This is a genomic window from Actinosynnema sp. NPDC002837 (genome assembly GCF_040295345.1).
Taxonomy (GTDB): domain Bacteria; phylum Actinomycetota; class Actinomycetes; order Mycobacteriales; family Pseudonocardiaceae; genus Actinosynnema.
On sequence record NZ_JBEOVG010000003.1, the window covers coordinates 115344 to 171012 of the forward strand.

The 55669-nt window shown below is 71.4% G+C and carries 54 protein-coding genes (2 of these 54 only partly in view); 31 read left to right on the forward strand and 23 right to left on the reverse strand.

Features of this window, described 5'->3' with window-relative positions; genetic code table 11:
- Both ABTZ99_RS03245 and ABTZ99_RS03250 read left to right on the forward strand, forming a co-directional pair.
- A protein-coding gene (locus ABTZ99_RS03245; RefSeq protein ID WP_498771548.1) for a phosphoenolpyruvate carboxykinase (GTP) crosses the window boundary here: on the forward strand, positions 1 to 1043 show its 3' portion. It extends 769 nt beyond the left edge of the window; the window shows 1043 of its 1812 coding nt (coding positions 770–1812); the start codon falls outside the window, past its left edge; it ends in the stop codon at positions 1041 to 1043.
- A gap of 113 nt (positions 1044 to 1156) precedes the next feature.
- Complete coding sequence (locus tag ABTZ99_RS03250; RefSeq protein WP_499607770.1) at positions 1157 to 1621, forward strand: hypothetical protein; 465 nt, start codon at positions 1157 to 1159, stop codon at positions 1619 to 1621.
- Between the two features lie 80 nt (positions 1622 to 1701).
- Here the strand turns inward: ABTZ99_RS03250 and ABTZ99_RS03255 are convergent, their stop codons facing one another.
- Together ABTZ99_RS03255 and ABTZ99_RS03260 are read right to left on the reverse strand one after the other, a co-directional pair.
- Positions 1702 to 2532 (reverse strand): septum formation family protein, encoded by an 831-nt coding sequence (locus ABTZ99_RS03255; RefSeq protein WP_499607773.1) that lies wholly within the window; start codon positions 2530 to 2532, stop codon positions 1702 to 1704.
- Positions 2533 to 2537: 5 nt separating this feature from the next.
- Positions 2538 to 3776, reverse strand: a complete 1239-nt coding sequence (locus ABTZ99_RS03260) for a PA0049 family protein (RefSeq protein ID WP_499607776.1) — start codon at positions 3774 to 3776, stop codon at positions 2538 to 2540.
- Between the two features lie 202 nt (positions 3777 to 3978).
- Between ABTZ99_RS03260 and ABTZ99_RS03265 the strand changes: the two genes are divergently transcribed.
- From ABTZ99_RS03265 to ABTZ99_RS03280, 4 genes are read left to right on the forward strand one after another with little or no spacing between them, the layout of a single operon-like run.
- Positions 3979 to 4659 (forward strand): YbaB/EbfC family nucleoid-associated protein, encoded by a 681-nt coding sequence (locus ABTZ99_RS03265; protein ID WP_499607779.1) that lies wholly within the window; start codon positions 3979 to 3981, stop codon positions 4657 to 4659.
- 7 nt (positions 4660 to 4666) lie between these two features.
- Positions 4667 to 4987 (forward strand): ESX-1 secretion-associated protein, encoded by a 321-nt coding sequence (locus ABTZ99_RS03270; RefSeq protein WP_498771559.1) that lies wholly within the window; start codon positions 4667 to 4669, stop codon positions 4985 to 4987.
- A gap of 17 nt (positions 4988 to 5004) precedes the next feature.
- Positions 5005 to 6126 carry a hypothetical protein gene (locus ABTZ99_RS03275; RefSeq protein ID WP_498771561.1) on the forward strand — a complete coding sequence of 374 codons (1122 nt, stop codon included), beginning with the start codon at positions 5005 to 5007 and terminating at the stop codon, positions 6124 to 6126.
- 2 nt (positions 6127 to 6128) lie between these two features.
- On the forward strand, positions 6129 to 6929 hold the full coding sequence (locus ABTZ99_RS03280) for a hypothetical protein (RefSeq protein ID WP_498771563.1): 801 nt from the start codon (positions 6129 to 6131) through the stop codon (positions 6927 to 6929).
- A gap of 3 nt (positions 6930 to 6932) precedes the next feature.
- On the opposite strand, the gene ABTZ99_RS03285 is transcribed toward ABTZ99_RS03280, so the two are convergent.
- Entirely contained in the window at positions 6933 to 7706 is a 774-nt protein-coding gene (locus tag ABTZ99_RS03285; RefSeq protein ID WP_499607782.1) for a LamB/YcsF family protein, read from the reverse strand.
- A gap of 91 nt (positions 7707 to 7797) precedes the next feature.
- On the opposite strand from ABTZ99_RS03285, the gene ABTZ99_RS03290 reads away from it, so the two are divergent.
- The 3 genes from ABTZ99_RS03290 (at position 7798) to mctP (ending at position 10517) form a co-directional block, all read left to right on the forward strand.
- On the forward strand, positions 7798 to 8499 hold the full coding sequence (locus ABTZ99_RS03290; RefSeq protein WP_499607785.1) for a GntR family transcriptional regulator: 702 nt from the start codon (positions 7798 to 7800) through the stop codon (positions 8497 to 8499).
- A 117-nt stretch (positions 8500 to 8616) separates the two neighbouring features.
- Positions 8617 to 8883: a DUF3311 domain-containing protein gene (locus ABTZ99_RS03295; RefSeq protein ID WP_498771569.1), complete on the forward strand. Its 267-nt coding sequence runs from the start codon at positions 8617 to 8619 to the stop codon at positions 8881 to 8883.
- Positions 8883 to 10517: a monocarboxylate uptake permease MctP gene (mctP, locus tag ABTZ99_RS03300; protein WP_498771571.1), complete on the forward strand. Its 1635-nt coding sequence runs from the start codon at positions 8883 to 8885 to the stop codon at positions 10515 to 10517. The genes ABTZ99_RS03295 and mctP overlap by 1 nt, the downstream gene beginning before the upstream one ends.
- A gap of 37 nt (positions 10518 to 10554) precedes the next feature.
- Here the strand turns inward: mctP and ABTZ99_RS03305 are convergent, their stop codons facing one another.
- From ABTZ99_RS03305 to ABTZ99_RS03330, 6 genes are all read right to left on the reverse strand, one after another.
- Positions 10555 to 11457, reverse strand: a complete 903-nt coding sequence (locus tag ABTZ99_RS03305; protein ID WP_499607788.1) for an ROK family protein — start codon at positions 11455 to 11457, stop codon at positions 10555 to 10557.
- 58 nt (positions 11458 to 11515) lie between these two features.
- Positions 11516 to 13696 (reverse strand): hypothetical protein, encoded by a 2181-nt coding sequence (locus tag ABTZ99_RS03310; RefSeq protein ID WP_499607791.1) that lies wholly within the window; start codon positions 13694 to 13696, stop codon positions 11516 to 11518.
- A gap of 58 nt (positions 13697 to 13754) precedes the next feature.
- Positions 13755 to 14519 (reverse strand): amino acid ABC transporter ATP-binding protein, encoded by a 765-nt coding sequence (locus ABTZ99_RS03315; protein WP_498771577.1) that lies wholly within the window; start codon positions 14517 to 14519, stop codon positions 13755 to 13757.
- Complete coding sequence (locus ABTZ99_RS03320; protein WP_498771579.1) at positions 14516 to 15340, reverse strand: amino acid ABC transporter permease; 825 nt, start codon at positions 15338 to 15340, stop codon at positions 14516 to 14518. The genes ABTZ99_RS03315 and ABTZ99_RS03320 overlap by 4 nt, the downstream gene beginning before the upstream one ends.
- Positions 15341 to 15414: 74 nt before the next feature.
- On the reverse strand, positions 15415 to 16233 hold the full coding sequence (locus ABTZ99_RS03325) for a transporter substrate-binding domain-containing protein (protein ID WP_498771581.1): 819 nt from the start codon (positions 16231 to 16233) through the stop codon (positions 15415 to 15417).
- 156 nt (positions 16234 to 16389) lie between these two features.
- Complete coding sequence (locus ABTZ99_RS03330; RefSeq protein ID WP_498771583.1) at positions 16390 to 19077, reverse strand: MGH1-like glycoside hydrolase domain-containing protein; 2688 nt, start codon at positions 19075 to 19077, stop codon at positions 16390 to 16392.
- A 106-nt stretch (positions 19078 to 19183) separates the two neighbouring features.
- Here ABTZ99_RS03330 and ABTZ99_RS03335 point away from each other — a divergent pair, with 106 nt between their 5' ends.
- Complete coding sequence (locus ABTZ99_RS03335) at positions 19184 to 21235, forward strand: hypothetical protein (RefSeq protein ID WP_499607794.1); 2052 nt, start codon at positions 19184 to 19186, stop codon at positions 21233 to 21235.
- A gap of 73 nt (positions 21236 to 21308) precedes the next feature.
- On the opposite strand, the gene ABTZ99_RS03340 is transcribed toward ABTZ99_RS03335, so the two are convergent.
- A complete protein-coding gene (locus tag ABTZ99_RS03340) occupies positions 21309 to 22721 on the reverse strand; it encodes a M20/M25/M40 family metallo-hydrolase (RefSeq protein ID WP_498771588.1) in 1413 nt (470 codons plus the stop codon).
- Positions 22722 to 23184: 463 nt separating this feature from the next.
- Between ABTZ99_RS03340 and pdhA the strand changes: the two genes are divergently transcribed.
- The 3 genes from pdhA to ABTZ99_RS03355 are packed head-to-tail and all read left to right on the forward strand — an operon-like array spanning position 23185 to position 26802.
- Positions 23185 to 24378: a pyruvate dehydrogenase (acetyl-transferring) E1 component subunit alpha gene (gene pdhA, locus ABTZ99_RS03345; RefSeq protein WP_498771590.1), complete on the forward strand. Its 1194-nt coding sequence runs from the start codon at positions 23185 to 23187 to the stop codon at positions 24376 to 24378.
- Entirely contained in the window at positions 24378 to 25406 is a 1029-nt protein-coding gene (locus ABTZ99_RS03350) for an alpha-ketoacid dehydrogenase subunit beta (RefSeq protein ID WP_498771592.1), read from the forward strand. Before pdhA ends, ABTZ99_RS03350 begins: the two co-directional genes overlap by 1 nt.
- Positions 25407 to 25416: 10 nt before the next feature.
- Positions 25417 to 26802, forward strand: coding sequence for a dihydrolipoamide acetyltransferase family protein (locus tag ABTZ99_RS03355; protein WP_499607799.1), 1386 nt, complete (start codon positions 25417 to 25419; stop codon positions 26800 to 26802).
- A 9-nt stretch (positions 26803 to 26811) separates the two neighbouring features.
- On the opposite strand, the gene ABTZ99_RS03360 is transcribed toward ABTZ99_RS03355, so the two are convergent.
- A complete protein-coding gene (locus tag ABTZ99_RS03360; RefSeq protein ID WP_499607802.1) occupies positions 26812 to 28167 on the reverse strand; it encodes a pentapeptide repeat-containing protein in 1356 nt (451 codons plus the stop codon).
- 73 nt (positions 28168 to 28240) lie between these two features.
- Between ABTZ99_RS03360 and ABTZ99_RS03365 the strand changes: the two genes are divergently transcribed.
- Together ABTZ99_RS03365 and ABTZ99_RS03370 are read left to right on the forward strand one after the other, a co-directional pair.
- Positions 28241 to 29146: a helix-turn-helix domain-containing protein gene (locus ABTZ99_RS03365; RefSeq protein ID WP_498771598.1), complete on the forward strand. Its 906-nt coding sequence runs from the start codon at positions 28241 to 28243 to the stop codon at positions 29144 to 29146.
- Between the two features lie 179 nt (positions 29147 to 29325).
- A complete protein-coding gene (locus ABTZ99_RS03370; protein ID WP_499607805.1) occupies positions 29326 to 30153 on the forward strand; it encodes a DUF3885 domain-containing protein in 828 nt (275 codons plus the stop codon).
- Here the strand turns inward: ABTZ99_RS03370 and ABTZ99_RS03375 are convergent.
- The 3 genes from ABTZ99_RS03375 to ABTZ99_RS03385 all read right to left on the reverse strand — a co-directional run bounded on the left by ABTZ99_RS03375 (position 30051) and on the right by ABTZ99_RS03385 (position 32393).
- Positions 30051 to 30374, reverse strand: a complete 324-nt coding sequence (locus tag ABTZ99_RS03375) for a CPCC family cysteine-rich protein (protein WP_499607808.1) — start codon at positions 30372 to 30374, stop codon at positions 30051 to 30053. The genes ABTZ99_RS03370 and ABTZ99_RS03375 overlap by 103 nt on opposite strands.
- 152 nt (positions 30375 to 30526) lie before the next feature.
- Complete coding sequence (locus ABTZ99_RS03380) at positions 30527 to 31741, reverse strand: acyl-CoA dehydrogenase family protein (protein ID WP_499607811.1); 1215 nt, start codon at positions 31739 to 31741, stop codon at positions 30527 to 30529.
- 7 nt (positions 31742 to 31748) lie between these two features.
- Positions 31749 to 32393 (reverse strand): SCP2 sterol-binding domain-containing protein, encoded by a 645-nt coding sequence (locus ABTZ99_RS03385; RefSeq protein ID WP_499607813.1) that lies wholly within the window; start codon positions 32391 to 32393, stop codon positions 31749 to 31751.
- 101 nt (positions 32394 to 32494) lie between these two features.
- Here ABTZ99_RS03385 and ABTZ99_RS03390 point away from each other — a divergent pair, with 101 nt between their 5' ends.
- Complete coding sequence (locus ABTZ99_RS03390; RefSeq protein WP_498771621.1) at positions 32495 to 33184, forward strand: TetR/AcrR family transcriptional regulator; 690 nt, start codon at positions 32495 to 32497, stop codon at positions 33182 to 33184.
- On the opposite strand, the gene ABTZ99_RS03395 is transcribed toward ABTZ99_RS03390, so the two are convergent.
- Positions 33181 to 34107: an alpha/beta hydrolase gene (locus ABTZ99_RS03395; protein WP_498771623.1), complete on the reverse strand. Its 927-nt coding sequence runs from the start codon at positions 34105 to 34107 to the stop codon at positions 33181 to 33183. The genes ABTZ99_RS03390 and ABTZ99_RS03395 overlap by 4 nt on opposite strands.
- A 126-nt stretch (positions 34108 to 34233) precedes the next feature.
- On the opposite strand from ABTZ99_RS03395, the gene ABTZ99_RS03400 reads away from it, so the two are divergent.
- Positions 34234 to 34665, forward strand: a complete 432-nt coding sequence (locus tag ABTZ99_RS03400) for a MarR family winged helix-turn-helix transcriptional regulator (protein WP_499607818.1) — start codon at positions 34234 to 34236, stop codon at positions 34663 to 34665.
- Here ABTZ99_RS03400 and ABTZ99_RS03405 read toward each other — a convergent pair.
- Together ABTZ99_RS03405 and ABTZ99_RS03410 are read right to left on the reverse strand one after the other, a co-directional pair.
- Complete coding sequence (locus ABTZ99_RS03405) at positions 34655 to 35455, reverse strand: MaoC/PaaZ C-terminal domain-containing protein (RefSeq protein WP_498771627.1); 801 nt, start codon at positions 35453 to 35455, stop codon at positions 34655 to 34657. The genes ABTZ99_RS03400 and ABTZ99_RS03405 overlap by 11 nt on opposite strands.
- Entirely contained in the window at positions 35455 to 36768 is a 1314-nt protein-coding gene (locus ABTZ99_RS03410; protein ID WP_499607821.1) for a 3-oxoacyl-ACP reductase, read from the reverse strand. Before ABTZ99_RS03410 ends, ABTZ99_RS03405 begins: the two co-directional genes overlap by 1 nt.
- Before the next feature lie 93 nt (positions 36769 to 36861).
- Here ABTZ99_RS03410 and ABTZ99_RS03415 point away from each other — a divergent pair, with 93 nt between their 5' ends.
- Entirely contained in the window at positions 36862 to 38130 is a 1269-nt protein-coding gene (locus ABTZ99_RS03415; protein ID WP_498771631.1) for an acetyl-CoA C-acetyltransferase, read from the forward strand.
- A gap of 64 nt (positions 38131 to 38194) precedes the next feature.
- Positions 38195 to 39325 carry an OmpA family protein gene (locus tag ABTZ99_RS03420; protein ID WP_499607824.1) on the forward strand — a complete coding sequence of 377 codons (1131 nt, stop codon included), beginning with the start codon at positions 38195 to 38197 and terminating at the stop codon, positions 39323 to 39325.
- 54 nt (positions 39326 to 39379) lie between these two features.
- Here the strand turns inward: ABTZ99_RS03420 and ABTZ99_RS03425 are convergent, their stop codons facing one another.
- Positions 39380 to 40003: an SIMPL domain-containing protein gene (locus ABTZ99_RS03425; RefSeq protein ID WP_498771635.1), complete on the reverse strand. Its 624-nt coding sequence runs from the start codon at positions 40001 to 40003 to the stop codon at positions 39380 to 39382.
- 122 nt (positions 40004 to 40125) lie between these two features.
- Between ABTZ99_RS03425 and ABTZ99_RS03430 the strand changes: the two genes are divergently transcribed.
- The 3 genes from ABTZ99_RS03430 (at position 40126) to ABTZ99_RS03440 (ending at position 42525) form a co-directional block, all read left to right on the forward strand.
- On the forward strand, positions 40126 to 41319 hold the full coding sequence (locus tag ABTZ99_RS03430; RefSeq protein WP_498771637.1) for a DUF8462 domain-containing protein: 1194 nt from the start codon (positions 40126 to 40128) through the stop codon (positions 41317 to 41319).
- A 253-nt stretch (positions 41320 to 41572) separates the two neighbouring features.
- Positions 41573 to 41719: a hypothetical protein gene (locus tag ABTZ99_RS03435; protein ID WP_170211556.1), complete on the forward strand. Its 147-nt coding sequence runs from the start codon at positions 41573 to 41575 to the stop codon at positions 41717 to 41719.
- A 425-nt stretch (positions 41720 to 42144) separates the two neighbouring features.
- Positions 42145 to 42525, forward strand: coding sequence for a PIN domain-containing protein (locus ABTZ99_RS03440; protein WP_499607828.1), 381 nt, complete (start codon positions 42145 to 42147; stop codon positions 42523 to 42525).
- A gap of 94 nt (positions 42526 to 42619) precedes the next feature.
- Here ABTZ99_RS03440 and ABTZ99_RS03445 read toward each other — a convergent pair whose 3' ends face one another.
- Together ABTZ99_RS03445 and ABTZ99_RS03450 are read right to left on the reverse strand one after the other, a co-directional pair.
- Positions 42620 to 42886, reverse strand: coding sequence for a type II toxin-antitoxin system RelE family toxin (locus tag ABTZ99_RS03445; RefSeq protein WP_498771641.1), 267 nt, complete (start codon positions 42884 to 42886; stop codon positions 42620 to 42622).
- A gap of 3 nt (positions 42887 to 42889) precedes the next feature.
- Positions 42890 to 43141: a type II toxin-antitoxin system Phd/YefM family antitoxin gene (locus ABTZ99_RS03450; protein ID WP_498771643.1), complete on the reverse strand. Its 252-nt coding sequence runs from the start codon at positions 43139 to 43141 to the stop codon at positions 42890 to 42892.
- A gap of 155 nt (positions 43142 to 43296) precedes the next feature.
- Between ABTZ99_RS03450 and ABTZ99_RS03455 the strand changes: the two genes are divergently transcribed.
- From ABTZ99_RS03455 to ABTZ99_RS03470, 4 genes are all read left to right on the forward strand, one after another.
- Positions 43297 to 45132 (forward strand): NHL domain-containing thioredoxin family protein, encoded by a 1836-nt coding sequence (locus ABTZ99_RS03455; RefSeq protein WP_499607831.1) that lies wholly within the window; start codon positions 43297 to 43299, stop codon positions 45130 to 45132.
- Positions 45133 to 45168: 36 nt separating this feature from the next.
- Entirely contained in the window at positions 45169 to 45462 is a 294-nt protein-coding gene (locus ABTZ99_RS03460) for a GroES family chaperonin (protein ID WP_230570863.1), read from the forward strand.
- Between the two features lie 100 nt (positions 45463 to 45562).
- The gene (locus tag ABTZ99_RS03465; protein ID WP_498771647.1) at positions 45563 to 47800 is read left to right on the forward strand and encodes a VanW family protein; all 2238 of its coding nucleotides are present in this window, start codon (positions 45563 to 45565) and stop codon (positions 47798 to 47800) included.
- A 67-nt stretch (positions 47801 to 47867) separates the two neighbouring features.
- Positions 47868 to 48656, forward strand: coding sequence for a DUF1206 domain-containing protein (locus ABTZ99_RS03470; protein WP_498771649.1), 789 nt, complete (start codon positions 47868 to 47870; stop codon positions 48654 to 48656).
- A 67-nt stretch (positions 48657 to 48723) separates the two neighbouring features.
- Here the strand turns inward: ABTZ99_RS03470 and ABTZ99_RS03475 are convergent, their stop codons facing one another.
- Positions 48724 to 50562: an acyl-CoA dehydrogenase gene (locus tag ABTZ99_RS03475; RefSeq protein WP_498771972.1), complete on the reverse strand. Its 1839-nt coding sequence runs from the start codon at positions 50560 to 50562 to the stop codon at positions 48724 to 48726.
- A gap of 146 nt (positions 50563 to 50708) precedes the next feature.
- On the reverse strand, positions 50709 to 51341 hold the full coding sequence (locus ABTZ99_RS03480) for a response regulator transcription factor (protein WP_499607835.1): 633 nt from the start codon (positions 51339 to 51341) through the stop codon (positions 50709 to 50711).
- A 334-nt stretch (positions 51342 to 51675) separates the two neighbouring features.
- On the opposite strand from ABTZ99_RS03480, the gene ABTZ99_RS03485 reads away from it, so the two are divergent.
- The 5 genes from ABTZ99_RS03485 to ABTZ99_RS03505 all read left to right on the forward strand — a co-directional run bounded on the left by ABTZ99_RS03485 (position 51676) and on the right by ABTZ99_RS03505 (position 55583).
- On the forward strand, positions 51676 to 53190 hold the full coding sequence (locus ABTZ99_RS03485) for a sodium:solute symporter family protein (protein WP_498771653.1): 1515 nt from the start codon (positions 51676 to 51678) through the stop codon (positions 53188 to 53190).
- 73 nt (positions 53191 to 53263) lie between these two features.
- A complete protein-coding gene (locus ABTZ99_RS03490) occupies positions 53264 to 53650 on the forward strand; it encodes a hypothetical protein (RefSeq protein ID WP_499607838.1) in 387 nt (128 codons plus the stop codon).
- A 111-nt stretch (positions 53651 to 53761) separates the two neighbouring features.
- The gene (locus tag ABTZ99_RS03495) at positions 53762 to 54211 is read left to right on the forward strand and encodes a MarR family winged helix-turn-helix transcriptional regulator (RefSeq protein WP_498771657.1); all 450 of its coding nucleotides are present in this window, start codon (positions 53762 to 53764) and stop codon (positions 54209 to 54211) included.
- On the forward strand, positions 54208 to 54603 hold the full coding sequence (locus tag ABTZ99_RS03500; RefSeq protein WP_498771659.1) for a DUF5313 family protein: 396 nt from the start codon (positions 54208 to 54210) through the stop codon (positions 54601 to 54603). Before ABTZ99_RS03495 ends, ABTZ99_RS03500 begins: the two co-directional genes overlap by 4 nt.
- Before the next feature lie 32 nt (positions 54604 to 54635).
- Complete coding sequence (locus ABTZ99_RS03505; protein WP_499607842.1) at positions 54636 to 55583, forward strand: phosphotransferase family protein; 948 nt, start codon at positions 54636 to 54638, stop codon at positions 55581 to 55583.
- On the opposite strand, the gene ABTZ99_RS03510 is transcribed toward ABTZ99_RS03505, so the two are convergent.
- Positions 55580 to 55669, reverse strand: partial view of a hypothetical protein gene (locus ABTZ99_RS03510; protein ID WP_498771663.1) — the final stretch only. 297 nt of this gene lie beyond the right edge of the window; 90 of the gene's 387 nt are visible here — the last part of the coding sequence; the start codon falls outside the window, past its right edge; its stop codon occupies positions 55580 to 55582. The two genes, ABTZ99_RS03505 and ABTZ99_RS03510, sit on opposite strands and share 4 nt — an antisense overlap.

The window sequence follows — 55669 nt, forward strand, 5'->3', positions numbered from 1 at the left end:
AGCGGAAGTCCTACTACATCGCGGCGGCCTTCCCCAGCGCCTGCGGCAAGACCAACCTCGCCATGCTGGAGCCGACCATCCCGGGCTGGAAGGTCGAGACCCTCGGCGACGACATCGCGTGGATGCGCTTCGGCGAGGACGGCCGGCTGTACGCGGTGAACCCGGAGAACGGCTTCTTCGGCGTCGCGCCCGGCACCGACTACCACACCAACCCCAACGCGATGCGCACCATCGAGAAGGGGAACTCGCTGTTCACCAACGTCGCGCTGACCGACGACGGCGACGTGTGGTGGGAGGGCATGGGCGAGCCGCCCGCGCACCTGACCTCGTGGAAGAAGCAGGACTGGACGCCCGGCGGCGAGGAGCTGTCGTCGCACCCGAACTCCCGCTACTGCACGCCGATCGCCCAGTGCGACATCAAGGCGCCCGAGTGGGAGGACCCGAAGGGCGTGCCGATCTCGGCGATCTTCTTCGGCGGTCGCCGCGCCACCACGGTCCCGCTGATCACCGAGTCGCGCGACTGGCAGCACGGCGTGTTCATGGGCGCCACCCTGTCCAGCGAGACGACCGCGGCGGCCGTCGGCAAGACCGGCGTCGTGCGGCGCGACCCGATGGCGATGCTGCCGTTCATCGGCTACCACGCGGGTGACTACTTCCAGCACTGGATCGACACCGGCAAGTCGGCCGACGCGGACAAGCTGCCGAAGATCTTCTACGTGAACTGGTTCCGCCGCGGCGAGGACAAGCGGTTCCTGTGGCCCGGGTTCGGCGAGAACTCGCGGGTGCTGAAGTGGGCCGTCGAGCGCATCGAGGGCAGGGCCGCCGCGGTCGAGACGCCGATCGGGCACGTGCCGACCGCCGACGCGCTGGACCTGGACGGGCTGGGCGCGCCGCGCGAGGACGTCGAGGCCGCGCTGGACTTCGACGCCGACGAGTGGCGCGCCGAGATCCCGATGATCGAGGAGTGGTTCGCCAAGATCGGCGAGAAGGTGCCGACCTCGCTGCGCGACGAGCTGGAGGCGCTGAAGCTCCGGCTCGGCTGAGCCTCTCCCACCCGAGACCCCTCGGCGTGAGACCCGGTGGCCAACGGCGTCCACCGGGTCTCTTTTTGGTTGCTCCGGGTGATTTCCGGCTCGTCCGGAGGTACCAAGGAGGAGTGACCCAGCAGGACGATTTCCTGGGCGGACTGCACTACGACCGCCTGCCGGAGGCGGAGGTCGGGCCGGCTCCGGGCGTCGTGCGGTATCACCCGGCCGGGGTGCCCGCGAAGCGCGAGCGCACGCGGGTGTCGGCGTGGTGGCACGTGGCCGGCTTCGTGCTCGGCGCCCTCGCCGCCGCGGTCGGCGCCTTCGCGTGGGGCTACGCGCTGGACCAGTTCGACGAGGTGCGGCTGCGCGGGCTGGTGGCGTTGGGACTCGCGGGACTGCTGGTGGGTCTGGTGTCGTTGGGGAAGCTGTCCCCAGCCGCGCCGCTGGCCGCCGGGCTGGCCGCGTTGACCGCCTCGGTGCTGTTCGAACTGGGCGCGTACCCCTTCTTGCCCGTGCTCAGGCCGGTGTTCGAGAGCGGCGCGCCGGTTCTGGTGGGCGTGCTGCTGGTGGTGCTGTCCTGGCGCCGGCGCTAGTTGTCCACAGGTTGTGGATGGAACTGTGCACAGCCTGTGGGTCAGTGGGGACAGGTGTGGACGGCCGGGGTCAGCCGGGGTCAGCCGGGGAGGGCGTTCTTCCCCAGGCCCCACAGCCGGCCGGTGAACGGGCGCGTCGCCTCGGCGTAGCAGACCGCCGACGTGTAGCCCTCGGACCACGCCTGGCTGCCGAACGACCGCCAGGACGCGAAGACGTCCTCCCGCGCCGCGCCGACGTAGTTCGTCACGGCCCTCGCGCAGTGCTCGGCCGCCTTGGCGTTCACCTGGTCGAGGGACGGCGTCGGGTCTTGGGGATTACCCAGCGCGAGCACGCCCGGCACGGCTTCCGCCTTGTGCGGCTGGTCGCAGGCGGTGATCCCGGCGTCCTTCGCCTCGCCCGGTGACGCGGTCGCGCACAGCTGCACCGTGCCGAACCCGGCCGCCTTGAGGAGGTCCTTGGCGCTGGTCTTGCGCCGCACGCGCGTGCCGTCGGGCTTGAGCTCGACCACCGTGCACACGCGCCAGCGGTCGCCCTTCGCCCAGCCGTCGCGGCTCGGCCACAGGGCGTGGGCCTGCAAGCGGGTGGCATCGTGGTCGGGGCTGCCGAGGTACGCGGTGAGCGCGGCGCGGCACGCGGGCAGGGCGGCCCGGCGCAGGTCGCGGTCGTTCGGGTACTCGGCACCGAGGCCGTCCAGGAGGCCGACCTCGGTCACCTCGGCCTCGTGCTGGGCCTTGCAGTCGAGCACTTCGAGGCCGGTGTCCGTGCACTGACCGGCTTTCGGCAGCTGGTCGGCGGTCGGCGTGAGGGAGGGGCGGACGACCTCGCCGTCCGGCAGGCCCTCCACCGGCGCCGTGCAGGCGGCGAGCGACAGCGCGGCCAGTGCCGCGACCGCCGCCCGCCAGCCCTTCACAGGGGTCAGATTACTGACACCAGCGCCACCACCTGGTCGGCGATCGCCCGGCGGTCGCGCTCGAACGCCGCGTCGGTCAGCGCGGCCGGGTCGGCGGGCTGGCCGAGCACGGGGGTGTGCAGGTGACCGCCCGCGACCGCGGTGGCGTTCAAGCCCAGCCGCAGCCGGTTGGCCCGGTACATCGACTCGTTGGACAGGTAGTCGCCGCCGCTGCCCTCGGCCGCCGCCGCGCCGGGCGTCGGCTCGTCGGAGCGGCAGTCCGCCGTGCCCGTGCCGGGTGCGGGGACCGTCCCCAGCGGCCACTCGCAGAAGGACCGGTTGTAGTACACGGGGAACGGCGTGGTCCCGGCGTCGATCATGCGCTGGTGCGGCAGCGTGGTCTCGATGAACTCGTGCGCCGGCTGCGGCCACCCCGCCGCGTCCGGCACCACACCGGGTGCCGACACGTTGTCGTTGTCCGGGTAGATGCCCCGGAACCGCCCGGCCCACCGCTCGACGTCGAACTGCCCGTCGCGGCCCTGGCTGATCGTGACCAGGGCGTCGGCCCGGGAACCGAGCGCGGCGCCGTAGAACCGCTCCACGACCCCCTGGTCGAACGCGCCCCACAGCACCGGCAGCACGGCGGCCTCGACCACCACCGGCCCGGACGGCGTGCTGATCACCTTCCCGTCCAGCTGCAACGCCGACGCGCCCGACGGGTTGCTGCGGCGCACGGACGTCCCGAAGAGCTGGAACGGGTCGAACCCGGTCACCGCGATCCGCCGGACGCCGGCGCCGAACCGCACGTGCTCCACGCCCCGGGAGGTGCGGTCGAACGCCTCGACCAGCCTCGCCCGCCCGGCCGCGTCGAGCCGCCAGTCCCGCGGCTGCCACTGCCGCAGCGCCTTGGTCGCGAGCAGCCGCGCCCAGTACAGCGGCCGGTCGTCGTAGGAGTCCCAGGCCTGGGCCGACTGCGCCCGCCCCACCGCGGCCTGCCACAGCTGCGTCCCGCCGGCGAGCGCGTGGTACATGACCTGCGAGTAGGAGATCGGCTCGCACAGCCGGGCGGTGAAGCGGCTGACGTCGTCCTCGAAGCCGGCGAGACGCACCAGCTCGGGGCCGACCTCGGGCCCCGTCGGCGTGAGGCGGTCGTCCAACCGCTGCTCTTCGACGGTGATGGGCGCGTTCGGGTCGAAGCACGGCGCGGGCTGGGCGTGCGCGACGCCGGGGACGGAGAGGAGGGACAGACCGAGTGTGAGTGTCATCACTGCCTGGAGTCGTCTGATCACCCGCGCGATGCTGCCCAACCACGACCGGGTCAAGGAACCCGCCGAACGGCCCGCTGGGTTGAACGGAGAGTCTTTTCACCCGTTCGGGCACAAAGCGGGTCATCCGCTTGCCACTATGAGTCCCGCTCACCGGCGCCGTGCGTGCCGCCGCAGTCGAAAGCTCCCCGGAGGTCCTGTCGTGTCGGCCGAGTTCGACCAGCTCGTCGCCCAGTTCGAACAGTTCCAGTCCAAGCTGCACCGGGTCGACCAGCAGGTCGCCGGCATCGACCAGATGCAGCAGGAACTCGCCGCGATGGAGGTGGTGGCCACCTCGCCCGACCGCGCGGTGACCGTCGTGGCCGGCCCGTCCGGCGCGATCAAGGACATCCGGCTGTCGGACACCGCCATGCGCCGACCGCCGCACGCGCTGGCCGGCGCGATCATGGCGACGCTGCGCCAAGCCGTCGCCGAGGCCGCACGTCGCCAGGCGGGCATCGTGGAGAACGCGCTCGGCGACGACCTGCACCTCACCGACCAGGTGCTGGAGACGCAGGCCCAGCTGTTCGGCGTCACGCCGCAGGAGCTGCGCACCATGACCGAACAGGCCCCGCCGCCGCAGGCGCCGCTGCCCGCCGCACCGCCCTACGCCGCACCGCCGCCGCCCATGGCGGGCCCGGGACCGAACCGGATGCCGCCGCCGCCCGGGCCGGCCGCCCGCCCGGCCCCGCCGCGCCGGCCGACGCCACCCGAGGAACCGGACGACTTCTCGCAGCGTCGGTTCCTGCGCGACGACGACCAGCCGCCGCCCCCGCCCCGCTCGGGGCCCGCGCAGAACCAGGACGGCCGTTTCTTGAACCTCTTCGACGACGAGGACCGGTGAGCACGCGATGAGTGGCTTCGACGTCAACCCCCAGGAGCTGCGGGCGTTCGCCGGCAAGCTCGACGGCCACCGCGGCACGGCCTCCGAGATCGCGGGCCTCGTCGCCAAGGCGGACGTGGGCGACAAGTCGTGGGGCGTGGTCGGCCTGTTCGTCAAGGACGACTACACCCGGATGCTCGGCGACCTCAACGACCTGTTCCAGGCCCTGCAGGACGGCTTGCAGTCCGGCGCGGACAAGTTCAACGGCGCGGCTCAGGACTACGACGCGCAGGAAGAAGCCGTCAAGCAGCTGCTGAACGGCCTGCAAGTCGAGCTCGACAACCAGTAGGGGCGGGGGAATCCGGGATGGCTGAAGTAAAGACCGAGGCCGGCGGCGTCGAGATCACCGTCGGCGAGAAGGACACCAGCCAGAAGATGGCGGAGGCCGCCCCCTTCTACGGCAACTACCTCAAGATCAAGGAAGCGGCGGGCAAGGCGGAGGAGAAGGGCGGCGCCGAGGTCACCGGCCTGATGTCCGAGGGCTCCGCGCTCATCGGCTCGCTCGGCACCTCCGCCCTGGGCATCGCGACCGACCCGATCGGCTGGTTGGTCGGGCAGGGGCTGAACTTCCTGATCAGCGTGGTGCAGCCGCTGGAGGACGCGATCCACTTCGTCAGCGGCGACGGTCCCGCGCTGGCGCAGGCGGCGGAGAACTTCAGCGCCATCGGCGAGGGCGTGGCCAAGCTGCGCGAGCAGTTCGACCAGGACCTGCAGAGCTCGGTGACGAGCTGGGGCGGCCCCGCGTCGGAGGTGGCCAGCACCAAGCTGGGCGAGTTCGCCAACGGCATCGACGGCGTCGCGGGCCAGGCCGGTGAGCTGGCGCAGATGCTCCAGACCTCCAGCATGATCATGACGATCGTCGAGGACTTCATCAAGGCGATCCTCACCGAGCTGATCACCTGGCTGGTCATGATCTGGATCCCCGCGCTGGCGGCGGCGGTGCCGAGCTTCGGCGCGTCGACCGCGGCGGCGGGCGCCGCGACGGGCGTGCGGGTGGCGACGACCGGCAGCAAGGTGGCCCGGATCGTGGCCAAGCTGAAGCAGTTCCTGACCAAGATCCTCGACTTCCTGCGCAACCTGGCCAAGCGGGTCGGCAACGTGAAGACCGCCTTCCAGCGCTCCATGGCCAACAAGCACGCCGGCAGCCTGGCCGCGGACGCCCTCAAGGCGGGCGGCGACAAGTCGGCGCTGGTCAAGCTGTGGAGCAAGGACGGCATGCTCGGCGAGCGGTTGCAGGAGGGCTTCGGCAAGTCGATGGTGGGCGCGGTGACCGACGCGGCGGCTTCCCAGCTGGGCATCGGCACGGGCGCGAACGCCGGCATCGACAAGCCCCTGCGCAACCAGTCCGCCCAGGAGAAGGCGGACCAGTACGCGGGCATCGGCGAGGACCAGTCCAAGCAGCAGACCACGGGATACCTGGACATCTGATCATGGAACTGCTCTACGTCGTCGCCGCCCTGGTGGTGCTCTTCGCCCTGCTGCGCTGGTTCCAGTCGCGCGGCGCCCGGAAGGAGGACCAGGCCCAGGCCGACGCGCTGGCCGTGCTCGCGAACGGCCTCGGCGGCCGGGTGGCCGACCCCGCGGACGTCCGCGCGTGGTCGGCCGACCTCCTGCCACCGATGAAGAGCTCCACCGACGGCGTCGCGGGCCGGCTGGGCACGGTCCGCGCACCCCGCTTCGAGACCGCCTTGGACTTCCGGCGCGGCAACTGGGCCGTGCGCGTCGGCGAGGCGTCGATGGAGAAGGCCAACTCGACCAGCTCCGCCACGGCCCACGAGCACCGGATCGAGGTGGCCACCGCGATCGTGCCGCCGATGAAGATCGGCCGCCGGGTCCTCGTGGACTTCCTGGGCCGGCCGCTGGCCCCGGACCGCGCCCAGGCCGCCGGACCGGCCGCCGAGGCGCCGGTGACCGTGGTGCGGGAGCAGCGCCAGTGGCTGCCCGCCGGCCTGCCGGAACCGCTGGGCCGGGAGTTCACCGTGTTCACCTCGGACCCGTCCGCCGCCACCCGCGCGTTCACCCCCCAGGTCGTCGAGTGGATGCTCGGCCAGGCGGGCGCCAACCCGTTCGTGAGCGCGATGCCCCTCCTGCTGACCTTCGAAGCGGGTCTCGTCTTCACCACCTCGCCCCAGCGGATCGACCCGGACCAGGTCCTGGCCAAGGTCGACGCGATCCTGGGCCTGCTCGACCGGATGGGCATCGCCCCGGCCCACCCGCCCGTCACGGCCTGAGGATCACGCGCTCAACCGGTCCAACCCGCCGGAGAACGGGCCCAGCCCCACACCCGCGTCGGTCAACGCCGACCGCACCGCCCGCGCGACCGCCACCGCGCCGGGGCTGTCGCCGTGCACGCAGATCGAGTCCACCGGCATCCGCAGCACCTGCCCGTCCACCGCACGCACCCGCCCCTCGGTCGCCAGCACGACGCACCGCGCCGCGATCGCGCCCACGTCGTGCAGCACGGCGCCGGGCCGCCGCCGGTCCACCAGTGTGCCGAGCGCCGTGTAGGCCCGGTCCGCGAACGCCTCGTAGCGGACCGGCAGCCCGGCCACCTCCGCCCGCTTCAACCACACCGCGCCCGGCAGCCCGAGCACCGGCAGCGCCGGGTCGAACGCGCGCACCGCGTCCACCACCGCGTCGGCCTGCGCCTCGTGCGCGACCAGCGCGTTGTAGAGCGCGCCGTGCGGCTTGACGTACCCCACCCGCGTCCCCGCCGAACGGGCACACGCGTCCAGCCCGCCCAACTGGTAGAGCACCTCGGCGGTCAGGGTCTCCGGCGCCACGTCGACGAACCGCCTGCCGAAGCCGTTCAGGTCCCGGTACCCGACGTGCGCGCCCACCGCCACGCCCCGCGCCGCCGCCAGCTCGCACGTCCGCCGCATCGTCTCCGGATCACCGGCGTGGAAGCCGCAGGCGACGTTCGCGCTGGTCACGACGTCGAGCAGGGCCCGGTCGTCACCCAGGGCCCAGCGGCCGAAGCCCTCGCCCAGGTCCGCGTTGAGGTCCATGAACCCTCCCCTCACCTGTCGTTCAATGTAGGGATTGTTCAACGATCCTTCAATACTCCATTTGACTTGTGGGGCACTAGACTCGGTCACCATGACCACAGCTCAGGCGGACGGGTGGCTGACCGCCCTCGCGAAGGACCGCGGCGACCTCGACCGCTCCAGCACCGCCGAGCGCGTGGCGGACAAGCTGCGCACCAGGGTGCTCGACGGCGACATCAAGCCCGGGCAGCAGCTCAACGAGAAGGCCCTCGGCGAAGCCCTCCGCGTCTCCCGCAACACGCTGCGCGAGGCGTTCCGCCTGCTCACCCACGAACGCCTGCTCGTGCACGAGTACAGCAAGGGCGTGTTCGTCCGCCGCCCCGACGTGCCCGACATCGTGGACCTCTACGCCGCGCGCCGGGTCATCGAGTGCGGCGCGGTCCGCCGCTGGCCGCACGTGGCGGAGGACGCGAGGCGGGCCGTCCGCGACGCCGTCGCCCTCGGCTCGACCTTCCGCGACCAGGACGACTGGACCGGCGTCGGCACCGCGAACGTCAAGTTCCACCAGGCCATCACCGCGCTGGCCGGCAGCGCCCGGCTGGACGAGGAGATGGAGCGGCTGCTGGCCGAGGTGCGGCTCGCGTTCCACGTGATGGGCGACCCCGAGGAGTTCCACCGCGACTACCTGCCGTTGAACCAGTCCATCGTGGACCGCCTCGACGCGGGCGAGGTTCGGCAGGCCGAAGAAGCGCTGCTCACCTACTTCGACCGCGCCGAGAAGCACTTGGTCACCGGGCTGCGCGCGGAGCGGTAGTTGGTCACGATCCAGCTACTTCATGAGTCGGTAATGCACCCGACATGGTGACTACTGTCCCTCCTCCGACCTACCATGCGCGACACCGCGTCACCGGGCCGCCGTACGGAGGGGCACATGCCGTCTGCTCGAAAATCCAGCCTCCGCTGGAGCAACTGGAACCTGTTGTTGGTGGTCCCGCTGCTCATGCTCGTCACGCCCTGGTTCAACTTCGATGAGCCGAGGGTGCTCGGGCTGCCGTTCTTCTACTGGTACCAGTTCGCCTGGGTCCCGGTCGGCGTGCTCTGCGTGGGCCTGGTCTACGTCAAGACCAAGGACGAACCCGTCGTCAAGGGCAAGCCGGACCGGCTGGGCGTGGACGACCTGGACGAGGGGGCCAAGTAATGCAGTGGACCGAGTTGGTGGTGTTCAGCGCGCTGTTCCTGCTGGTCACCGTCCTGGGCTTCGTCGCGGCCAGGTGGAAGGCGGGCGACACCCTCGATCACCTGGACGAGTGGGGCCTGGGCGGTCGCAAGTTCGGCTCGTGGATCACCTGGTTCCTGGTCGGCGGTGACCTGTACACGGCTTACACGTTCGTGGCCGTGCCCGCGCTGGTCTTCGGCGCCGGCGCCATGGGCTTCTTCGCGCTGCCGTACACGGTGATCCTGTACCCGATCGTGTTCCTGCCGCTGGTCCGCATGTGGTCGGTGTCCCGCGTGCACGGCTACGTGACGCCGGCCGACTTCGTCCGCGGCCGGTACGGCTCGCACTGGCTCGCGCTGCTGGTCGCCATCACCGGCATCGTGGCCACCATGCCGTACATCGCGCTGCAGCTCGTCGGCCTGGAGGCCGTGCTGCGCACGATGGGCCTCAACGGCTCCGGCATCCTCGGCCACCTGCCGCTGTTCATCGCGTTCGTGATCCTCGCGCTCTACACCTACCAGTCGGGCCTGCGCGCGCCCGCGCTGATCGCGTTCGTCAAGGACACGCTGATCTACATCGTGATCCTGGTCGCGGTGATCTACCTGCCGTCCAAGTTCGGCGGCTGGGGCGCGATCTTCGACACCGCGCAGGCGAAGTACGCCGCGACCGAGAGCAAGGCCGACGGGATCGTCCTGACCGGCACCAACCAGCTCCAGTACGCCACGCTGGCGCTGGGGTCGGCGCTGGCGCTGTTCCTGTACCCGCACTCGCTGACCGGCATCCTGGCCTCGCGCGGCCGCAACGTGATCAAGCGCAACATGGTCGCGCTGCCCGCGTACTCGCTGCTGCTGGGCCTGCTGGCGATGCTCGGCTTCGTCGCCATCTCCGCGGGCGCCAAGCCGATCACCAACCAGGCCACCGGCCGCCCGGACACCAACACGATCATCCCGGTGCTGTTCGGCCAGGAGTTCCCGAGCTGGTTCGCGGGCGTGGCGTTCGCGGCCATCGCGATCGGCGCCCTGGTGCCCGCGGCGATCATGTCGATCGCGGCGGCGAACCTGTGGACGCGCAACATCTACAAGGAGTACCTGAAGAAGGACGCCTCGCCGGCGCAGGAGGCCAAGCAGGCCAAGCTGGCGTCGCTGGTGGTGAAGTTCGGCGCGGTCGCGTTCATCGTGTTCATCGACCCGCAGTTCTCCATCGACCTGCAGCTCATCGGCGGTGTGATGATCCTGCAGACGCTGCCGGCCGTGGCGATCGCGCTCTACACGCGGTGGTTCCACGTGTGGGGCCTCATCGCGGGCTGGGTCGTCGGCATGGGCTGGGGCATGTGGCTGCTGTACAACATCGGCAACCCGGCCGTCGGCAAGTCGCACTTCGCCGGTTCCGCGCTGCCGCTGGGCCAGCTGTCGCTGTTCGGCTGGCACCCGTTCGCCGGGTCGGTCGTGCAGATCTACGTCGGCGCGCTCGCCGTCGTGGCGAACCTGCTGGTCGCCGTCATCGTCACGCTGATCGCCAAGAAGGCCCGGTGGTTCAACGGGACCGACGAGACGCAGGGCGACGACTACCACGTGGACGAGGACAGCGACCGGGTCAAGCCCATCGCCGTCCACTAGCCGGCTCGGTGACCGGCGAAGGACGCCGGTCACCGCACTAGCCGAGCACCAACCTCGCCGCGCCGACGAGTCCCGCCTGGCCACCGAGCCGGGCGGGCTCGACGCGCAGGGAGTCCAGGTAGGACAGTCCACAGTGGTCGGCGACGGCCCGGCGGATCGGGTCGAACAGCAGGTCACCGGCCTGCGCCACGCCGCCGCCGACCACGGCGAGGTCCAGGTCGACCACCGCGGCCGTGGCCGCGATCGCCAGCCCGACCGCCCGCCCGGCCCGCTCGAACGCGGCCTTCGGGATCTCCTCGCCCGCGCCGGCGGCCGCCGCCAGGTGCGCCGCGTCCGCCTCGTCCGGCGCCGCCCAGCCCTGCCGGCGCGCCCAGGCCACCATCCGCGGCCCACCGGCCACCGTCTCCGCGCACCCGCGCCCACCGCACGTGCACGGCTCGCCGTCCGGCTCGACCACCACGTGCCCGATGTGCCCGGCGTTCCCCGTGCGCCCGCCGAACGCCCGGCCACCGAGCACCAGCCCACCGCCGACACCCGTGCTCACCACGAGCCCGAGCATGAACCGGCTGTCCCGGCCCGCGCCGAGCCAGTGCTCGCCGAGCGCCATGCACGGCCCGTCGCCCGCCAGCTCCACCGGCACACCGGGCAGCAACGCGGACACGCGGTCGCGCAACGGGAAACCACGCCACCCGCGCACGTTGATGGGGCTGACCGTCCCCGCGTCGGCGTCCACGGGCCCGGCCGACGCGATGCCGACCCCCGCCACGCCCTCGCCCCGCAGGACCTCCTCGACCACGGACGCCACCGCGCCCCAGGTCTCCTCCGCCGCGCCGAGGGGCGTCGCCACCCGGACCGCCCGCCGCACCGCGCCATCCCGGTCCACCAGCGCACCGGCGATCTTCGTGCCGCCGACGTCCAGTGCCAGCACCAGATCCGTCACGGCCGCCACCCTAGGTCACGCCGTCGACCGGCCAGGCCACGTACGCGAATGAGCGGGGTCAGCGCTTCAGCAGCCGGGTCACGCCCGCCGCCACCGTCGTGGCCAGCACCCACCCCGTCACGATCAGCCCGGACGCGATCCACTGCGACAGGCCCGGCGGGTTCCACCGGTTCTTGTTGCCGAAGTCGACGATCGGCACCACCAGGTCGATGGTGTACAGCCACGCGTTCCACGACAGCTCGTCGTCCGCGTTGATCTCCTCCAGCTCCGGCCCGGTGGCGAACCAGATGCTGCCCAGCAGCCACGCCACCACCAGCCAGGCCAGCGCGCGGGCCGGCCGGTAGCCGTAGCCGACCATCGCGCGTTGCAGCCAGCTCCACAGCAGCACGAGCGGTCGGAGCCGGCGGCGGCCCTCGGCGACCGCCCGGTACCGCAGGCGCTGCTTCTCCACCAGCACGGTGGCCGCGTGCTCGTCGTTGCCGCCCGCGCGCAGCATCTCGGCGAACTGGTCGTACGGACCCGGCCGGTACGTGCGCCGCATCGCCTGCCGCAGCCAGCGCAGCCGCCGGTCGACCTCGTCGTCGTCACGCAGGTCGATCGGGTGCCGCAGCGAGTCGTAGCGGAACTCCTCCAGGTCGATCCGCCCGGTCGCGCCCCAGAAGCCCTCGTTGTCGTCCAGCACGGTGCAGCGCACCTGCCGCAGCGTCACGTCGCCGCGCGGCGGGGTGATCGGCGTCAGCTCCAGCTCCTGCACCGCCATCCCGAGCAGGTTCAACGCGTGCGCGTCGAGCTTGTCGCCCAGCACGGCGCCCGCGAACGTGGCCATCCGGCCCACCTGCGCCCGCCTGGCCCGCACGCCGCCGTGCGCGACGAACTCCTTCGCACCACGCGCGCAGATGAGGTCGCGCCCGATGATCGCGCCGCCGACGTCGAGCGACGGCTTGCCCGCCGGCTGGTGCCGGTACCGGCCCGGCTGGGTGATCCGGCTGCCGCGCAGGTCGAGGTTCGCGCCCACGTGCACCGCGCGCAGCTCCAACCCGCCGGCCACCTCGACCTCGCGCGCGGCGAAGTTGCTGCCGATGCGCGACCGGTTGCCCAGCACGGCGTCCGCCCTCGGGTTGTCCAAGGTGGACCCGTCGAGGATGAGGCTGCCCTTGGCCTGGAGGTCGACCATGCGCAGCTGGCCGCGCACGGTCGCCTGGCGGCCGATGATGTCACCGCCGACCGTCGTGCCGTCCAGGTGCAGCGCGCGCCCGAACCCCGTGGGCTCCGCGGTGTCCGTGGCCAACGCGCGGCCGTAGCCGGTCGGCTCGCTGTCCGCCTCGCCCATCGCGTCGAACTCGCCGCCGGACAGCGACAGCGTGCCGCCGAGCGAGGCGTTGACCATGCGCACGGTGCCGGCGCTGCGGAAGCCCCGGTCCAGCTGCACGTCGCCGTCCACCGCGATGCGGTCGAACACGAGCGTGGCGTTCGGGTCGGAGTGCGGGTCCAGCGCGTCGTCGTCGGCCCGGCCCTCGGCGGCGGTCGAGCCGCGCAGCGTCAGCGCCGAGTCGACCCGCGCGCCCGCGAGCAGCACGGTGCCGCGCAACGTGCAGCCGTTCATCAGCAGGTTGCCGCCCACGTGCAGCCCCGTGCCGTTGACCGAGTGGCCGAGCGGGTTGGTCAGCCGCCCGCCGCTGAAGTTGCAGTACCCGCCGACGTGCGCGCCCGCCATCCGCAGCTCGCCGGTCACCCGCACCCGCTGCGCCAGCAGGCCTCCGGCGACCTTCAACCGGTCGGCGTGCAGGGCGATCCCGTCGGGCAGGACCAGGGCGCTGTCCCGCAACGACAGCGAACCGGCCACGTCCGCGTCGACCAGGTCGACCAGGCCCTCGACCGTGCTGCCGGCCAGCGAGACCTCGTTGGCGCTGCTCAGGTTCCGCGCCGAGAGGCCGGGCAGCCAGCAGTCGGCGAACTCGATGCCGGCCAGCTTGCCCTGCCGCAGGTCCGGCGGTTCCTCGAACCGGCACCGCACGAACTCCAGCAGGTACGGGAACTCCACCGCGCGCAGGTCCAGCGCGCCGGTCAGGAACTTGTCCGCCACCCGCACCACCGGCGGCATCCCGGCCCGCCGCCGGGGTAACCGCCACGTGCCGTCCGGCTCGCCGACGCCGCGCAGCACCTCGGCGGCGGCCAGCCGGGCGGAGCGGGGCGGGCTGGAGTCGAACACGTCCAGCCCGCGCGCCCCCGACTCAGCCATGGGAAAGCACAATAGGGGCACCGACCAACACCCGTGGCGGGATCGGCGCACCCGGGGGTCAGGCGCCGGTCGGCCCCTGGTGCGTCGGGTCGAGCACGCGGGCCAGGAACGACTGCGTGCGCTCGTGCTGCGGCGCGCCGATGACCTGCTCGGCCGGGCCTTCCTCGACGACGTACCCGCCGTCCATGAACAGCACCCGGTCGGCCACCTCGCGGGCGAACTGCATCTCGTGCGTCACCACGAGCATCGTCATGCCCTCGTCGGCGAGCTGCCGCATCACCCCGAGCACGTCGCCGACGAGCTCCGGGTCCAGCGCCGAGGTCGGCTCGTCGAACAGCATCACGTCGGGGTCCATCGACAGCGCCCGCGCGATCGCCACGCGCTGCTGCTGGCCGCCGGAGAGCTGGTTGGGCATGGCGTTGACCTTGTCCGACAGCCCGACCCGCTCCAGGTTGCGCAACGCGACTTCCTGCGCCTGCTTCGCGTCCCGCTTGAGCACCTTGCGCTGCGCCACCATGAGGTTGTTCAGCACGCTCAGGTGCGAGAACAGGTTGAACGACTGGAACACCATGCCGATGCGGGTGCGCGCCGCGTCGATGTCCACGTCCGGGTCGGTCAGCTCGGTGCCGTTGACCACGATCTTGCCGCCGGTCGGCTCCTCCAGCAGGTTCACGCAGCGCAGCAGCGTGGACTTGCCCGAGCCGGACGGCCCGATGATGCACACGACGTCACCGCGCTCGACCCGGACGTCGATGCCCTTGAGCACGTCCAGCGAGCCGAACGACTTCTTCAGCCCGGTGATCTCGACCGCCGCCTCGCTCACGCGGACACCCCCAACCCCGTCGATTCCGGCGTGCTGATCTTCTTGCCGCCCGTGCGCCGCTCCAGGTACCGCGACAGGTGGCCCAGCGGCAGCGTGATCAGCAGGTAGCACAGGCCGACCACCAGGATCGGGGTCAGCGACGGCGACCGGCTCAGCGTCTCGCGGCCGAACTTGGTCAGCTCGTACTGGTCGCGGGCCAGGCCGATGATGTAGATCAGCGACGAGTCCTTGGTGAGCAGGATCAGCTCGTTGGTCAGCGGCGGCAGGATGATCCGGAACGCCTGCGGGATCACCACGGTCAGCAGCGTGCGGCCCTGCGACATGCCGAGCGAGCGGGCGGCCTCGATCTGGCCCTTCGGCACCGCCTGGATGCCCGCGCGGATCGTCTCGGCCATGTACGCGGCACCGACGATGCCCAGCGCCAGCATCACGGTCGAGTAGATGTCGAACTGGAGCCCGAACGCCAGCGGCACGCCGAAGCTCAGCGCGATGAACACCAGCAGCGCCGGCACACCGCGGAAGAACTCGATGTAGATCGTGGCCAGCCACCGGTACGGCGCGACCGGCGAGAGCTTCATCAGCGCCAGCACCAGGCCGAGCGCCAGGCCGAACGCGAAGCCGAGGGCCGTGTAGACGAGCGTGTTCTTCAACGCCACGGTGATGGCGTTCGGGAACATCTCCGCGGCGATCTCGAGGTTGAAGAAGCTGCGCTGGATCTCGCCCCAGTCGGCGACGACCGCCAGGACGGCGGCCACCACGACCAGCAACGCGTACTGGCCGGCGCGGAACGCCTTCGCGCGTTGGCGCTTGGAGAGTGCCATGTGGGTTTACCTCGTGGGCTGGGGTGGACAAGGCGCGGGGCCGGTGCGGTCGCACCGGCCCCGTCGTCAGCCGGTTACTTCGACTCCGGCTTCTTGCCGAACCACTTCTCGTAGATCTCGTCGTACTTGCCGCTGTCCTTGGCCTTCTTCAGGACCTCGTCGAACTTCGCCTTCAGGGCGGTGTTGCCCTTCTTGAAGCCGACGCCGTACTTCTCCTGCGTGTCGAACTCCGCGACCACGGCGGTGTCCGGGAACTCCTTGACGTAGTCCAGCAGCACGCCGTTGTCGTTGATGGCCGCGTCCACCGCGCCGGTGCGCACGGCGGTCTCCATCAGCGGCAGGTCCTCGAACTGCACGACCGTGTAGCCGTGCTTCGCCGCGTTCTCGTTGGCGTAGATCTCGCCGGTGGTCTCCAGCTGGACGCCGATCTTCTTGCCCTTGAGGTCGTCGAGGGTCTTGACCGGCGAGTCCTTCTTGACCAGCAGCGCCTGCGAGGCGTCGAAGTACGGCTCGGAGAAGTCGATGACCTCGGCGCGGTCCGGCTTGATGGTCATGCCGGCCGCGGCCAGGTCGCACTTGCCGGTGTTGAAGACCTCGCCGGAGGTGATGGTCTCGAACGGGGTGTCGAAGATTTCCTGGGTGACGCCCAGTTCCTTGGCCACCAGATCGACCAGGTCGACGTCGAAGCCGACGGTCTTGTCGCCCTCGGAGAACTGGAAGGGCTTGTAGGAAAGGTGGGTGCAGGTGACCAGCTTGCCGCTCTGGACCAGGGAGATGCCCGACCCGCTGTCCTGCGAGCCGGTGTTGACCTTGGTCGCGCACGCCGTCATCGTGGCCGCCAAGGCGAGCACGGGGAACAGGGCGAGCGCAGCGTGCCTGGTACGACGGGCCACGGCGTCACTCCTCGTAACTGTGTCGGTCGAGTGTTCGGCATACTGCCACTTGGGTGACTGGGTGCACAGCACGTGCGTGTTACAGAACTTCGGTGTGCATGAATCTTGCGTCACAGGGCGCAGATGGCCGCAAATCATTCAGCCGGTTGGCATTAATCACACAATTGATTCACCCAGAGCGCCGGTTTGGCGACGATCCGTCAACAGGCTCGCGACCAGTGCGGTCCACCCCGTCTGGTGGGTGGCGCCCAGCCCCTCGCCCGTGTCGCCGTCGAAGTACTCGCTGAAGGTGACGTGCTCCCGCCACAAGGGTGAGTCGGTCGACTCGATCCGCTTGCCGTCCGCGGGCCGCCGGCCGTCGTGGTCGGGCAGGAACAGCGACACCAGGCGTCTGACCAGCTCGTCCGCCGCCTGCCCGGCCGTCACGTGCCGGGTGCTGCGAGTGGGAAGTTCCACGTGGAACCTTCCGCCGTGGAACTCCTCGATCGTGCGCAGGGCCTCCACGAGCAGGGCGTTGGTCGGGAACCAGACCGGGCCGCGCCAGTTGGAGTTGCCGCCGAACATCGGCGTGCGCGACTCGCCGGGCTCGTAGCCCATCCGGTGCTCCTGGTCGGCGACCTGCACCTCCAGGCCCTCGCGGTGCGCCGCGGACAGGCTGCGGATGCCGTGCGGCGAGAGGAACTCGCCCTCGTCCAGCATCCGGCTCAGCACGCGCCGCAGCTTGCGCTCGTCCAGCAGGCTGAGCAGCGCGCCGCCGCCGCTGCGGCTGAGGAACTGCTGCAGCTCGGGCCGCTTCGCCAGCAGGTGCTCCAGCCGCCGCGCGAAGTCGGGCAGCTCCTCGAACACCCACGGCTCCAGCACCGCGCACGCCAGCACGGGGATCAGGCCGACCATCGACCGCACCCGCACCGGCTGCGACTCGACGTGCCCGTCCGGCAGCCGCCGCGACACCACGTCGTAGCAGAAGCCGTCGGTCTCGTCCCAGATGCCGCGCCCGCCGGAACCGAACTGCGTGGACGCCTCGGCGATGCTCAGGAAGTGCTCCACGAACTTCGTGGCCACGTCCTCGTACGACTCGTCGTGCCGCGCCAGCTCCAGCGCGATCTGCATCAGGTGCAGGCTGTAGGCCGCCATCCACGACGTGGCGTCCGACTGCTCCAGCCGCCACTGGCCCAGCATCGGCTCCGACCGGTTCACCGGGCCGATGTTGTCCATGCCGAGGAAGCCGCCCTCGAACAGGTAGCTGCCGTCGGCGTCCTTGCGGTTGACCCACCAGGAGAAGTTCAGCAGCAGCTTGTGGAAGACCTTGGCCAGGAACTTGCGGTCCTTGACCTCCTCGGACCGGTAGACCTGCAACGCCGCCCACGCGTGCACGGGCGGGTTGACGTCGCCGAACTCCCACTCGTAGGCGGGCAGCTGGCCGTTGGGGTGCATCAGCCACTCGCGGCACAGCAGGAGCAGCTGCTCCTTGGCGAACGCCGGGTCGACCTTCGCGAACGGCACGGTGTGGAACGCGAGGTCCCACGCGGCGAACCAGGGGTACTCCCACTCGTCCGGCATGGAGATCACGTCGGCCACGTCGAAGTGCCGCCAGTGCGCGTTGCGGGCGTGCATGTTCTTGCGCGAGGTCGGCGCGGCGGGCTGCGCCGGGTCGCCGTCGAGCCACTCGCGGGTGCGGAAGCGGTAGTGCTGCTTGGTCCACATCAGGCCCGCCAGCGCCCGCCTGACCACGGCGGCGCGCTTGGGGTCCAGGTCGAGGTCGGTGTGGTGGAACTCGTCGGCCTCGGCCCGGCGCTGGTCCAGCGTGTCCTGGAAGCTCGGCCCGAACGCGTCGAGGTGCCCGTCGCCGTCCACCAGGCGCAGCCGCACGGTGACCGACTCGCCCGGCTCGACCGGGTCGAACGAGTACCAGGCGGCGACCTTCGTGCCGGGGTCGCCGGTGTCGTCCGGCCCGACGACCTGGCACGCCCCGGCGTCCCGGCCGACGACGTACCGGTCGATGCCGTCCTTGGTGCGGCCGGTCGCGTTGTGCCCGGTGCCGAACAGCTCGACCTCGTTGGTCTCGTTGTCGGTGACCAGCAGCGTCGGCGTGCCCTCGACGTGCAGCGTGTACCGGCCGAGCGCGGCGTGCTCGGCGGTGATCCGGCGCCAGCCGTCCCGCGTGCAGGCGCGCAGGCTCGGCTTGCGGTCGTCGCGGCCCCACGCCCACGTGTTGCGGAACCAGAGTTGCGGCAGCAGGTGCACCGGCGCCGGGTCCGGGCCGTGGTTGGTGGCGGTCAGCTCGACGCAGATGTCCTTCGGGCCCGCCTTGGCGTAGGTCACCCGGACGTCGAAGAACCGGTTCTCGTCCAGCACGCCGGTGTCGGACAGCTCCGGCTCGCGCTCGTTGCGGCCGGCGCGCTTGGCCATCTCGCGCAGCTCGGCGTAGGGGAACTCACGCTGCGGGTACCGGTAGACGACCTGCATCCAGGAGTGCGTCGGCGTGCCGTCGGTCACCCACCAGTGCTCCTTGACGTCCTCGCCGTGGTTGCCCTCGTTGTTGGTGAGCCCGAAGTAGCGCTCCTTGAGGATCGGGTCGCGGCCGTTCCAGAGCGCGACGGCCAGGTTGAGGAAGCCGTGCACGTCGCAGATGCCGGCGATGCCGTCCTCGCCCCAGCGGTAGGCGCGTGAGCGGGCGTGGTCGAACGGGAAGGACGTCCACGCGTCGCCGCTCGCCGAGTAGTCCTCGCGGACCGTCCCCCACTGCCGTCCGGCCAGGTAGGGGCCCCAGAGACGCCAGGGTGCGGTCGGGGAGTCGGACTCCGCCAACCGCGTCCGCTCGGCTTGCCGGCTGTGCTCGTTCACTCGGCCAGTGTGCGGCATCGGTTCAGTAAACCGGTTACCGACGGGTTAGGTCACAGTCCTGAGCGGTGTTTGCCAACCCCGTCAGGCGGTGTCATCGTCACGCTCCGTGGACTACGACTTACCTCCCTGGCACAGCGGCGCGGACGTGCCGGAGCGGGTGCTGGAACGCGCGGTGGCCGCGGCGCTGGAGCGGCCGGAGGTGAGGCGGGCGGTCGACGCGGGGCACGTGACGCGGGCAGACCTGCTCACCGCGCTGGACGGCACGGGAACCGCCGTCCTGGCGGCGGCCGGCCAGGCCGAGCAGCGGTACCGGACCGAACGCCCGGGCTGGTGGGCGTGGTTCGAGGTGAACGCCCCGATCGGGCGGTGGGTGCTGCTCGTCACGCCGGTGCTCGGCTTCGCGGCCCTCGGCGCGTTCGTCACCTCCCTGCTCCACCTGCACTGGCTCTGGGTGCTCACGGCCGCCGCGGGCGGTGCGGCGTTCGCGGTCCTGGCCGACCTGGTCATGATGCTGAAGTGGTCCGTCGCGGACGACGGCTTCAGTCGCCGGTTCGTGATCGCCTGGCTGTGGTGCGGGGCGTTGCTGCCCGTGCTCGGTTGGGAGCCGCTGTTCGGATCGCTGCCCGGTGGTTGGCGGTTGGCGGGGCTGCTCGGCCTGTTCGCGGTCCTGCTGTCGGCTGTCTGGACCGTCCGCACGCTGTTCGACGGCTTCACGCACGCGGGCCGGAGCGAGGTGGCGCGTGCCGCGCTCAAGGCCTGGGAGGACAGCGTCGTGGTCGACGGCGTGCTGCCGGTGCTCTACAGCCGGCTGAACGAGGCGTCGCCGCCCGTGCACTCCACCACCCTCACGGCGCGCGAGGCGTTCGCGGTCGTCCGGGCCGACCCGCTGCGGATGCACGTCCCGACACCGGCGGGCGCGGTGCTGGCCGGGCTGGTCGACCGGCTCGACGGCGGCAGCTTCGCCGTCGCCGGACCGCGCGGCGCGGGCAAGACGAACCTGCTCCGGGCGTTCTGCGGCGGCCGGTACGCGGCGGCGGGCCGTGCGCCCGACCTGGCCGTCCTGGTGTCCGCGCCGGTGGACTACGTGCCGCAGGAGTTCGTCGTGCACCTGTTCGCCGAGGTCTGCGAGGCGGTGCTCGCCCGGTTCGGGCCGCGCGACCCGCTGGCGTCGGCCGCGCGGGAGCACCTGACCTCGCTGAACTACGTGCGGATGAACGCCGACGAGATCAGCGGCAAGGGCGGGTTCAAGGGCTTCGAGCTGGCCGGCAAGCGCACGGTGACGCTGACCGGCCGCGCGCCGACGTACCCCGAGGTGGTCAAGCGCTTCCGGGTGTTCCTCGGCCGGATCGCCGCCGAGCAGGCCACCGAGCGTGAGCGCGAACCCGGCCGGGTGATCATCGGCGTCGACGAGCTCGACCGCATCGGCACGGGGGAGCCCGCGCGGCGGCTGCTCAACGAGATCAAGGCGATCTTCGACGTCCAGGGCTGCTACTACCTGGTGTCGGTCTCCACCGAGGCGCAGCACGACTTCGAGCTGTCCGGCATCGGGCTGCGCAGCGTCTTCGACAGCTCGTTCGACGAGGTGGTGCGGGTCGACTACCTGGACTTCGCGTACGCGCGCAAGCTGCTCCGCCGCTACGTGCTCGACCTGTCGGAGCAGTTCCACGCCCTGGCGTACGTGTTCTCCGGCGGCCTGGCCCGCCACCTCGTGCGCACCGCGCGGTCGATCGTGGACCTCGGCCGCGAGCGGCCGGGACGCGACATCGTCGACGTCGTGCGCGCCCTCGTCGAGGCCGAGCTCACCCGTGCCTGCCAGGCCACCGCCGACGCCCTGACCGCCGTGGACGACCGCGAGGGCGTCACCGGGCTGCTGCGCCTGCTCGACGAACGCCCGGCCACCGACCTCAAGACCTACGGCGACGCCGTCCGCGCCGCCTACACGGGCCGGTCCGAACGGGTCCGCCAACTCAAGGACGCGGTGGCCGCCCGCGTCCAGTTCCTCGCCACGGTCACCCGGACCTTCACCGCGGACCTCACCGAGGCCCGCATGGCCGCCCTGGGTTTCGACGAACTGGCCCGCGCCCGCCGGTACGCGGGCACCAACCCCGACGCGGGCCTCGCGCTGCTCCGCGACCTCAACCGCAAGTGGGCCGCCTGACCGGGCTCACGAGCCGGCCCGCGCCGGGGCTGGACGGCGGACCGGGCAGCGAGCCACCCGGTCCACCCGCGCGTCAGCGCTTCGCGTGCGCGTCCAGCACCACGGCCACGGCCTCGGTGATCCGGGCCGCGTGCCCGAGGTGCAGCCACTCGTCCGGCACGTGGCAGTTGGAGTCCGGCCCGACCGCGCCCGTGACCAGGAACTGCGCTTGCGGGTACGCCTCGTGCAGCAGCCCCATGAACGGGATCGAGCCGCCGAGCGCCACCGTCCGCCAGGGCGCGTCGAACACCTCCTTGCCGATCCGGTCCAACGTCTCCCGCAGCCACGGCGCGAGCTCGGGCGCGTTCCACCCGTCCGCGGACTCCACCCGGGTCAGCTCCACCACCGCCCCGTACGGCACGTCGGTCGTCAACGCCCGCCGCACCGCCTCGACCGACGCACCGGCGTCGGCCGTCGGCGGCAGCCGGAAGCTCAGCACCAAGGTGGTGAACGGCCGCAGCACGTTGCCCGCGTCGTCCGGCTCGGGCAGCCCGGACGCGCCGGTGACCGACAGCGTCGGCCGCCACCCGGAGTTGAGCGCCAGCTCGACCTCGTCGGCGCCCATCGGCTGCGTCCCCGCCGCCCACGGCACGCTCCCGACCAGCACGCCCGGCGTGCTGGCCACCGCGTCGCGCACCTCGTCCACCCGGTTCTCCGGGATGTCGACGTGCATCTCGCGCACCAGCACCTCGCCGGTCGCGGAGTCCTCCAGCCGGTCGAGGAGCTGCCGGGCGATCCGGAACGACGACGGCACGATCCCGCTCGCCATGCCCGAGTGCAGCCCGCTCTCCAGCACCCGCACCGTCATCGTGACCTGCGCCAACCCGCGCAACGACGTGGTCAGCCACATCCGGTCGTAGTCGTTGCCGCCCGAGTCGAGGCACACCACCAGCGACACGTCGCCGAGCCGCGGCTTGAGGTGCTCGAGGTACGCGGGCAGGTCCGGGCTGCCGGACTCCTCGCCGGTCTCCAGCAGCACGACGCACCGCGAGTGCGTGCCGCCGGAGCGCCGGACGCCCTCGATCGCGGCGATCGCGGCGTAACCGGAGTAGCCGTCGTCCGCCGCGCCGCGGCCGTAGAGCCGCCCGTCGCGCACGACCGGCGTCCACGGGCCGAGGCCCTCGCCCCAGCCGCCGACCGGCGGCTGCTTGTCGAGGTGGCCGTACAGCAGCACGGTGTCGGACGTCGGCGCGGTGCCGGGCACGTCCACCAGCAGCACGGGCGTGCGGTCGGGCAGCTCGACGACCTCGACGGTCGCGCCGGGCAGGTCGCGGTCGGCGAGCCAGGCGCGCACGTGCTCCACCGCGGCGGCCAGGTGGCCGTGCGAGGCCCACTCGGGGTCGAAGGCTGGGGAGATCGCGGGTACCGCGACCAAGGCGGACAGGCTCGGGAGGATGTCGTCGTCCCAGAGCCCGCGAACGGTACGGGTCAGCGCTGAACGGTCCACGCCCCGATCCTGTCACGGCCCGGTCGGCCGGCGACCCCCGGAAACGGGACCCGAGCGGGTTTCGCGTGGTGGAAATGGTCTGTCCGGCCGATGGTCGGTAGTCCATCCAACGCGACCGTGCCGACGTGGGCCGTTGCCGTCGACCCGGCGTGTCCGAAACCCTACGGAAGGTGGTTAACGATCGGTAACCGGGACGCGGCTGTTCGGTAGTCGGACGCTCTACTCGGACTGCCGAAGATTGGCCGTCCAACCGTTACCGCACGTCAGACCGCTGCGCCGGAGGTCACGAACTGGGACGGGGCTCACCATGTCGTGTGACGCCATGTCAGGATGTGGATGAGAACACCGTCAGCGCCGACGGTTGCCCGACCCCCACACCCCGGGGACGACGGCGACTGGCGGTGCAGCCGCGCAGGCTCGCCACAAGCGACCGGGCGGCCTCGTAGACGAGGAGACAAGGCGCATGTCGTCCCCCGAGAAATGGACGCACCCAGGGCCGGATGCCGCGCCGGCCACTGCTGCCAAACCGACAGCGGAACAGGTGATCGCAGGCTTGCGAGCGACAGACGAGGGCGGCGCCGACCTGGTGCAGCTGCTCACCCCCGAGGGCGAGCGCGTCCAGCACCCGGATTTCGACATCGACATCACGGCCGAGGAGCTGCGCGGGCTCTACCGCGACATGGTCCTGGTCCGCCGGGTCGACCGCGAGGCCAACGCGCTGCAGCGCAAGGGCGAGCTGGGCATCTGGGTGCCGCTGCTCGGCCAGGAGGCCGCGCAGATCGGCGCCGGCCGGGCCATGCGCCCGGAGGACATGGCGTTCCCCAGCTACCGCGAGCACGGCATCGCGTGGACGCGCGGCGTCAAGCCGACCGACCTGCTCGGCATCTTCCGGGGCACCGACAACGGCACGTGGGACCCGGTGGCGACCCGGTTCCACCCGTACACGATCGTCATCGGCAACCAGGTGCTCAACGCCACCGGCTACGCCATGGGCCAGAAGTTCGACGGCAAGGTGGGCGACGCCGACGGCGAGGCCACCATCTGCTTCTTCGGCGACGGCGCGACCAGCCAGGGCGACGTGCACGAGGGCTTCGTGTGGGCCGCGGTCTACGACGCGCCGCTGGTGTTCTTCTGCCAGAACAACCAGTGGGCCATCTCCGAGCCGACCGAGCGCCAGTCCCGCCTCCCGCTCTACCAGCGGGCGCGCGGCTACGGCTTCCCCGGCATCCGGGTCGACGGCAACGACGTGCTGGCCACCCTCGCGGTCACCCGCTGGGCGCTGGAGGAGTGCCGCCAGGGCAACGGCCCGATCCTGATCGAGGCGTTCACCTACCGGATGGACGCGCACACCACCTCCGACGACCCCTCGCGCTACCGGCTGTCCGACGAGCTGGAGCTGTGGAAGTTGAAGGACCCGATCGAGCGCGTCAAGGTGCACCTGGTCAAGCAGCAGTGGGCCGACCAGGCGTACTTCGAGTCGGTCGAGGCCGAGGCCGAGCGGATCGCGATCGAGCTGCGCGACTACTGCGTCAACCTGCCCGACCCGCCCGCCGGGCGGATCTTCAGCGAGGTCTACGCCGAGGGCAACCACGTCCTGGAGGCGCAACGCGACGAGTTCCTGGCCTACCACGCCGGGTTCGCGGGAGGTGAGCACTGATGGCCGCTCCGACCATGGACCGCCCCACCGCTGACGCCACGGGCGCGCCCGCGGTGCAGACGCTGACCATCGCGAAGGCGTTGAACAACGGCCTGCGCGCGTCGATGGAGGCCGACCCCAAGGTCATCGTGATGGGCGAGGACGTCGGCAAGCTCGGCGGCGTCTTCCGGATCACCGACGGCCTGCAGAAGGACTTCGGCGAGCAGCGCGTGCTGGACACCCCGCTGGCCGAGTCGGGCATCATCGGCACCGCCGTCGGCCTCGCGATCCGCGGCTACCGGCCGGTGTGCGAGATCCAGTTCGACGGCTTCATCTTCCCCGGCTTCGACCAGATCGTGTCGCAGGTCGCCAAGCTGCACTTCCGCACCCAGGGCCGGCTCAAGGTGCCCATGGTGATCCGGGTGCCGTTCGGCGGCGGCATCGGCGCGGTCGAGCACCACTCCGAGTCGCCCGAGTCGTACTTCGCGCACACCGCCGGCCTCAAGGTCGTCGCGTGCTCGAACCCGGCCGACGCCTACTGGATGATCCAGCAGGCGATCGACTGCGACGACCCGGTGCTGTTCTTCGAGCCCAAGCGGCGCTACTACGAGAAGGGCGAGGTCGACACGACCGCCGCGCCCGGACCGCTGTTCGCCTCGCGCACGCTGCGCACCGGGTCGGACGTCACGCTGGTGACGTACGGGCCGATGGTGCGCACGTCGCTGGAAGCCGCCGCGGCGGCCGAGGAGGAGGGGCGCTCGCTGGAGGTCGTCGACCTGCGCTCGCTCTCGCCGCTGGACCTCGCGCCCGTGTACGAGTCGGTGCGGCGCACCGGCCGGCTGGTCGTGGTGACCGAGGCGCCCAGCGAGTCCTCCATCTCCAGCGAGATCGCGGCCAAGGTGCAGCAGGAGTGCTTCTACTCCCTGCAGGCCCCCGTGCTGCGGGTGACCGGGTTCGACACCCCGTACCCGCCGTCGAAGTTGGAGGAGGAGTTCCTCCCCGACCTCGACCGGGTGCTGCACGCCGTCGACCGCTCGCTAGCCTGGTAGGGGGATAGCTGTGCCGCAGTTCAAGCAGTTCCCCCTGCCCGACACGGCGGAGGGGCTGACCGAGGCCGAGATCCTCACCTGGCACGTCAAGCCGGGTGACGCGGTGAAGGTCAACCAGGTCATCGTCGAGATCGAGACCGCCAAGGCGGCCGTCGAGCTGCCGTGCCCGTGGGACGGCGTGGTGACCGAGTTGCTGGTCGAGGTCGGCCAGACGGTCGAGGTCGGCGTCCCGATCATCACGATCGACGTGGACCCGTCCGGCTCGGCGCCGACCGCCGCGCCGACGCCCGCGTCGGCGTCCACGCCCGCGTCGAACGGCAAGATCGGCGAGGAGATGCCGGGAGGCCGGATCGCCACGCTGGTCGGCTACGGCCCGCGGGCCGGTGCGGCGAAGCGTCGTCCGCGCAAGGACGCGCCGGCTCCCGTCGCCGCGGCTCCCGCAGCTGCTCCTGCTCCCGCGCCTGCTCCGGCTCCGGTTTCCGCTCCCGCGCCCGCCCCGGTGGTCGCGGAACCGGCGACCCCGGGCGGTTACGTGCCGCTGGCCAAGCCGCCGGTGCGCAAGCTGGCCAAGGACCTGGGCGTCGACCTGCGCGCGCTGGCGGGCTCCGGCCCGGGTGGCGTGATCACGCGGGAAGACGTCGAGCAGGCCGTCGCGGGCCCGACCCCGGCCGCCGCCGCGGCGCCGGTCGAGACCGGGTCGCGCGAGCGGCGCGTGCCGATCAAGGGCGTCCGCAAGGCGACCGCGCAGGCGATGGTGGACAGCGCGTTCACCGCGCCGCACGTCACCGAGTTCCTGACCGTCGACGTGACGCCGATGATGGAGCTGCGGGCGCGGCTGAAGAGCGCCCCGCAGTTCCGCGACGTCAAGCTCACGCCGCTGGCGTTCGCCGCCAAGGCGGTCGTGCTGGCCGTCCGCCGCACGCCCGACGTCAACGCGACGTGGGACGAGGCGGCGCAGGAGATCGTCTACAAGGACTACGTGCACCTGGGCATCGCCGCCGCGACGCCGCGCGGTCTCGTGGTGCCGAAGGTCCGCGACGCCGACCGCATGTCGCTGCGCGAGCTGGCCGTGTCCCTGGACGCCCTGGCCACGACCGCCCGTGACGGCAAGACGACGCCCGCGGACATGATGGGCGGCACGATCACCATCACCAACGTCGGCGTCTTCGGCGTCGACACGGGCACCCCGATCATCAACCCGGGCGAGTCGGCGATCCTCGCCTTCGGCGCGATCCGGGACATGCCGTGGGTGGTGGACGGCCAGGTCGTGCCGCGCAAGGTGTGCCAGCTGGCGCTCAGCTTCGACCACCGCGTGGTCGACGGCCAGCAGGGCTCGCAGTTCCTGGCCGACGTGGGCGCGCTGCTCGCCGACCCCGGCGTGGCGATGACCTACTGAAGTACCGACCTACCGATCGGCTGAACCGGAAGGGCCGGCGTCCACCGCGGGCGTCGGCCCTTCCGCGTCACCGATCCCTCTCAGCACCTCCGCCACGTGCTCCGGTTCGGTGCCCTCCGCGGTGACCGCGCAGCGGGTGAACCCGGCGTCGAGCAGCTTGACCCGGGTCTGCCGGAAGTGGCTGCCGTCGAACCGGAACGCGCACTCCCGCGCCTCCACTCCACGCAGCCCGATCACCGAGTCGGCCCTGCCCGAGAGCAGGTTCACCATCGACAGGTCCACGGTCGAGCGGCTGAGCTCCGCGCCGTCGAGGGCGATGGTCGCGCTCGTGCCGACGAGCCCGGCGAACGTGAGGGTCGTGCCGCGCAGGGCCGCGCCGGTCAGGTCGACGGTGCCGGCGGTGAGGTCCGTCGCGGAGAAGTCGGCGACCTCGCCGGTGAACTCGGCCTCGCCGAAGTCGAGGGTGGCGGACCGGGCGGAGAGGTCCTCGAACGACGTGACCGCGGCGGTGAACCGCGCCCGGCGGAAGCTGAGCGTGCCCGTGACCCGGCAACGGGCGAAGTCGGTGCGTGCGCCGCGGAAGACGGCGTTGTCGAACTTGAAGGTGCCGACGAACCGGCGTTCCGACAGGTCCAGGTCCTCGAACTCGACGCCGTGGAAGTCCATCTCGACGCCGCCGACGGTCCACGAGTCCTTCCAGGTGTGGTCGAGCAGGGTGTTGATGATCTCCTGGCGCACCTCGCGCTCCGTGCGGTCCTCCTCGGGGTAGGGCGTGCGCAGGTAGCCGCACAGCACGTCCACGCAGGTCTGGCGCTGCTCCGGCCAGTCGTCGGCCAGGCCGACCATCGCGTACACGCCCGCGAGGCGGACCGCGAAGCTCTCGTGGCCGAGCTGCTCGGCGGCCTTGCCGTAGCGCTCGTTGAAGAACTTCGTGCGCTCCCGCTGCTCCTGCCGGGTGGCGATGACGTGCGCGGCTTCCGACACCTGCTGCTTGCGGTACCCGACGGCCAGCGCGACGACCGCGCCCAGCCCGCCGACCACGGCGAGGCCGATCTTGAGCAGGTCGAGCAGCTCGGCGGTGGTGAAGCTGGTGGACGACGGCAGCGCCGGTCGGCCGAGCAGCCGGTAGAGCCCGTACCCGGTGGCCGCGGCCAGCAGCAGGGCCAGCACCAGCCACTTGACCAGCGACCGACCCATCGACCCCTTGACGTCGGCGACCACCTGTTTCTCGCGGAGCACCACCGGTGGCGTCGACGTCGGCGTCGTCCCGCGCGAGGGCCGGGCGAGCCGCAGCACCAGCCACAGGACGATGAGCACGGCGAACGCGACGCCGGCGGGCAAGTAGGGGGCGAAGTGGTCGAGCACGAGGTGCAATCGTGCCGGACGAGCGCGTTAATCGGTTGAAGTTCCAGTGACTGGAGAATTCAAGGTGGTCCCCGTGACGCACTACTCGATCGGCGAACTGGCGCGGTTGACCGGGTTGTCCACGCGGACGATCCGGTTCTACTCCGACTCCGGTGTGATCCCCGTGGCGGGGCGCACGGTGGGCGGGTTCCGCACCTACGACGTCGACGGGCTGGCGCGGCTGAAGCTCGTGCGGACCCTGCGTGAACTGGGCGTCGACCTGCCCACCGCGCAACGGGTCCTGGCACGGGAGGTGTCCGTGGCCGAGGTGGCCCGGACGCACGCGGAAGCCATCGACGCGCAGATGCGCACGCTCCGGCTGCGCCGGGCCGTGCTGCGGGTCGTGGCTCGGAACGGGGAGGTGGAGATGGTGCACGAGTTCGCGCGGCTGTCGGCGGAGGAGCGGCAGGCGATCCTGGACGACTTCTTCGACGAGGTGTTCGGCGGGTTCGACATGGACCAGGCGTTCTTGGAGCGCATGAGGTCGGTCCGGGTCGACCTGCCGGACGACCCGTCGCCGGAGCAGTTGGAGGCGTGGATCGAGCTGGTGAACCTGGTGCGCGACCCGGACTTCCGGGCGTCGATCCGGCGGATGTCGCAGCGGCACCAGGAGATGCGGGCGGAGGGCGCCGACCTGGCGCCGTACTCGCCGGCGCAGATGGAGGCGTTCCAGCACGCGTTCGCCCGGGCGCGCGAGGCGGTGGACGCGGGCATCGACCCGCGTTCGCCGGAGGCGGCGGCGATCGTCGCCGAGATCAACGAGAGGTGGGCGTCCGCCCTGGACCTCCCGGTCGGCCCGGAACTGTCCCGCCGGTTGGAGGAGTTCGGCGACCCCAGGGCCGAGCGCTACTGGCAGCTGATCGCCACGGTCAACGGCTGGGAGACCCAGGTCCCCGACACCACGGCCGAACGGGCGTGGCTGGCGGAAGCCGGTCGCTGACGCTCATCTGCGAAGGACCTCGGCCTTGGCCACGCCGAGGTCCTTCACCCCGCGTCCACCGGCGGCCGAAGACGCCCTGGTAGAACTCGGCCGGCACCTCGGCCTCAGGACGATCGAGCCCGACGCACCCGACGAGGCGCCCAAGCCGACCCGGCCGTCGAGGATCACGGAGTGGACCGATGAACGAGCGCCCGTGGGCCGACGCCGCGTGCCAGTGGGTGCAGGAGCACCAGGACCGGTGGCTGAGGCAGGCGATCGTGCCCGCCCTGCACTCCGCCACGACCGGGACGGCGCTGGTCGTCGAGCTGACGGGCCCCGCTTGGCGTGCCAGGACCGAACTGCGCCCCGACCTCGCCGCCGAGGACGTGCGCGGGCACCTGGACGACTGGCTGCGGGAATCCGTGCCACCGGTGTCCGACCTGTCGCGCCGGTGGGACCGGCAGTGGGATCGGTGCGGCCCGGAGGCGCACCGGCTCAAGCACGCGTACCCCGAGCGCTGGGTGCGTTTCCACAGCCTGCCGGAGTCGAAGCGGTACCCCGGGACCGAGGACGAGTACGCCATCGCCCTGCACCGCTACAACGCGGTGCTGGACGAGCTGTTCGCCGGCGGGGAGGTCTACGTGATCACCATGCGGTGGCGCGAGGATCCGGAGCCGGGGACCGGTCACTGGACGACGATCTGCGTGGACCCGGACCTGGACTACCCGTCGTACTGGCACTTGTACGCCAAGCGGATCCCGTGGACGAACGGCGCCATCGACACCCTGCTGCGCGAGGTGGCGGACGACGCCGAGGCCAACGTGATGATCACCGACCTGGACCTGCGCCGCATCCACCACCCCTACGACGGCGGCGCGGACGTGCTGCTGCCGACCACCGACGAACGTGACGCGCTGAGGGCCCGTCACCCCGACTGGCTTGGCAGCCAGGAAGGCGGGTACTCGTCGGGCTTCGGCGGTCGGACGTGCTTGAGGTCCGTCGGGTCGGCGGCGCCGACCCGGCCGTAGTTCTCGCGGGCCCGGGTCAGGCTGAGACCTCGGTTCGGGCCTCCTCGTACCTGGTCGGCATCGTGCTCGTCCTGGCCGTCGTCCTCCCAGAAGCAGACGTCGCAGATCTCGTAGCCACCCCGTTCGCCGAGGGTGAGGAAGCCGCAGCAAGGGCAGGCGTGCGGGCCGGACTCGCCGTCACGGACGACGTTGAAGAACGGCTCTGGGGACATGCCGCACATGGTCACATCTCCGACTGGGTGAAGGCGGCCGAATGAGTGCCACGACTCGCGCGGAGCACGAACGCGCCCGCAAAGCAGTGGACGGGGTCTTCCGCGTCCCGAAGACCCCGTCCACCTCCCAGACGGCCTGATGACGGCCTGGGGAGATCAACTCACTTGATGTACATCCCGGAAATGGCCCTGGCCACGACCAACCGCTGGATCTCCGACGTCCCCTCGAAGATGGTGAAGATCTTGGCGTCACGGTGCATCCGCTCGACCGGGTGCTCGCGCGTGTAACCGGCCCCGCCCAGGATGTGGATCGCACGTTCCGTCGCCCACACGGACACCTCGCCCGCCTTGAGCTTCGACATCGACCCCTCGCCCGCCGTGAACGGGACGTTGTTGCGACCCATCCAGGCCGCCCGCCACACCAGCAGCCGCGCGGCGTCGATCTCCATCTTCATGTTCGCCAGGTCGAACGCGATGGACTGGTTCTCGATGATCTTCCGGCCGAACGCCGACCGGTCCTTCGCGTACTCCAGCGAGTACTCGTAAGCCGCACGCGCGACGCCCACCGCCATCGCGCCCACGGTCGGCCGGGTCGTCTCGAACGTCGCCATCGCCGCCTGACCACCGGCCTTCTGCCCCTCACGGGCACGCGCCAGCCGAGCGTCCAGCTTCTCCTTGCCGCCCAGCAGGCACCGGCCGGGCACGCGGACGTCGTCCAGGAACACGTCCGCCGTGTGCGACGCCCGCATCCCGTGCTTGCGGATCTTCCCCGGCGACGACAGCCCGCGCGTGCCCGGCGGCACGACGAAGCCCGCTTGGCCGCGCGCTCCCAGCGCCGGGTCCACGACCGCGGTCACGACGTGCACGTTGGCGATCCCGCCGTTGGTCGCCCACGCCTTCTGCCCGTTGAGCACCCACTCGTCGGTGGCCTCGTCGTACACGGCGCGCGTCCGGTACCCGGCCACGTCGGAGCCCGCCTGCGGCTCGGACGCGCAGAACGCCGCCAGCTTCGGGTCGTCCTCCGTGCCGAAGCACTCGGGCACCCACTCGGCCAGCTGCTCGGGCTCGCCGGACGCGAAGATCCCCGCCGCCGCCAACCCGGTGCCCATCAACGCCAACGCGATGCCGGCGTCACCCCAGAACAGCTCCTCGGTCGCGATCGGCAGCGACAGGCCGATGGGGTCGGCGAACCAGGTGGCCAGCGACTCGAACCCGTACAGGCCGATCTTCGCCGCCTCCTGGATCACCGGCCACGGCGTCTCCTCGCGCTCGTCCCACTCCGACGCCGCGGGCCGGATCACGTCCTTCGCGAAGCCGTGGACCCACTCGCGCAGGTCAACCTGGTCTTCGTTGAGCTCCAGCGAAAAACCGCCCATGGTCCCCTCACGCCTTCGGAATGTTGAACAAGCTCATGAACCCGGCCGCGAAGCCCAGGTCGCCCTTGACCTTCAGCTTGCCGGTCATGAACAGCACCGGGGCCGACGCGTTGCCGGTCGCGAGCTTCAGGAACTCCACCGGTCCCAACGTGACAACGGCCCTGGGGTCACGGGTCTGCTCCTTGTTGATCGTGCACTCGGCGTTCTCGATGATCGCCTCGTACACGTCGTCGCCGTCGGACCCGCCGGTCAGCCGGAAGTGCACGACGGCGCGCGTGGCGCCCGCGCGTTCGCTGCGGAAGTGCGCCTCCATGCGGCGGAACACCTCGTCCAGCACGCGTTCGCGCAGGCCCGGCCGCGACGTCACGGCCTCGATCTGGTCCTTGGACGCGCGCGAGATGATCCGCGCGAAGTTCTGCGGGTCCATCTTGGCCAGGTCGAGGTCGGCCCCGCCGTCGGCCAGCGCGCCCAGCGCGTCGAGCAGGTCCGCGAACTCGTCCCGGCCGAGCTTCTTCGGGTCGATGCCGCGCGCGATGACGTCGATGTCGACGTCCTTGAGCGCCGGGTCGCCCGGGTCGACCTGCTTGAGCGTTGAGATCAGCTCCTGCGGGCTGAGCTTCGCGATCGCCTCGGTGGTGAGGTCGATGGTCATGTGTGACACCTCCGCTACCTACTGACAGGTAAGTCTACTGGCGAGTAGGTAAGGCGGCAAGGGGCGCGGAGTAATCTTGTCCCAGCCATCCAGGGGGTGCGATGCACGCAGAGCAACCGGTTCGCCCGGGCCGGGCCAAGAGACTGCCACGCGCGGTGCGCGAGCGGCAGATCATGGACGCGGCGGTGGACGTCTTCTCGCGCTTGGGGTTCCACGCCGCGTCCATGGACGAGATCTCCGAGGTCGCGGGCATCTCCAAACCGATGCTGTACGCCTACTTGGGGTCCAAGGAGGAGCTGTTCGCCACCTGCATCCGCCGTGAGGCGACCCGGATGATGGAGGCGATCGCGAACGGCGTCGAGGCCGAGGAGCCGCCGGACGTCCAGCTGTGGAGCGGGTTGCGGGCGTTCTTCGGGTTCGTCGGCGAGAACCGCGCGAGCTGGCAGGTCCTGCACCGGCAGGCGTCCTCGCAGGGCGGTCCGTTCGCCGAGGAGCTGGCCGACATGCGCGGCCGGGCGATCAGCCTGGTGGCGGCGCTGCTGGTGCACTCGTCGGACTTCACCAACGTGCCGCGGGCGGGCGACAAGGAGGCCGAGTCGCTGGCCGCGGCACTGGTCGGCGCGGGCGAGTCGCTGGCCGACTGGTGGCTCGACAACCCCGAGGAGCCGGCCGGCGTCGTCGCCGCCCGGCTCATGAACCTGGTGTGGATGGGTTTCGGGGACCTGGTGGCGGGCGACGTGTGGCACCCGCCGTCACGGCGGTCCGGCCCGGGACCGGAGGGCGACGCCTAGGCCAGCGCGCCCTTGAGCACGGCCACCGCCTGGCTGATCGCGGCCTCGGCGGCGTGGGTCTCGCGCAGCGCGTTGAGCATCACGAAGTCGTGGATCACGCCCTGGTAGCGCACCGCGGTCACCGGCACGCCCGCTTCGCGCAGCTTGTTCGCGTAGGCCTCGCCCTCGTCGCGCAGCACGTCGGCCTCGGCGGTGATCACCAGCGCCGGCGGCAGGCCGGTGAGCTGCTCGACCGTGGCCCGCAGCGGTGACGCGGTGATCTCCGCGCGCTGCGCCTCGGACGTCGTGTACTGGTCCCAGAACCACTGCATCGCGTCCCGGCGCAGGAAGTAGCCCTCGGCGAACTCGCGGTACGACGGCGTGTCGAACGACGCGTCCGTCACCGGGTAGAACAGCACCTGCTGCTTGAACGCCACGTCACCGCGCTCCTTGGCCAGCAGCGTCAGCGCCGCCGACATGTTCCCGCCGACCGAGTCGCCGGCCACGGCCAGGCGCGACGCGTCGAGCCCGCGCGCGGCGCCCTCGGCGACGATCCACCGCGCGACGGCGTAGCTCTCCTCCAGCGCCACGGGGTAGTGCGCCTCGGGCGAGAGGCTGTAGTCGGGGAACACCACGGCCGCGCCCGCGCCGACGGCCAGCTCGCGCACCAGCCGGTCGTGCGTCTTCGCGTTGCCGAACACCCAGCCGGCGCCGTGGACGTAGAGGACGACGGGCAGCGTGCCGGTGGCGCCCGCCGGCCGGACGATCCGGACGGGCACCTCGCCGACGGTCACCCACTCCTCGTCCACCTCGGGCTTGAACACCTCGCCGGCCTGCACGCCGTCCACGGCCTGCCGGCCCTCCACCGGGCCGAGGTCGAACAGGTACGGCGGGTTGGCGGTCGCGGCGGCGAACTCGGCGGCGGCCGGCTCCAGGACGGTCATCTCGGGCTCCTCGATGTCGTGCGGTCGAACCTGACAACACGAAACATAGCCTGCGATTACATCGTGCACAATCTAAATGGGTGCAGGTGTATCGTGGTCTCGATCACAAGTGGAGGGACGACGGACATGCGGGACTTCAGCCTGGAGCTGGACGACCAGCTCTGCTTCGCGCTCTACGCGGCTTCGCGGGCCGTCACCGCGCGGTACCGGCCGCTGCTGGACGACCTCGGCCTGACCTACCCGCAGTACCTGGTGCTGCTGGTGCTGTGGGAACGCGGTCCGGTGCCGGTCAAGGACGTCGCCGCCGCGCTCCAGCTCGACTACGGCACGCTGTCCCCGCTGCTCAAGCGCCTGGAGGCGGCGGGCCTGATCCGCCGCGAACGCCGCCCGGACGACGAGCGCTCGGTCCGGCTCGTGCTCACCGAGGAGGGCGACGAGCTGCGTGAACGCGCCAAGGACGTGCCGCCCGCGATGGGCGAGGCGATGAACCTGGGCGAGGAGGACACCGTCCGGCTGCGCGTCCTCCTGCGCACGCTGGCCGACAACGTCAGCCGCTGATCGCGCCTTCCAGGTGCGGCCGACTCGACCACAGCGCGAACCGCCACCCGTCACCGGTGGGCGCGGAGGAGAAGTCGACCTCGCCCGGCAGCAGGACCGGCGCCTTGAACCGCACGTCGACCTCGTACGCGTCGGGCAGCCGTCCTTCGAACGCGGCCACGCACCGCGCCTTCGACCACATCCCGTGCGCGATGGCCCGGGGGAAGCCGAACGCCTTGGCGGTCACCGGGTGCAGGTGGATCGGGTTGCGGTCGCCGGACGCGTCCGCGTACCGCCGGCCGAGGTCGCCCGGCAGCCGCCACCGGGCCGTCGGCGCGGGCGGTTCGGCGCGCGACGCCTGCTCCTTCGCCGCGCCGCCCTCCCGCCGCAGGTAGGTCGACACGTCGACCCACACCTCTTCGCCGTCCACCGACACCGTGGTCACCACGTCGAACTGCCGCCCGCGCTCGTGCGGCCGCAGGTCCGCCAACGCCACGTGCAGCGACAGCGGCTCGGACACCCGCAACGGCCGGTGCTGCCGGATCCGGTTGGCCACGTGCACCAGGCCGGGCAGCGGGAACGGGAAGCCGGGCCCGGTCATCAGCCTGATCTGAGACTCGAAGCCGAGCACGTGCGGGTAGGTGATCGGCAGCTCGTCGCGCACGCCGAACCCGCACACCTTGGCGTACCGGGCCAGGTGCTCGGGGTCGACGGTCACCTCGACGTCCAGGGACGACCGCGGCAGCTCGTCGCCCCGCCGGGTGAACCCGGTCAGCGCGGCCTTGGCGTAGAGCAGGGTCAGGTTCGCCATCACGCCCCCAGCAGGCTCTGCCCGCACACGCGCACGACGTTGCCGTTCACCCCGGCCGACGCCGGGTGCGCGAACCACGCGATGGCCTCGGCGACGTCCACCGGCAGGCCGCCCTGCGACAGGCTGTTCATCCGCCGGCCCGCCTCGCGGATGACCAGCGGCACCGCGGCCGTCATCCTGGTCTCGATGAAGCCGGGCGCGACCGCGTTCACCGTGGCCCGGCCCGCGACCTGCCGCGACAGGGAGTCGACCATGCCGATCACCCCCGCCTTGGTGGTGGCGTAGTTGGTCTGGCCGACGTTGCCGGCGATGCCCGCGATGGACGACACGCCGACGATCCGCCCGTTGGGTCGCACCGCGTCGGCGGCGAGCAGCGCCTCGTTGACCCGCACCTGCGACGCCAGGTTCACCGCGACCACCGAGTCCCACCGGCCCGCGTCCATCCGCCCGAGCGTGCGGTCACGCGTGATGCCCGCGTTGTGCACGACGACGTCCACGCCGCCGTGCCGCCGCACGAGGTGCTCGACGATCCGCGCGGGCGCGTCCGGCGCGGTGATGTCGAGCTGGAGCGTGGTGCCGCCGACCCGGTTGGCCACCGCGGACAGCTCGTCGCCCTGCGCGGGCACGTCCAGGCACACCACGGTCGCGCCGTCCCGGCCCAGCACCTCGGCGATCGCCGCGCCGATACCGCGTGCCGCGCCCGTGACCAGCGCGACCTTCCCGGCCAGCGGCCGGTCCCAGTCGGCGGGGACCTCGACGTCGGCCGGCCCGATCCGCACCACCTGCCCGGACACGTACGCCGACCGGCCCGACAGAAGGAACCGCACGGTCGACTCGATCGCGCCCTCGCCGCCGGGCTCGACGTACACCAGCTGGGCCGTGCCGCCGCGCTTGAGCTCCTTGCCGACGCTGCGCGTGAAGCCTTCCAGCGCGCGCTGCGCGATCGGGGACTCGGCCCGCTCCGGCGGCGTGCCGAAGACGACCACCCGGCCGCACGGGCCGAGGGACCGGATCACCGGGTGGAAGAACTCGTGCAGCTCGCGCAGCCGCTCGACCGAGTCGATGCCGGACGCGTCGAACACCAGCGCGCCGTACCGCCCGCCGTGCCCCGGGTCGTCGAGGTCGAGGCCCGCGGACTTCACCGCCGCGCGCACGGCGTCGGCCAGCCGACCGCCACCGCCGATCAGCACGGGCCCGGCCAGCGGTGGCTCGTCGGGCGAGTGGCGGCGCAGCGGGTGGGGATCGGGCAGGCCGAGCTTGCCCACGACGAACCGCCCGAGGCCGGACCTGGCGAACGACTGGTAACGATCCATGGGGACATCACACTCCCTACTCGCTAGTAAGTCTACTGATGAGTAGGTAACATTGCCCACGAAGTGCCCACGCCCACCACTCTGGAGGACGCCATGGCCCGCGTAGCCATCCTCGGCGGCAACCGCATCCCGTTCGCCCGGTCCAACGGCCCCTACGCCACGGCGTCGAACCAGGACATGCTCACCGCCACCCTGGACGGCCTGGTCAGCAGGTTCGGGCTGCAGGGCGAACGGCTCGGCGAGGTGGTCGCGGGCGCGGTGCTCAAGCACAGCCGCGACTTCAACCTGGTCCGCGAGGCCGTGCTGGGCAGCAGGCTGTCCGCCGAGACGCCCGCCTACGACGTGCAGCAGGCGTGCGGCACCGGGTTGCAGGCCGTGATCGCGGTGGCGAACAAGATCGCGCTCGGGCAGATCGAGGTCGGCGTGGCCGGCGGCGTGGACACCACCAGCGACGCGCCGATCGGCGTGAACGAGGACCTGCGTGGCGTGCTGCTGGAGTTCAACCGGGCGCGGAGCGCCGGCGCGAAGCTCAAGGCGGCGCTGAAGCTGCGGCCCAGGCACGTGGTGCCGGACGTGCCGCGCAACGGCGAGCCGCGCACCGGTCTGTCCATGGGCGAGCACGCGGCGATCACCGCCCGCGAGTGGGGCATCGCGCGCGAGGAGCAGGACGAACTGGCCGCCGCCAGCCACCGCAACCTCGCCGCCGCCTACGACCGCGGGTTCTTCGACGACCTGGTCACGCCGCACCTCGGCCTGACCAGGGACCAGAACCTGCGGCCGGACTCGTCGGTGGAGAAGCTGGCGAAGCTCAAGCCGGTGTTCGGCCGCGGCGAGGGCGCGACCATGACGGCGGGCAACTCCACGCCGCTCAGCGACGGCGCGTCGGCCGTGCTGCTGGCGTCGGAGGAGTGGGCGGCGGCGCGGAACCTGCCGGTGCTCGCCTACCTGACGTTCACCGAGACGGCGGCGGTCGACTACGTGCACGGCGGGGAGGGCCTGCTGATGGCGCCCGCGTACGCGGTGCCGCGGATGCTGGCGCGGGCCGGGCTGTCGTTGCAGGACTTCGACTTCTACGAGATCCACGAGGCGTTCGCGTCGCAGGTGCTGGCGACGTTGAAGGCGTGGGAGGACGCGGACTTCGCCAAGGGCAGGCTCGGGCTGGACGCGCCGCTCGGCCCGATCGACCGGTCGAAGCTGAACGTCAACGGCTCGTCGCTGGCCGCCGGGCACCCGTTCGCCGCCACCGGCGCGCGGATCGTGGCCACGCTGGCGAAGCTCTTGGCGGAGCGAGGCTCGGGTCGCGGGCTGATCTCGATCTGCGCGGCGGGTGGTCAGGGCGTTACGGCGATCGTGGAGCGGTAGGCCCGATATTAGGCCGAACGGGTGTTATTGGTAACACAACGCGTTCTCGTTCCGTTTCCAATGCATGAACCACTCACGGCTCTTCGCCGCAGTCGTGCTGGTGGCGGCGTCTTGTGCTGCCTGCGGGGAGAGCTCCCGCGAAGCCACCACCTTGCGCATCGGGGTGACCGCGTCGGCCAACGAGCCCCGCGTCCAGCTCACCAGGACGGTCGTCGACCGGCTGTCGGAGGCCGTCGACCAGGGCGCGACCAGGGTCGTCGTGTACCGGCAGGGCGACAGTTCGGGCAGCGCGTACTCGGACGAGGACTTCACCATCCGAGACGGCAACGACATCGAGAGCGACGCGTCGCTGCGCGAGCTCGGCTTCGAGCAGAACATGACCCGGCTGGCCGGTCAGCTCAGCGGCCTCGGCGGCACCAGCACCGACCTCGACCCGCTGTCCGTGCTGGCGGACATGGCGTCGGCGGACGGGCCGGCGGTGCTCGTGCTGCACAGCAGCGGGTTGCAGACCACCGACCCGCTCGACCTGACGCGGCTCGGGCTGGACCTCGACGTCGCGGCCGTGGTGGCGTCGGTGCCGGACGACGCCCTGCCCGAGCTGACCGGCAAGGACGTGATCTTCTCCGGGCTCGGCCAGGTGGTCGGCGACCAGCCGCAGCTGCCGCCGGGCGCGAAGGAGGCGCTGGTCCAGCTGTGGCTCGGGGTCTGCGCGAAGTTCGGCGCGAACAGCTGCACGCACGACACCGAGCCGGTGCCCGGTGGCGCGTCGATCGGCCGGGCCGAGGTGCCGGTCGTGGACCTCGGCCAGGTCGTGCACCAGGACGCGTTGGTGCACCTGCCGAGCTCCGTGCTGTTCAAGGCCGGGAGCGACGAGCTCGCGCCGGGCGCGCGCGAGGCGTTGGCCGAGGTGGCGAAGAAGTTCGACGGCCGCACCACCGCGCGGGTCATCGCCCGCACGGCCAGCTCGGCGTCGGCCGAGGCGGCGGCCGACCTGACCCGGCGACGTGCCCAGCGGGTGGTGTCGGCGCTGGTGGAGCTCGGCGTGAGCCGGGCGGCGTTCACGGAGGTGCTCGGCGCGGGCTTCACCTCGCCGCTGGCCGTCGACCTCGACAACGCGGGCGACCTGATCCCCGACGCCGCCGCCCGCAACCGCTCGGTCGTGGTCGAGCTGTCCCAACCGAAATCGAGCAGCTGACCCGCGTGTCCCACGTTCGGGCCCCCGGGTCGAACGCTCGGGGCACGTCGGGCGTCAGTCGAGGAGCGTCCACGCGGCCGTGCAGCGGACCGTGACCACGATCTGCTGCGCCTCGAGGTTGAGCTGGTCCATCTGCGGCGGCACGCCCGGCGCGCCGCCGTAACCGGCCGCCATCATCCGGTGCGACTCGGCGGCCCACGTCTCGGCGTCGCCGTCGGTCAGCCGGTGCAGCGGCCCCAGCCGCGCGCCGAGGGCCTCGGCATAGCCCTCGGCACGCCGGCGCGCGTCGCGCACGGCCTCGCGCTGCGCCTCGCGGACGGCGTCCACGTCGTCCTTGAGCTGCCACGTCGGCCCGTGCAACCACGTCGGCTCGGCGGTCACGAGCGCGCCGAGCAGACCGTCGAGCCCGGCCACGTCGTCGATCCGCACCACGTAGTTCTGCGTGGCACGGCTGCCCGAACGGCGCTTGCCGTCCCAGTTGTCGTGCACGTTGAGCTGCCGCGACCGCACCTCGACGCCCGGCCGTCCGAGCGCGGGCTCCACCCCGGCGATCCGCGCGGTCAGCAGCTCCACCGCCTCGTTGCGCGTCGACCCCTGCGTCTCGAAGCTCGCGTGCACCTCGGCGCGGTCGGCGGTCCGCTCGACCTTGCCGACGCCCTTCGTCACCACCTCAGCCATGGCACGACGCTACCGTCCATCCCGTTCGATAGCGCTATATAGCTCAAACACTAGATTCACGAATACCAGACGACACGGCTTGAGTATTGGATCGGCTCTAGACACCTCGATACCTTCCGAGGATGGACCCGGTGCGCAACCCGTTCGCCCCCGGCGCGGGCCAGCGGCCGCCCGAGCTGGCGGGGCGCGACAAGGAGCTGGGCGCGTTCGAGGTCGTGCTCGAACGGGTCGCGCGCGGCCGGCCGGAACGCAGCCTCGTGCTCACCGGTCTGCGCGGCGTCGGCAAGACCGTGCTGCTGGGCGAGCTGCGGTCGATGGCGCTCAAGCGCGGCTGGGGCGCCGGGAAGATCGAGGCACGGCCCGAGGCCGGGCTGCGCCGCCCCCTGTCGGCCGCGTTGCACCGGGCGATCCGCGACCTGGCCGTGCGGCACCGCGCGCCGGACCGGGTGGAGTCGGTGCTCGGGGTGCTCAAGGCGTTCGCGCTGCGGTCCAACCCCGAGGACGCGAAGCTGCGCGACCGGTGGCAGCCGGGCATCGACGTGCCCGCGGCGGTCGGCCGGGCGGACTCCGGTGACATCGAGATCGACCTGGTCGAGCTGTTCACCGAGGTCGCGGAGCTGGCGCAGGACGTGGGCACGGGCGTCGCCCTGCTGATCGACGAGATGCAGGACGTGCCGGCGGACGACATCTCGGCGCTGTGCGCGGCGTGCCACGAGCTGTCGCAGTCGGGCGCGCCGCTGGTCGTGGTCGGCGCCGGGCTGCCGCACCTGCCCGCCGTGCTGTCGGCGTCGAAGTCGTACTCGGAGCGCCTGTTCCGGTACGTGCGGATCGACCGGCTCAGCCGCGAGGACGCCGACCGCGCCGTGCTCGCGCCGGTGGACCGCGAGGAGGCGGGCATCGAGCCGGAGGCGCTGGACGCGCTGTTCGACGCCTCGGGCGGCTACCCGTACTTCATCCAGGCCTACGGCAAGGCGGCGTGGGACGCGGCGCCGGCCGACCCGATCACCGCGGTGGACGTCTCGGTGGCCGCGCCGGAGGCGGACGCCGAGCTGGCGGTCGGGTTCTTCGGGTCGCGCTACGAGCGGGCGACGCCGGCCGAGCGGGAGTACCTGCGGGCGATGGCGGAGCTGACCGACGGCAAGGACGCGGGCGTGAACACCGCGCAGGTGGCCGACCACCTGGGCCGCAAGCCGTCGTCGCTGTCGCCCGCCCGGGACAGCCTGATCAAGAAGGGGCTCGTGTACTCGGCCGAACGCGGGCAGATCGCGTTCACCGTGCCCCACTTCGGCCGGTTCCTGCTCGGCCGCGAGGACTGACTCGCCCCTGACCTGGGGTTATTCGTTGGCTTCGATCGCATTGGGTGATCTGGCGCGCACGCTAGAGAGTGGGTCGACCCATATCCGGTCCAGCAGGTGTACTCCAGGCGAATCGTCGGGGGTCACGGCGTTACGGCCGATGATTCGTCGGTATGTGCGGCACCTCACCGGATAATCGGGTGCTTTCGCGCGCCCGAGGGTGCATACTTGAGGCACACACCGAGAGAGAACCTTTGAGAGGGATGAACCCCCGATGAACTTCACTGCGAAGCTCCGCGCTCGTCGTGTCGAGGCTCGCAACCGCAAGGCCGTCGCCCGTGCGATCGACATGGCGCCCACCCCGGCCATGCGTCACGAGCTGATGGCGATCGCCCAGGCTCAGGTGACGACCCTCCGCTAGGGGGGACCTTCCTGCGGCGCGCGTGACGACCACCCGATCGACACCGGGTGTGCCGCCCCGTCGTCCGCGTGCTGGTGAAGGGGGAATGACGAAGCCCTGTCGCACCTCCCGCGCGGCAGGGCTTCGTCCTGTAACAATGTGATCCCTGTCACACCCGATAGGGGATGTAACGGACCACGATCGTGTATCGATGTTCCAGATGACCCCGCGGTGCTGTCGGACCCCCGACCTGGCAGCACCGCGGGGTTTCCCATGCCCGGCTACTTGGCCGTGGCCGAGCCGTTCCAGGTGTCGTCCGTCGTCCTGCGGGCGCGCCTGATCATCACAATGTCCCCCTGCGTGTTCATGTCTGTCCCCCAATGGACCACTCCATGGTGCCATCGGGGTACGACAGTTTCATGAGGGTTTGCTGAGAGCATGAGTCGATGACGCACCCGCTCCTGGTCGTGGACGCGGCCAACGTCGTCGGCTCCGTCCCGGACGGCTGGTGGCGCGACCGCGCCGGCGCCGCCGCCCGCCTGCGCGACGACCTCGTCGACGTGGCCGAGCAGGGCCTGCCGGAGCTGCCCGGTCCGCTGGACGTCGTCCTCGTGGTCGAGGGCAAGGCGCGGCACGTCGAGCCGGTGCCCGGGGTCCGCGTCGTCTCCGCCCCCGGCTCCGGTGACGACGCGATCGTGGACGTGGTCCGCGCCAACCCACCCGACCGCCCGTGCACGGTGATCACCGCCGACCGCGCCCTCCGCCACCGCGTGACGGCCCTGGGCGCCACCGTCCTCGGCCCCCGCACGGTCCGCCGACCCGGCTAGCGCAGCCCCGGTCCCACCAGGGCCGTCCCACTGGTGGTACGGCTCGACTTCCGGTCGTTTCTGCTGCCAGTGAGGTCAACTTTCCAAGCCGCGGTCAGGGCTTGCGGTAGACCTCGCGGCGATGTGCCACCCGCACGACCGTCACCAGTACCTTCACGTCTTCGACCTGGTAGACGACCCGGTAGGCGCCGATCCTGATCCGCATGACACCGGCGGGTTGGCCGACCAGCGCGCGAGACCCGGGCGGGCGTGGGTCATCGGCCAGCGCGGTCACCGACAGAACCACCTTGCGGCCCGTCTGCCGGTCGAGCTTGCGGAGTTCCCTGAGGGCAGCGGTGGTCCACTCGATTTCGTACGCCACGGTTCAGGCGAGATCGAACTCGGCGAGCACCTCGTGGTGCGGGACGCGTGGTCCGGCGGAGGCCAGCGCCGCTCGTGCGGCGGCGAGGTCGGCCTCGTCCTCGGCGGCTTCGAGCCGGTGGAGGTCATCCATCGAGATCACTGCGGCCACGGGCTTGCCGTGCCGCGTCAGCACGGCTCGTTCGGCGGCGTGCTCAACCCGGGAGACGAGGTCACCCAGGTGATCCCGCGCTTCACTGATCGGCACCTCGCGCATACCCCGAATTGTACAGACGGTAAGGTTTGTACAAAACGGGGGATCTGCTGGGCGATGTGCGGGCCGGGTCTGTTGCGGGCTTGCCCCCTCACGTGCGGGCTCTCACATCGTGGGCGGCGAAATACAGGCGCGTGGTACTCGTGTTCACTTCGGGCGTGACGACCGCACAACGACGCCGCGCCCGTGTCCGCGCCCCCGAACTGGTGGGCCGCGGTTGGCTCAACACGGGTGGGCGGGACATCCGGCTGGCCGACCTGCGCGGCAAGGTGGTGCTGCTCGACTTCTGGTCGTTCTGCTGCATCAACTGCCTGCACGTCCTCGACGAGCTGCGCCCGCTCGAAGCGGAGTTCGCCGACGTCCTGGTCACCGTCGGCGTGCACTCGCCCAAGTTCGTCCACGAGGCGGAGCCGGCCGCGCTCGAGGCGGCCGTCGAGCGGTACGGGGTGGAGCACCCCGTGCTGGACGACCCCGAGCTCACGACCTGGCAGAACTACGCGGTGAAGGCGTGGCCCACGCTCGTGCTGGTGGACCCCGAGGGCTACGTCGTGCACGTCGCCTCCGGCGAGGGCCACCTCGACGCGCTGCGCCAGATCGTGTCCGAGCTCGTCGCCGAGCACGACGCCAAGGGCACCCTGCACCGCGGCGACGGCCCGTACGTCGCGCCGCCGCCCCGCGAGACCGAGCTCCGCTTCCCCGCGAAAGCCGTCCTGACCCCGAACGACACCCTCCTGGTCAGCGACTCCGCGCACCACGGCCTGGTCGAGCTCGAACTCGACGGCGAGACCGTGATCAGGCGCATCGGCACCGGTGAGCGCGGTCGCCGCGACGGCCTCGAACCCACCTTCTCCGAACCGGCGGGCATCGCGCTGCTGCCCGACGACGTCGCCGCCGAGGTCGGCTACCACGCGGTCGTCGCCGACACGGTCAACCACCTGCTGCGCGGCGTCGACCTCGTCACCGGCGAGGTCACCACCGTCGCGGGCACCGGCGAGCAGTGGCGCGACGGCGACACCGACGGCCCGGCCGACGCGATCGACCTCACCAGCCCGTGGGACGTCGCCTGGTGGGAGCCCGCGGGCGGGGTGGTCGTCGCCATGGCGGGCAACCACACGCTCGGCCTGTTCGAGCCGCGGGAGCGCCGCGTCGAACGCCTCGCCGGCACCACCGTGGAAGGCCTGCACGACGGCCCGGCGGCGGAGGCGTTCTTCGCCCAGACCTCGGGCCTGGCCGCCGACGGCGACCGGCTCTGGCTGGTCGACTCGGAGACCTCCGCGCTGCGCCGGCTGGACGCCGACCGCACCGTGCACACCGTCATCGGCAAGGGCCTGTTCGACTTCGGCCACCGCGACGGCCCGGCCGACCAGGCGCTGCTCCAGCACCCGCTCGGCGTCACCCTGCTGCCCGGCGGCCAGGTCGCCATCGCCGACACCTACAACGGCGCCATCCGCCGCTACGACCCGTCGACCGGCGAGGTGTCCACCCTGGCCACGGACGTCGCCGAGCCGTCCGACGCGGTCCTGGTCGACGGCGAGCTGGTCGTCGTCGCCTCCGCCGCCCACCGCCTGGAGCGCCCGGTCGCGCCCGGCGCGAAGCTGGTCAGCGGCGAGGCGCACCAGGTGCGCAGGCCGCCGTCGGTGATCGCGTCGGGCGAGGTCGAGGTCGCCGTCGTGTTCACCCCGCCGACCGGCCAGAAGCTGGACGACCGGTTCGGCCCGTCCACCCGCCTGGAGATCACCAGCTCGCCCCCCGGGCTGCTGGTGGAGGGCGCGGGCGTCGGCACGGACCTGGTCCGCTCGCTGCGCGTGGCGGAGGGGTTCGCCGAAGGCGTCCTGCACGTCGTCGCCCAGGCCGCGAGCTGCACGGACGACCCGGCCGTCGAGCACCCCGTGTGCAAACTGGCCCGCCAGGACTGGGGCGTCCCGATCCGCGTGGTAAAGGACGGGCCCCGGCGGCTACCCCTGATGATGGGTGGCCTCGACGAAGGCATCTAGACTCTGCCGGTGCCCGATGTCAAGCTCGAGATCCAGATGCTGCACGACCGCGTGATGGTGCGGATCTCGCCGGAGGACGGCGAACGCCGCAGCAGCGGCGGCATCGTGATCCCGGCGACCGCCCAGATGGCCAAGCGCCTGGCCTGGGGAGACGTGCTCGGGGTCGGCACGAACGTGCGGCACGTCAAGGTCGGCGACCGGGTGCTGTTCAACCCGGAGGACCAGTTCGAGGTCGAGGTGCAGGGCAGCACCTACCTCGTCATGAGGGAACGGGACGTGCACGCGACCGCGACCGAGCGGACGGACCACGGGACCGGGCTTTACCTGTGACCAGTGCGGTGAAACCTGTGAGCCACCTGAAACGTGATCGACGCGTGACGGCGTTCGGGTAAGCAGTCCCAGGACCTTGCGAGAGGCAAGAGGGGGAGCGGTGCCGGAGAACCAGCGACCGGAGTACGACGCTGAGCGGACCAGGGCCATGGAGCCGGTCCGCCCGTCGGGCACCGCCTCGGAGCGGACCGCCAAGATCACCGGGGGCGCGCCCCCGGAGGCGGTGTGGCCGCAGGAGGAGCCGGACACGGAACCGGACGCCTCGGCCACCGTCCGCAACGTGACGCCTCCGTCGAACGGCCACGACAACGCGACGGGCCCGTCGAGCGTCTCTCACAACGTGACGCAGCAGCACCCGACGCGCAACGCGCAGCCCACCCCGCCCCGGGGCGCGGACGCCACCCAGGCCATCACGCCGTCCGGTGACCCGACGCGCGCCCTGAACCCGCCGGCCTCCGCCGAGCGGACCCAGATGATCAACACCCCGCCCGGTGGCTTCGGCCGGCCGTCGCAGCCGTCGCCCTCGGAGGCCACCACGGTGTTCTCCGCGCCCGTGCCGCCGCCCGACCCGGAGCCGGAGGCCACCGTCTACGGCCCCGTGATGGTCGACGGCGACCCCGCGGCGGACGAGGCCGAGGCCCGCCGCAAGCGCCTGCGCAAGGGCGGCCTGATCGCCGCCGCCGTGCTCGGCGTGCTGGTCGTGCTCTACGGGCTGGACCTGGTCGTCTCGGGCGGCAACGTGCCGCGCGGCGTGACCGTGGCGGGCGTGGACGTCGGCGGCATGAGCCACCCCGAGGCCGAGCAGAAGCTGCGCGACGAGATCGGCCCCCGCCTGGCCGCGCCGGTGAAGGCGCGCGCGGGCGACGTCGAGACCACGGTCGACCCCAAGGCCGCCGGCCTGGAGCTCGACTGGACCGCCACGCTGGAGCGCGCGGGCAGCCAGCCGCTGTCCCCGATCACCCGCGTCACCTCGTTCTTCACCTCCCGCGAGGTCGGCTTCGACACGCGCAGCGACGCGGGCAAGCTGTCCGCCGCGCTGGAGGCGCTGCGCGCCGAGACCGACCACGAGCCGGCCGAGGGCGGCATCCGCTTCGAGGGCGCCACCCCGATCGCGGTCGACCCGAAGCAGGGCCAGAAGCTGGACGTGGCCGGCGCGTCGGAGCGGCTGCTCGCCGGCTGGGCCGACGGCGGCACGGTCGAGCTGCCGGTGGCCACCACCCCGGTCAAGACCACCAAGGAAGGCGTGGCGAAGGCGTTGGCCGAGGTCGCCAAGCCCGCCACCGCCCTGCCGCTGATCATCCAGGGCGAGGGCAAGGACGCGACGCTCACGCCCGAGCAGCTGGCCACCGTGCTGGTGTTCGAGCCCGCCGACGACGGCGGCCTGACCGCGAAGGTCGACAACGGCAAGGTCGTCGAGCACGCCGGTCCGCAGCTGAAGGACACGGAGAAGGAGGGCAAGGACGCCCAGATCGTGTTCGAGGGCGGCCGGCCCGTGGTGAAGGAGTCGGTCGACGGCCGCGGCATCGACTGGGACAAGTCCCTGGCCACGGCGCTCGACGTGCTCAAGCGCGACAACGAGCGCGCGATCAAGGCCGAGTACAAGCACACGCCCGCGAAGGTGACCACCGAGCAGGCGAACAAGATGGGCATCAAGGAGGTCATCGGCGAGTTCCAGACCGGTGGCTTCGTGGCCGCGTCCGGCACCAACATCCGCGTCGTGGCCGAGAAGGTCAACGGCGCGATCGTGAAGCCGGGCGAGACGTTCAGCCTCAACGGCTACACCGGTCCGCGCGGCACCGCCCAGGGCTACGTCGAGGCGGGCATCATCGAGAACGGCGTGCCCGGCAAGGCGGTCGGCGGCGGCATCTCGCAGTTCGCCACCACGCTCTACAACGCGGCCTACCACGCGGGCATGAAGGACGCGGGCCACAAGGAGCACAGCTACTGGATCTCGCGGTACCCGAAGGGGCGCGAGGCCACGGTGTTCATGGACGGCGCGGGCAACAGCCTGATCGACATCAAGTTCACCAACCCGGACGAGACCGGGGTGGCGATCCAGACGATCTGGACCCCGTCGTCGATCAAGATCGTGCTCTGGGGCACCAAGAACTACGACGTCACGGGCTCGACCAGCGCCGAGTTCAACCACACCCAGCCGCAGGAGCGCAAGGTCGACAAGCCGGACTGCCAGGCGAGCCCCGGCTCGCCGGGCTTCTCGGTGACCGACACGCGCACCATCACCGACCGCCGCACCGGCCAGTCGCGCCAGGAGAGCCGGACGGTCCGGTACGACCCGCAGTTCAAGATCGTCTGCGAACCGCCGAAGCCCGGCGGCTGACCGCGCCCGGGGTTCGTGGTGGCCACGGCGGGGTAATCACCCGATCGTGGCTACCACCGGGCAAGAAGTGCGAAGACATCCGGCCGTGCAGGCGTTCGGGCGTGCCGGGATGGTCTGTTACGGGCTCGTCCACGTGCTCCTGGCGGCGTTGACGGCGCAAGTGGTCCTCGGTGACACCGGGGAGAAGACCGACCAGAAGGGCGCGGTCGCCACCCTGGCGCAGACGTCCTTCGGCCCGGTCCTGTTGTGGGTCCTGGCGCTCGGCCTGTTCGCGTTCGCGGTGTGGCAGCTCGCCATGGCCGTGTCCGGCTACGGCTGGGTGTCGAAGAAGCGCAAGCGCGTGTACCGCAAGTGCGGCTCGGTCGGCCGCGCCATCACCGGCACGGTCATCGGCATCGCCGCGATCAACTACGCGACCGGCACGTCGCAGAAGAGCGGCACCGAGCAGTCCCAGACGTGGACGGCGCGCGTGCTGGCCCTGCCGTTCGGGCAGGTCCTGGTGGGCGCGGTGGCGTTGTTCGTGCTGGGGCTGGGCGTGATGGTGGCGCGCAAGGGCGTGAAGAAGTCGTTCGAGGACGACCTGAACATGTCCGACCTGCCCGCGGGCACGCGGGTGTGGGTGGAGCGGCTGGGCCGGATCGGCTGGATCGGCAAGGGCGCGGCGTACTTCCTGATCGGCGTGCTGGTCGCGTTCGCCGCGGTCAACGCCGACCCGTCCGAGTCGGGCGGGATGGACAAGGCGCTGCACACCCTGGCCGCGCAGCCTTACGGGGTGTTCGCCCTGGCCGTGATCGCGGTCGGCTTCCTGGGCTTCGGCGCGTACTGCTTCGCCGCCGCCAAGGCGCACAAGGGCTGACCCGGACGGCTGCGAACGCCGGAGGGCGGCACCCGCGCGGGTGCCGCCCTCCGTTGGCTCGCTCAGCTCAGAACGACGCCTCGTCCACGTCCATCAGGGCGTTGTCGGTGGCCTCGGCGATCTTGCGGCGGGCGGTGAGCTCCGGCAGCACGGACTTGGCGAAGAACGACGCCACGGCGACCTTGCCCTCGTAGAACGCCTTGTCCTTGGCCGACACCTGACCGTCCAGCTTGGCCAGCGCCACGTCGGCCTGGCGCAGCAGCAGCCAGCCGACGAGCACGTCACCCGCGGTCATGAGCAGCCGCACGGTGTTCTGGCCGACCTTGTACAGGTTGCGGACGTCCTCCTGCGAGCTGGTCAGGAAGCCGACCATCGCGCCGAGCATGCCCTGGAGGTCTTCGAGCGCCCGCTTGAGCAGCGCCCGCTCCTCCTTCAGCCGCCCGTTGCCGCCCTCGTTGTCCAGGAACTGCTGGATCTCGCCGTTGAGGAAGCCCAGCGCCTGGCCCTTGTCGCGGATGATCTTGCGGAAGAAGAAGTCCAGCGACTGGATGGCGGTGGTGCCCTCGTACAGCGAGTCGATCTTCGAGTCGCGGATGTACTGCTCGATCGGGTACTCCTGCAGGAAGCCGGACCCGCCGAGCGTCTGCAGCGACTGCGCCAGCTGCTCGTACGCGCGCTCCGAGCCGACGCCCTTGACGATCGGCAGCAGCAGGTCGTTGACCTTCTCCGCCAGCTCCTTGTCCGGGCCGCCCAGGGCGATCTTGTCCTGCTGGGTCGCGGTGTACAGGTAGACCGCGCGCAGGCCCTCGGCGTACGCCTTCTGCAGCATCAGGCTGCGCCGCACGTCCGGGTGGTTGGTGATGGTGACGCGCGGCGCGGTCTTGTCCGTCATCCGGGTCAGGTCGGCGCTCTGCACCCGCTCCTTGGCGTAGGCCAGGGCGTTGAGGTAGCCGGTCGACAGGGTGCCGATGGCCTTCGTGCCGACCATCATCCGGGCGTACTCGATGACCTGGAACATCTGCGCGATGCCGTCGTGCACCTCGCCGAGCAGCCAGCCCTTGGCGGGCACGCCGTGCTGGCCGAACGTCAGCTCGCACGTGGTCGAGACCTTGAGGCCCATCTTGTGCTCGACGTTGGTGACGAAGGCGCCGTTGCGCTCGCCGGTCGACTCACCGGTCTCCGGGTCGAAGTGCCACTTCGGCACGAGGAACAGCGACAGGCCCTTGGTGCCGGGCTTCGCCTCGATGCCGGGGCCCTCGGGACGGGCCAGCACCAGGTGCATGATGTTCTCGGTCATGTCCTGGTCGGCGGAGGTGATGAACCGCTTCACGCCGTCGATGTGCCAGGTGCCGTCGTCCTGGAGCGTGGCCTTCGTGCGGCCCGCGCCGACGTCGGAGCCGGCGTCCGGCTCGGTCAGCACCATCGTGGCGCCCCAGCCGCGCTCGATCATGATCTCGGCCCAGCGCTTCTGCTGCTCGGTGCCGTTCTTGTGGACGACCGAGGCGAAGTTCGGGCCGGCCAGGTACATGTAGACGGCCGGGTTGGCGCCGAGGATCAGCTCGGAGGCCGCCCACTGGACCGACGGCGGGATGCCGAAGCCGCCCAGCTCGTTCGGCAGCGACAGGCGGTACCACTCGCCGTCCCACACGGCTTGGTAGGACTTCTTGAACGATTCCGGCAGCGTGGCCGAGTGGGTCTTCGGGTCGAAGACCGGGGGGTTGCGGTCGGCGTCGGCGAAGGACTCCGCCAGCGGGCCGACCGCCAGGTTGTTGAGCTCGGCAAGCACGCCGCGCGCGGTGTCCTCGTCGGACTGCTCGAACGGCCCCGTGCCGAGGTGGTCCTGCACGTTGAAGACCTCGAACAGGTTGAACTCGAGGTCCCGGACGTTGCTCTTGTAGTGACCCATCTCGTCGCTCACTCCATGCGTGGTCGGGGCGGTCCCCTACTGACCGGTAACAACAGGGTATTACCTGTCAGTAACCCCGGCAAGGCCGACCATCGGGTTGTGGCGAATCAGACGCGCCTGAGCTGCGGTGTTCCGCGGCGGTCCGGTCAGACCAGTCGGACGGCGCTGCTGGAGAGCAGGCCGGCCTGGTAGGCGAGGGACACGGCGTGTGTTCGGTCGCGGGCGCGGAGCTTGCGCAGGATGTTCTTCACGTGCGTGCGCACGGTCTCCACCGAGACGTACAGCTCGTTCGCGACCGCCTGGTTCTCCATGCCGTCCGCGATGAGCTGGAGCACCTCGTACTCGCGGCGGGACAGGGACCGGCGCGTGCCGGCCTCGGCGGTCGGCGTGAAACCGGCCGCCAGGGGCGCCAGCGTCGGGTCGAGGTACGTGCGCTCGGCGTGCGTGCGGCCGATGGCCTGCAACACGTCGTTGATGCCGCCCTCGCGCGGCACCATCCCGCGCACGCCCGCGGTCAACGCCGAGCGCACGAACTTCGCCGTCCGGTGCGGCTCGCGCACCAGGGAGACCACCACCAGCGACGAGTCGTTGCCGGTCAGCAGCGTGGCCAGGTGGCCCTGCGGGTCGAGGGCGGAGTCCACCACGAGCACGTCGGGGCGCAGCCGCTCGTGCAGCCGCACGGCCGTGTGCAGGTGGCCCGTGGCGCCCAACCAGTGCATGGAGGGCGTGCGCCGGACCACGGCCGCGAGCCCTTCGCGGAAGAGGGGCACGGGGTCCACGAGGGCGACCCCCGGCCCGGGGGCTGGTGCGGGGGCGCGCCGGTCCCCGCCTGGTACGAGCGGACGCACGTTGACACCGGTTCGCATACGGGTGCGACCACGTCGGCGACCAGCCATGACGCGGTTTTCGGCAACTACTTTCCGTACCTCCGCGGTCCTTCGCCGGTCAGATATGTGAACAACAGTCACGAATGTGACTCAATGACCCACCGTGGCCTTCCGCCGCGCGCAACGGGCTCGTAAGACGTACGTCACACACCCATGTGGGACGCCGCGCACCGCCGCCGCTGGACCACGCGCTGCCACCCATGGGCCGAACACTCGTGGAGGCCTCATGGACACCCTCGACTGGGTCGTCGTCGGTGGGTACTTCTTCGTGATGGTGGCGATCGGCTACTGGTCACGCGGGCGCATCAAGAACATCGCCGACTTCTTCACCGCGGGCGGCAAGATGCCCTGGTGGCTGTCCGGCATCTCGCACCACATGTCCGGTTACAGCGCGGTCATGTTCGTGGCCTTCGCGGCCGAGGCCTACCGCCTCGGCCTGACCGTCTACATCTGGTGGGCGCTGACGATCGGCGTCGGTGTCGGCATCGGCGCGTTCCTGTGGGCGGGCACCTGGAACCGGCTGCGCTCCAAGCACGGCGTCAAGTCGCCGCTGGAGTACCTGGCCCGCCGCTACAACGTGCCGACGCAGCAGATCATGGCGTGGGCGGGCGCGGCGCTGAAGGTCGTGGACATCGCGGCCAAGTGGGTCGCGGTCTCGCTGCTGCTCCAGGGCTTCGCGGGCGTGCCGATCTGGCTCGGCATCACGATCGTCGGCCTCGTCACGATGGTCTACTCGGTGCTGGGCGGCCTGTGGGCCGACGCGCTGACCGACTTCGGCCAGTTCATCATCCAGGGCGCGGCGGGCATCGCGATGTTCGTCGCGGTGGCCGCGCACTTCGGCGGCATCGACTTCATGTGGACGATCTGGGACGAGCTGCCCGAGTCGCACTCCGAGCCGCTGTCGGGCAACTACACGCTGATCTTCTTCATGGCGCTGTTCCTGATCAAGACGCTGGAGTACAACGGCGGCATGTGGAACCTGGCGCAGCGCTACATGGCCGCGCCGTCCGGCGCCGCGGCCAAGCGGTCCGCGCTGCTGTCCAGCGTGCTGTGGCTGGTCTGGCCGCTGGTGCTGTTCTTCCCGATGTGGGCCGCGCCGCTGATCGTGCCGGGCATGGAGGCCAACGCCGAGCAGGCGTACGTCGAGATGGGCAAGCTCATGCTGCCCGCGGGCATGGTCGGCCTGGTGCTGGCCGGCTTCTTCTCGCACACCATGGCGATGGTGTCCTCGGACGCCAACGTGATCTCGGCGGTCATCACCCGGGACATGCTGCCCAGGCTGTGGAAGGGCGCGAAGCGGCTCAGCGAGCCGGCGCAGCTGCAGCTGGCGCGGATCACCACGTTCGCGTTCATCGGGCTGAGCATGACGATCGCGCTCACCGCGGACACCAAGGGGTTCGTGCTCAAGGTCGTGATCGCCTTGGTGGCGGCCACGATGGGCCCGATCGCGATCCCGTTGATGCTGGGCATGCTGCCGTGGTTCAAGAAGGTCGGACCGACCGCGGCGACCTCGTCGGTGATCGGCGGTCTCGGCACGTGGGCCGTGCTGTACGTGATGCAGCAGAACAAGGTCGAGTTCGTCACCCAGGCGGTGATCGTGTCCTGGCCGCTGCTGGTGTCGCTCGTGCTGTACCTGGTGGTCGGCCTGCTCATCAAGCCGGAGCCGTCGGAGGAGCGGTCGGCGCTGGTCGACTCGCTGCAGTCCGACGCCGACGACGAGAAGGTGCCCACGCGCGCCTGAGTGCGCCGCGTCGCCGTGTGTGATGGGTCATCTCCGCTGTGCGGGCGCTCCGGTGCGCCCGCACAGTGGGGTGATGGAGGGTTGGCGACCGCGGGACGAGGCCGAGTCGGCGGCCGGGTGGCGGCTGTGGCTCGCGCTGAGCGGACGGCTGTGGCCGTCGGGCGAGTGGGACGGCACACCGGCCTCGGCGGTGGCCGGGCTGCGCGCGGTGCTGGCGGAGTGCGACGGGATCCGCGCCGCGTACGCCGGTGATCCGTCGGCGGCGGTGCTGCGGCTGGTCGACTCCGTGGTGTTCGTGGTGAGCCTGCCGGTGGAGCTGTGGCGCGAGGACGTGCTGCCGGTGGACGTGGACCGGGCCGCGTTGCTGCACGGCGACCTCGCGGGCGTGGTCGAGCACGTCGCGGAGGTGCGCGCGGTGCTGGCGCGCGGCGGCGGTTGGGCGGAGCTGGAAGCCCGGTGAACGGGGTGCCCGTGCCGGGCGCGTCGTCGCACCTGATCACCTAGGCACGGCGCTGACTGTGGCCCTCGTCGCGGTGCGGGAACCGGCCGCGCGGACATAGTGTGGGCGCTAATGATTAGTCCACAAAGCGTCGAGGACCCGCTGGACCTGGAACGGCAGGTCTGCTTCGCGCTGTCCATCGCGTCCAGGAACGTGGTCGCCGTCTACCGGCCGCTGCTGGAGCCCATGGGGCTGACCCACCCGCAGTACCTTGTGATGCTGGCGCTGTGGGGTCGCGCGCCGTTGTCGGTGAAGGAGCTGAGCCGGTTGCTGGCGCTGGAGCCCGCGACGCTGTCGCCGCTGCTCAAGCGGCTGGAGGCGATCGGGTACGTGACGCGGTCGCGGGCGGCGGCGGACGAGCGGCAGCTCGCCGTGGCGCTGACCGAGGAGGGCGCGGCGCTGCGCGAGCGCGCGTTGGCGATCCCGCCCGCGGTGGTGGAGCGGCTCGGCATGTCGCCGGACGAGCTGCGCGACCTGCACGCCGTGCTGACCAGGGTGATCGCCGCGACGGAGCGGACGTGAAGCCGGCGTGGCCGCTGCGGGTCTGGTACCTGCTCGGCGGCCGGCTGCCCCTGCGGCACCGGGAGTGGGTGTTCCGGCAGGCGACCAAGCCGACGTGGCTGGTGTGGTTCACCGCCCGGATGTTCCTGCAGGTCCTGCCGTTGACGGTGGTGATCGCGCTGGCGTTGGTGCTGGGCCTGGGCTCGCCGTTGCCGCTCGCGATCGCGTGCGGGTCGCTGGGGCTGGTGGTCGGCGTGTACTTCGGCGTGTCGTACGCGATCGAGAGCACGGACCACCGGATGACGAAGTACGGCTACCCGGCGGGCGCGGCGGCGGCGGTGCGCAAGGAGCGGACGGCGCGGGACCAGGAGCGTTACGAGCGGGTGTGGCGTTCGTCGGAAAACGGGTCCTGACCCCGCCGCCCGGTGCCCTGACGTCCGGTGGCGTGGAACGACTGGTGGCGGCGGCGTTCGGGCTGGGTGACGTGCTCGAACCGTGGACGCCGGTGAAGGGTGGGCGGTCGCACCTGGTGTGGCGGCTGCGCACGACGCGGGGCACGTGGGCGGTCAAGCGCCTGAACCGGTCGCGTGAGGACTGGTGGATGCGCGACTACCTCGTGGCCGCCGAGGTCCAGCTCGACGCCTACTCCCGCGGTTTCCCCATGCCGCGCCCGGTGCACCCGCTGGAACCGGTCGCGCCGCTGTTGGCGGACGTGCGGGTGGGCGAGGAGGTCTTCAGCTACCTGGTGCACGAGTGGCACGACGGCGGGCCGTTGACCGAGGACGTGTCGGCGTGGGTCGGCGCCACCTTGGCGTCGCTGCACCGTCGAGCCGCCTCCGACCCGCCCCCGGACCGGTCGCCGCACCCGGTCGAGGAGTGGCGGGAGTGGCTGGACGAGGCGCCGAACGACTTCACCGCCGCCGTCCGCGCCTACCTGCCCGACATCGCCGAGGCCCGGTCGATCGCCACGGCCCCGGCCGACTTCACGCCGGTCGGCACGCACCGCGACGTGAAGCCGGACAACGTCCTGGAGACCGCCGCCGGCCCGTTGCTGCTGGACTGGGACGGCGCGGGCCCGGAGCACGCGGAGTGGGAGCTGACCCGTGTGGCGGTCTACTTCAGCCGACTGGGTGAGGACCGGGCCGCGTTCGACCGGGTGATCACGTCGTACGAGGAGGCGGGCGGGCGGCGTCCCCCGGCGTCGCCGACGTCGTTCGCGGGCCTGCTGCGCGTCTACCTGGGCGGCGCGGCGTGGATGGTGTGGCGGGCGCTGGGCCACCGCCCGGTGACACCGGCCGAACGTGCGGCGGCGCACACCCACGCCCTGGAACTGCTCACCGACCTGCGCACCTCCCTGACCCGCCTGGACGACTGGACCACCCGCCTGCGCTAGGCGTGCGGCACCACGACCACCTGGTGCTCGTCCTCGTAGACGATCCGACCGGGGTCCCCCGACTCGACCCGCTCGCACACCACCCC

Excerpts from the sequence above, each read along its gene's own strand:
- ABTZ99_RS03290 (WP_499607785.1), top strand. The coding sequence starts at position 7,798 with ATGACCACAGCTCAGGCGGACGGGTGGCTGACCGCCCTCGCGAAGGAC.
- ABTZ99_RS03410 (WP_499607821.1), bottom strand. The coding sequence starts at position 36,768 with ATGGATCGTTACCAGTCGTTCGCCAGGTCCGGCCTCGGGCGGTTCGTC.
- ABTZ99_RS03490 (WP_499607838.1), top strand. The coding sequence starts at position 53,264 with ATGGAGGGTTGGCGACCGCGGGACGAGGCCGAGTCGGCGGCCGGGTGG.
- ABTZ99_RS03475 (WP_498771972.1), bottom strand. The coding sequence starts at position 50,562 with ATGGGTCACTACAAGAGCAACGTCCGGGACCTCGAGTTCAACCTGTTC.
- ABTZ99_RS03435 (WP_170211556.1), top strand. The coding sequence starts at position 41,573 with ATGAACTTCACTGCGAAGCTCCGCGCTCGTCGTGTCGAGGCTCGCAAC.
- ABTZ99_RS03405 (WP_498771627.1), bottom strand. The coding sequence starts at position 35,455 with ATGGCGAACCTGACCCTGCTCTACGCCAAGGCCGCGCTGACCGGGTTC.
- ABTZ99_RS03395 (WP_498771623.1), bottom strand. The coding sequence starts at position 34,107 with ATGACCGTCCTGGAGCCGGCCGCCGCCGAGTTCGCCGCCGCGACCGCC.
- ABTZ99_RS03430 (WP_498771637.1), top strand. The coding sequence starts at position 40,126 with ATGGACCCGGTGCGCAACCCGTTCGCCCCCGGCGCGGGCCAGCGGCCG.
- ABTZ99_RS03275 (WP_498771561.1), top strand. The coding sequence starts at position 5,005 with ATGGCTGAAGTAAAGACCGAGGCCGGCGGCGTCGAGATCACCGTCGGC.
- ABTZ99_RS03420 (WP_499607824.1), top strand. The coding sequence starts at position 38,195 with ATGAACCACTCACGGCTCTTCGCCGCAGTCGTGCTGGTGGCGGCGTCT.
- ABTZ99_RS03260 (WP_499607776.1), bottom strand. The coding sequence starts at position 3,776 with ATGACACTCACACTCGGTCTGTCCCTCCTCTCCGTCCCCGGCGTCGCG.
- ABTZ99_RS03375 (WP_499607808.1), bottom strand. The coding sequence starts at position 30,374 with ATGTGCGGCATGTCCCCAGAGCCGTTCTTCAACGTCGTCCGTGACGGC.
- ABTZ99_RS03295 (WP_498771569.1), top strand. The coding sequence starts at position 8,617 with ATGCCGTCTGCTCGAAAATCCAGCCTCCGCTGGAGCAACTGGAACCTG.
- ABTZ99_RS03270 (WP_498771559.1), top strand. The coding sequence starts at position 4,667 with ATGAGTGGCTTCGACGTCAACCCCCAGGAGCTGCGGGCGTTCGCCGGC.
- ABTZ99_RS03450 (WP_498771643.1), bottom strand. The coding sequence starts at position 43,141 with ATGCGCGAGGTGCCGATCAGTGAAGCGCGGGATCACCTGGGTGACCTC.
- ABTZ99_RS03320 (WP_498771579.1), bottom strand. The coding sequence starts at position 15,340 with ATGGCACTCTCCAAGCGCCAACGCGCGAAGGCGTTCCGCGCCGGCCAG.
- ABTZ99_RS03460 (WP_230570863.1), top strand. The coding sequence starts at position 45,169 with ATGCTGCACGACCGCGTGATGGTGCGGATCTCGCCGGAGGACGGCGAA.
- ABTZ99_RS03350 (WP_498771592.1), top strand. The coding sequence starts at position 24,378 with ATGGCCGCTCCGACCATGGACCGCCCCACCGCTGACGCCACGGGCGCG.
- ABTZ99_RS03415 (WP_498771631.1), top strand. The coding sequence starts at position 36,862 with ATGGCCCGCGTAGCCATCCTCGGCGGCAACCGCATCCCGTTCGCCCGG.
- ABTZ99_RS03495 (WP_498771657.1), top strand. The coding sequence starts at position 53,762 with ATGATTAGTCCACAAAGCGTCGAGGACCCGCTGGACCTGGAACGGCAG.
- ABTZ99_RS03280 (WP_498771563.1), top strand. The coding sequence starts at position 6,129 with ATGGAACTGCTCTACGTCGTCGCCGCCCTGGTGGTGCTCTTCGCCCTG.
- ABTZ99_RS03310 (WP_499607791.1), bottom strand. The coding sequence starts at position 13,696 with ATGGCTGAGTCGGGGGCGCGCGGGCTGGACGTGTTCGACTCCAGCCCG.
- ABTZ99_RS03370 (WP_499607805.1), top strand. The coding sequence starts at position 29,326 with ATGAACGAGCGCCCGTGGGCCGACGCCGCGTGCCAGTGGGTGCAGGAG.
- ABTZ99_RS03380 (WP_499607811.1), bottom strand. The coding sequence starts at position 31,741 with ATGGGCGGTTTTTCGCTGGAGCTCAACGAAGACCAGGTTGACCTGCGC.
- mctP (WP_498771571.1), top strand. The coding sequence starts at position 8,883 with ATGCAGTGGACCGAGTTGGTGGTGTTCAGCGCGCTGTTCCTGCTGGTC.
- ABTZ99_RS03425 (WP_498771635.1), bottom strand. The coding sequence starts at position 40,003 with ATGGCTGAGGTGGTGACGAAGGGCGTCGGCAAGGTCGAGCGGACCGCC.
- pdhA (WP_498771590.1), top strand. The coding sequence starts at position 23,185 with ATGTCGTCCCCCGAGAAATGGACGCACCCAGGGCCGGATGCCGCGCCG.
- ABTZ99_RS03440 (WP_499607828.1), top strand. The coding sequence starts at position 42,145 with ATGACGCACCCGCTCCTGGTCGTGGACGCGGCCAACGTCGTCGGCTCC.
- ABTZ99_RS03400 (WP_499607818.1), top strand. The coding sequence starts at position 34,234 with ATGCGGGACTTCAGCCTGGAGCTGGACGACCAGCTCTGCTTCGCGCTC.
- ABTZ99_RS03485 (WP_498771653.1), top strand. The coding sequence starts at position 51,676 with ATGGACACCCTCGACTGGGTCGTCGTCGGTGGGTACTTCTTCGTGATG.
- ABTZ99_RS03385 (WP_499607813.1), bottom strand. The coding sequence starts at position 32,393 with ATGACCATCGACCTCACCACCGAGGCGATCGCGAAGCTCAGCCCGCAG.
- ABTZ99_RS03390 (WP_498771621.1), top strand. The coding sequence starts at position 32,495 with ATGCACGCAGAGCAACCGGTTCGCCCGGGCCGGGCCAAGAGACTGCCA.
- ABTZ99_RS03285 (WP_499607782.1), bottom strand. The coding sequence starts at position 7,706 with ATGGACCTCAACGCGGACCTGGGCGAGGGCTTCGGCCGCTGGGCCCTG.